General features: G+C 65.5%; 54 protein-coding genes and 1 tRNA gene (2 of these 55 running past the window's edge). 18 read left to right on the forward strand and 37 right to left on the reverse strand.

The window, feature by feature from the left end; translation table 11 throughout:
• The 13 genes from TV39_RS13525 to TV39_RS13585 form a co-directional block, all read right to left on the reverse strand.
• Positions 1 to 1,176, reverse strand: the 5' portion of a protein-coding gene (locus TV39_RS13525) for an alpha/beta hydrolase (RefSeq protein WP_043482556.1). Its footprint begins 171 nt before the window's first position; only the first 1,176 of its 1,347 coding nucleotides appear in the window; it begins with the start codon at positions 1,174 to 1,176; its stop codon lies off the left edge, out of view.
• A gap of 5 nt (positions 1,177 to 1,181) precedes the next feature.
• Positions 1,182 to 1,613 (reverse strand): DUF2550 domain-containing protein, encoded by a 432-nt coding sequence (locus TV39_RS13530; RefSeq protein ID WP_043482557.1) that lies wholly within the window; start codon positions 1,611 to 1,613, stop codon positions 1,182 to 1,184.
• 10 nt (positions 1,614 to 1,623) lie between these two features.
• On the reverse strand, positions 1,624 to 1,908 hold the full coding sequence (locus tag TV39_RS13535) for a F0F1 ATP synthase subunit epsilon (protein WP_011692445.1): 285 nt from the start codon (positions 1,906 to 1,908) through the stop codon (positions 1,624 to 1,626).
• A gap of 1 nt (position 1,909) precedes the next feature.
• Entirely contained in the window at positions 1,910 to 3,364 is a 1,455-nt protein-coding gene (gene atpD, locus TV39_RS13540) for a F0F1 ATP synthase subunit beta (protein ID WP_011692446.1), read from the reverse strand.
• A gap of 81 nt (positions 3,365 to 3,445) precedes the next feature.
• Positions 3,446 to 4,339, reverse strand: coding sequence for a F0F1 ATP synthase subunit gamma (locus TV39_RS13545; protein WP_043482558.1), 894 nt, complete (start codon positions 4,337 to 4,339; stop codon positions 3,446 to 3,448).
• 76 nt (positions 4,340 to 4,415) lie between these two features.
• A complete protein-coding gene (atpA, locus tag TV39_RS13550; RefSeq protein ID WP_043482677.1) occupies positions 4,416 to 6,053 on the reverse strand; it encodes a F0F1 ATP synthase subunit alpha in 1,638 nt (545 codons plus the stop codon).
• 82 nt (positions 6,054 to 6,135) lie between these two features.
• Positions 6,136 to 6,963: a F0F1 ATP synthase subunit delta gene (locus TV39_RS13555; protein ID WP_043482559.1), complete on the reverse strand. Its 828-nt coding sequence runs from the start codon at positions 6,961 to 6,963 to the stop codon at positions 6,136 to 6,138.
• A complete protein-coding gene (locus TV39_RS13560) occupies positions 6,963 to 7,511 on the reverse strand; it encodes a F0F1 ATP synthase subunit B (protein ID WP_011692450.1) in 549 nt (182 codons plus the stop codon). Before TV39_RS13560 ends, TV39_RS13555 begins: the two co-directional genes overlap by 1 nt.
• A gap of 52 nt (positions 7,512 to 7,563) precedes the next feature.
• Positions 7,564 to 7,782: an ATP synthase F0 subunit C gene (gene atpE / locus TV39_RS13565; RefSeq protein WP_011692451.1), complete on the reverse strand. Its 219-nt coding sequence runs from the start codon at positions 7,780 to 7,782 to the stop codon at positions 7,564 to 7,566.
• Positions 7,783 to 7,862: 80 nt separating this feature from the next.
• Positions 7,863 to 8,663 (reverse strand): F0F1 ATP synthase subunit A, encoded by an 801-nt coding sequence (atpB, locus tag TV39_RS13570; RefSeq protein ID WP_043482560.1) that lies wholly within the window; start codon positions 8,661 to 8,663, stop codon positions 7,863 to 7,865.
• 91 nt (positions 8,664 to 8,754) lie between these two features.
• On the reverse strand, positions 8,755 to 9,054 hold the full coding sequence (locus TV39_RS13575) for a hypothetical protein (RefSeq protein WP_043482561.1): 300 nt from the start codon (positions 9,052 to 9,054) through the stop codon (positions 8,755 to 8,757).
• 16 nt (positions 9,055 to 9,070) lie between these two features.
• The gene (locus TV39_RS13580) at positions 9,071 to 9,562 is read right to left on the reverse strand and encodes a hypothetical protein (RefSeq protein WP_043482562.1); all 492 of its coding nucleotides are present in this window, start codon (positions 9,560 to 9,562) and stop codon (positions 9,071 to 9,073) included.
• Positions 9,563 to 9,669: 107 nt separating this feature from the next.
• Entirely contained in the window at positions 9,670 to 10,830 is a 1,161-nt protein-coding gene (locus TV39_RS13585) for an MraY family glycosyltransferase (RefSeq protein ID WP_043482563.1), read from the reverse strand.
• Positions 10,831 to 11,126: 296 nt separating this feature from the next.
• On the opposite strand from TV39_RS13585, the gene TV39_RS13590 reads away from it, so the two are divergent.
• Complete coding sequence (locus TV39_RS13590) at positions 11,127 to 12,023, forward strand: glycosyltransferase (protein WP_043482564.1); 897 nt, start codon at positions 11,127 to 11,129, stop codon at positions 12,021 to 12,023.
• Between the two features lie 14 nt (positions 12,024 to 12,037).
• Here TV39_RS13590 and TV39_RS13595 read toward each other — a convergent pair whose 3' ends face one another.
• From TV39_RS13595 to argS, 11 genes are all read right to left on the reverse strand, one after another.
• Complete coding sequence (locus TV39_RS13595; protein WP_043482565.1) at positions 12,038 to 12,796, reverse strand: WecB/TagA/CpsF family glycosyltransferase; 759 nt, start codon at positions 12,794 to 12,796, stop codon at positions 12,038 to 12,040.
• Positions 12,793 to 13,545 carry an L-threonylcarbamoyladenylate synthase gene (locus TV39_RS13600; RefSeq protein WP_043482566.1) on the reverse strand — a complete coding sequence of 251 codons (753 nt, stop codon included), beginning with the start codon at positions 13,543 to 13,545 and terminating at the stop codon, positions 12,793 to 12,795. Before TV39_RS13600 ends, TV39_RS13595 begins: the two co-directional genes overlap by 4 nt.
• Positions 13,546 to 13,617: 72 nt before the next feature.
• Positions 13,618 to 14,508: a peptide chain release factor N(5)-glutamine methyltransferase gene (prmC, locus tag TV39_RS13605; protein ID WP_043482567.1), complete on the reverse strand. Its 891-nt coding sequence runs from the start codon at positions 14,506 to 14,508 to the stop codon at positions 13,618 to 13,620.
• Positions 14,509 to 14,525: 17 nt separating this feature from the next.
• On the reverse strand, positions 14,526 to 15,599 hold the full coding sequence (gene prfA / locus TV39_RS13610) for a peptide chain release factor 1 (protein WP_043482568.1): 1,074 nt from the start codon (positions 15,597 to 15,599) through the stop codon (positions 14,526 to 14,528).
• A 108-nt stretch (positions 15,600 to 15,707) separates the two neighbouring features.
• Positions 15,708 to 17,882, reverse strand: coding sequence for a transcription termination factor Rho (gene rho / locus TV39_RS13615; protein ID WP_043482569.1), 2,175 nt, complete (start codon positions 17,880 to 17,882; stop codon positions 15,708 to 15,710).
• 69 nt (positions 17,883 to 17,951) lie between these two features.
• Complete coding sequence (locus TV39_RS13620) at positions 17,952 to 18,179, reverse strand: hypothetical protein (RefSeq protein WP_043482570.1); 228 nt, start codon at positions 18,177 to 18,179, stop codon at positions 17,952 to 17,954.
• 51 nt (positions 18,180 to 18,230) lie between these two features.
• Positions 18,231 to 19,217 (reverse strand): homoserine kinase, encoded by a 987-nt coding sequence (gene thrB / locus TV39_RS13625; RefSeq protein WP_043482571.1) that lies wholly within the window; start codon positions 19,215 to 19,217, stop codon positions 18,231 to 18,233.
• A gap of 2 nt (positions 19,218 to 19,219) precedes the next feature.
• Positions 19,220 to 20,326, reverse strand: a complete 1,107-nt coding sequence (gene thrC, locus TV39_RS13630) for a threonine synthase (protein WP_043482572.1) — start codon at positions 20,324 to 20,326, stop codon at positions 19,220 to 19,222.
• The gene (locus tag TV39_RS13635; RefSeq protein ID WP_043482573.1) at positions 20,327 to 21,643 is read right to left on the reverse strand and encodes a homoserine dehydrogenase; all 1,317 of its coding nucleotides are present in this window, start codon (positions 21,641 to 21,643) and stop codon (positions 20,327 to 20,329) included.
• The gene (gene lysA, locus TV39_RS13640) at positions 21,644 to 23,128 is read right to left on the reverse strand and encodes a diaminopimelate decarboxylase (RefSeq protein WP_043482678.1); all 1,485 of its coding nucleotides are present in this window, start codon (positions 23,126 to 23,128) and stop codon (positions 21,644 to 21,646) included.
• Positions 23,129 to 23,133: 5 nt separating this feature from the next.
• Positions 23,134 to 24,798 carry an arginine--tRNA ligase gene (argS, locus tag TV39_RS13645; protein WP_043482574.1) on the reverse strand — a complete coding sequence of 555 codons (1,665 nt, stop codon included), beginning with the start codon at positions 24,796 to 24,798 and terminating at the stop codon, positions 23,134 to 23,136.
• Positions 24,799 to 25,026: 228 nt separating this feature from the next.
• On the opposite strand from argS, the gene TV39_RS13650 reads away from it, so the two are divergent.
• The 6 genes from TV39_RS13650 (at position 25,027) to TV39_RS13675 (ending at position 29,620) form a co-directional block, all read left to right on the forward strand.
• Positions 25,027 to 25,479: an FMN-binding protein gene (locus TV39_RS13650; RefSeq protein WP_043482575.1), complete on the forward strand. Its 453-nt coding sequence runs from the start codon at positions 25,027 to 25,029 to the stop codon at positions 25,477 to 25,479.
• 45 nt (positions 25,480 to 25,524) lie between these two features.
• Positions 25,525 to 26,397 (forward strand): FAD:protein FMN transferase, encoded by an 873-nt coding sequence (locus TV39_RS13655; RefSeq protein ID WP_043482576.1) that lies wholly within the window; start codon positions 25,525 to 25,527, stop codon positions 26,395 to 26,397.
• Between the two features lie 5 nt (positions 26,398 to 26,402).
• A complete protein-coding gene (locus tag TV39_RS13660; RefSeq protein ID WP_144406427.1) occupies positions 26,403 to 27,914 on the forward strand; it encodes a ferredoxin--NADP reductase in 1,512 nt (503 codons plus the stop codon).
• Positions 27,915 to 27,991: 77 nt separating this feature from the next.
• Positions 27,992 to 28,064, forward strand: a tRNA-Arg gene (locus tag TV39_RS13665).
• A gap of 133 nt (positions 28,065 to 28,197) precedes the next feature.
• The gene (locus TV39_RS13670) at positions 28,198 to 29,241 is read left to right on the forward strand and encodes a M4 family metallopeptidase (RefSeq protein WP_200891021.1); all 1,044 of its coding nucleotides are present in this window, start codon (positions 28,198 to 28,200) and stop codon (positions 29,239 to 29,241) included.
• Between the two features lie 64 nt (positions 29,242 to 29,305).
• The gene (locus tag TV39_RS13675; protein WP_043482578.1) at positions 29,306 to 29,620 is read left to right on the forward strand and encodes a protealysin inhibitor emfourin; all 315 of its coding nucleotides are present in this window, start codon (positions 29,306 to 29,308) and stop codon (positions 29,618 to 29,620) included.
• A 51-nt stretch (positions 29,621 to 29,671) separates the two neighbouring features.
• Here the strand turns inward: TV39_RS13675 and TV39_RS13680 are convergent, their stop codons facing one another.
• Positions 29,672 to 30,640 (reverse strand): GlxA family transcriptional regulator, encoded by a 969-nt coding sequence (locus tag TV39_RS13680; protein ID WP_043482579.1) that lies wholly within the window; start codon positions 30,638 to 30,640, stop codon positions 29,672 to 29,674.
• An 81-nt stretch (positions 30,641 to 30,721) separates the two neighbouring features.
• On the opposite strand from TV39_RS13680, the gene TV39_RS22400 reads away from it, so the two are divergent.
• A complete protein-coding gene (locus TV39_RS22400) occupies positions 30,722 to 30,889 on the forward strand; it encodes a hypothetical protein (protein WP_200891022.1) in 168 nt (55 codons plus the stop codon).
• Between the two features lie 143 nt (positions 30,890 to 31,032).
• The gene (gene hrpA / locus TV39_RS13685; RefSeq protein WP_043482580.1) at positions 31,033 to 35,016 is read left to right on the forward strand and encodes an ATP-dependent RNA helicase HrpA; all 3,984 of its coding nucleotides are present in this window, start codon (positions 31,033 to 31,035) and stop codon (positions 35,014 to 35,016) included.
• A gap of 54 nt (positions 35,017 to 35,070) precedes the next feature.
• Here the strand turns inward: hrpA and TV39_RS13690 are convergent, their stop codons facing one another.
• The 3 genes from TV39_RS13690 to TV39_RS13700 all read right to left on the reverse strand — a co-directional run bounded on the left by TV39_RS13690 (position 35,071) and on the right by TV39_RS13700 (position 37,576).
• Complete coding sequence (locus tag TV39_RS13690; RefSeq protein ID WP_043482581.1) at positions 35,071 to 35,499, reverse strand: HIT family protein; 429 nt, start codon at positions 35,497 to 35,499, stop codon at positions 35,071 to 35,073.
• Positions 35,496 to 36,677 (reverse strand): NAD(P)-dependent alcohol dehydrogenase, encoded by a 1,182-nt coding sequence (locus TV39_RS13695; RefSeq protein ID WP_043482582.1) that lies wholly within the window; start codon positions 36,675 to 36,677, stop codon positions 35,496 to 35,498. Before TV39_RS13695 ends, TV39_RS13690 begins: the two co-directional genes overlap by 4 nt.
• Positions 36,678 to 36,739: 62 nt before the next feature.
• Entirely contained in the window at positions 36,740 to 37,576 is an 837-nt protein-coding gene (locus TV39_RS13700; protein ID WP_043482583.1) for a sulfurtransferase, read from the reverse strand.
• Positions 37,577 to 37,696: 120 nt separating this feature from the next.
• Between TV39_RS13700 and TV39_RS13705 the strand changes: the two genes are divergently transcribed.
• Positions 37,697 to 38,782, forward strand: coding sequence for a PLP-dependent cysteine synthase family protein (locus TV39_RS13705; RefSeq protein ID WP_043482584.1), 1,086 nt, complete (start codon positions 37,697 to 37,699; stop codon positions 38,780 to 38,782).
• Here TV39_RS13705 and TV39_RS13710 read toward each other — a convergent pair.
• A complete protein-coding gene (locus TV39_RS13710; protein ID WP_043482585.1) occupies positions 38,779 to 39,435 on the reverse strand; it encodes an MBL fold metallo-hydrolase in 657 nt (218 codons plus the stop codon). The two genes, TV39_RS13705 and TV39_RS13710, sit on opposite strands and share 4 nt — an antisense overlap.
• Positions 39,436 to 39,555: 120 nt before the next feature.
• On the opposite strand from TV39_RS13710, the gene TV39_RS13715 reads away from it, so the two are divergent.
• Positions 39,556 to 40,020, forward strand: coding sequence for a Fur family transcriptional regulator (locus TV39_RS13715; protein WP_043482586.1), 465 nt, complete (start codon positions 39,556 to 39,558; stop codon positions 40,018 to 40,020).
• A 12-nt stretch (positions 40,021 to 40,032) separates the two neighbouring features.
• Here TV39_RS13715 and TV39_RS13720 read toward each other — a convergent pair whose 3' ends face one another.
• The 6 genes from TV39_RS13720 to TV39_RS13745 form a co-directional block, all read right to left on the reverse strand.
• On the reverse strand, positions 40,033 to 40,920 hold the full coding sequence (locus tag TV39_RS13720) for a metal ABC transporter permease (protein ID WP_043482587.1): 888 nt from the start codon (positions 40,918 to 40,920) through the stop codon (positions 40,033 to 40,035).
• A complete protein-coding gene (locus TV39_RS13725) occupies positions 40,921 to 41,757 on the reverse strand; it encodes a metal ABC transporter ATP-binding protein (protein WP_200891023.1) in 837 nt (278 codons plus the stop codon).
• A gap of 39 nt (positions 41,758 to 41,796) precedes the next feature.
• The gene (locus TV39_RS13730) at positions 41,797 to 42,762 is read right to left on the reverse strand and encodes a metal ABC transporter solute-binding protein, Zn/Mn family (protein ID WP_043482589.1); all 966 of its coding nucleotides are present in this window, start codon (positions 42,760 to 42,762) and stop codon (positions 41,797 to 41,799) included.
• A gap of 120 nt (positions 42,763 to 42,882) precedes the next feature.
• The gene (locus TV39_RS13735) at positions 42,883 to 43,953 is read right to left on the reverse strand and encodes a hemolysin family protein (protein ID WP_043482590.1); all 1,071 of its coding nucleotides are present in this window, start codon (positions 43,951 to 43,953) and stop codon (positions 42,883 to 42,885) included.
• The gene (locus tag TV39_RS13740; protein ID WP_043482591.1) at positions 43,950 to 45,287 is read right to left on the reverse strand and encodes a hemolysin family protein; all 1,338 of its coding nucleotides are present in this window, start codon (positions 45,285 to 45,287) and stop codon (positions 43,950 to 43,952) included. Before TV39_RS13740 ends, TV39_RS13735 begins: the two co-directional genes overlap by 4 nt.
• 357 nt (positions 45,288 to 45,644) lie before the next feature.
• Positions 45,645 to 47,123, reverse strand: a complete 1,479-nt coding sequence (locus TV39_RS13745) for a GuaB1 family IMP dehydrogenase-related protein (protein ID WP_043482592.1) — start codon at positions 47,121 to 47,123, stop codon at positions 45,645 to 45,647.
• Positions 47,124 to 47,397: 274 nt separating this feature from the next.
• On the opposite strand from TV39_RS13745, the gene TV39_RS13750 reads away from it, so the two are divergent.
• The 5 genes from TV39_RS13750 (at position 47,398) to TV39_RS22855 (ending at position 53,747) form a co-directional block, all read left to right on the forward strand.
• On the forward strand, positions 47,398 to 51,240 hold the full coding sequence (locus tag TV39_RS13750) for a multifunctional oxoglutarate decarboxylase/oxoglutarate dehydrogenase thiamine pyrophosphate-binding subunit/dihydrolipoyllysine-residue succinyltransferase subunit (protein ID WP_043482593.1): 3,843 nt from the start codon (positions 47,398 to 47,400) through the stop codon (positions 51,238 to 51,240).
• A 178-nt stretch (positions 51,241 to 51,418) separates the two neighbouring features.
• Positions 51,419 to 52,018, forward strand: coding sequence for a GDSL-type esterase/lipase family protein (locus TV39_RS13755; RefSeq protein WP_043482594.1), 600 nt, complete (start codon positions 51,419 to 51,421; stop codon positions 52,016 to 52,018).
• Positions 52,019 to 52,138: 120 nt separating this feature from the next.
• Positions 52,139 to 52,966, forward strand: coding sequence for a DUF4097 family beta strand repeat-containing protein (locus TV39_RS13760; protein ID WP_043482595.1), 828 nt, complete (start codon positions 52,139 to 52,141; stop codon positions 52,964 to 52,966).
• Positions 52,967 to 53,590, forward strand: coding sequence for a PadR family transcriptional regulator (locus tag TV39_RS13765; RefSeq protein ID WP_043482596.1), 624 nt, complete (start codon positions 52,967 to 52,969; stop codon positions 53,588 to 53,590). It begins immediately after the preceding gene.
• 82 nt (positions 53,591 to 53,672) lie between these two features.
• Entirely contained in the window at positions 53,673 to 53,747 is a 75-nt protein-coding gene (locus tag TV39_RS22855) for a 50S ribosomal protein bL37 (protein ID WP_369299106.1), read from the forward strand.
• 76 nt (positions 53,748 to 53,823) lie between these two features.
• On the opposite strand, the gene rsrA is transcribed toward TV39_RS22855, so the two are convergent.
• Together rsrA and TV39_RS13775 are read right to left on the reverse strand one after the other, a co-directional pair.
• Positions 53,824 to 54,084, reverse strand: a complete 261-nt coding sequence (rsrA, locus tag TV39_RS13770) for a mycothiol system anti-sigma-R factor (protein WP_043482597.1) — start codon at positions 54,082 to 54,084, stop codon at positions 53,824 to 53,826.
• Entirely contained in the window at positions 54,081 to 54,890 is an 810-nt protein-coding gene (locus TV39_RS13775; RefSeq protein ID WP_144406421.1) for a sigma-70 family RNA polymerase sigma factor, read from the reverse strand. Before TV39_RS13775 ends, rsrA begins: the two co-directional genes overlap by 4 nt.
• 382 nt (positions 54,891 to 55,272) lie before the next feature.
• Here TV39_RS13775 and TV39_RS13780 point away from each other — a divergent pair, with 382 nt between their 5' ends.
• Both TV39_RS13780 and aroA read left to right on the forward strand, forming a co-directional pair.
• Positions 55,273 to 55,821, forward strand: a complete 549-nt coding sequence (locus tag TV39_RS13780) for a DoxX family protein (protein WP_043482598.1) — start codon at positions 55,273 to 55,275, stop codon at positions 55,819 to 55,821.
• A 6-nt stretch (positions 55,822 to 55,827) separates the two neighbouring features.
• Positions 55,828 to 56,596, forward strand: partial view of a 3-phosphoshikimate 1-carboxyvinyltransferase gene (aroA, locus tag TV39_RS13785; protein WP_043482599.1) — the 5' portion only. 602 nt of this gene lie beyond the right edge of the window; 769 of the gene's 1,371 nt are visible here — the first part of the coding sequence; the start codon lies at positions 55,828 to 55,830; its stop codon lies beyond the right edge, outside the window.

A 56,596-nucleotide genomic window follows, 5' to 3' on the forward strand; every position in this document is an offset into this window, starting at 1 on the left:
CTTTGAGCCCGCGCCGAAAAATACCGAGTGACCCTCAAACCGGGTTTTTTGCATGATGTTCAGGGGGGTCTGCGCCTCAAAGGCTGCCACATCGCCGCCGAACGCTGCGTCGATGGTCTTCTGCCGCTCCTTAGCCAGCGCCGGTTCCCGTTCACTCGAGAAAGCAAGGACCGCGGCGTAGGTATCGGGATGCCGGGTTCCCATCTGCAGCGCACAGGTGGCCCCAAAGGAGAATCCGCCTGCAGCCCACTGCCGGTGGTCCCGGTCGACGTCGAGGGTCTGCTCGATCCAGCGGGGCACATCCCGGGCAAGAAATGTGTCAGCCTTCGCAATGCGGCTGTCCATGCAGAGTGTGTTGGCCGACGCGGTACCGTTGGGATCCACCACTACCACCACCGGCGCCACGCCGTTGTGGTCCGCTGCGAAGCGGTCCATCCGGCTGCGCAAGGCCCCGCCTGTGAGCCAGTCGGACGGCCCGCCGGGCTGGCCGGAAAAGAGGACTAGGACGGGAAGCGCCGGTCGCGGTGTGGCCTGGTAGGCGGGCGGCAGGTAGATGTAGGCTTCCCTGCTGCTGAAGCCCGAAGCAGTGCCCGGGATTTCCGCTTTTCGTACGACGCCGTCTGCGGGCATTCCCTCCGGCGCCCGCCACGCGGCCAGGGCGGTCGGGGCAGCAGCCGCGGGGTGGCGTTCCAAATCGGTTTCCAGCGGCTGGATCCTTGCCACGGCGGTGCCCATGACGTCGCTGACCGTGTGGTTGAGGCCGAAGTAGGCGTTGATCTGGACGGCGCCTAGCAGCAAGACCCCCAGGATGGCGGCCACGGCGGCGACCCTCCCCCGCCACGCAGGCCTGTCCGACGGCGGAGCGGGGCCCGCGGGCGGAGAAGTGCGTCGGAGACCCCACAGACGGAGTACCCCCAGGAAAAGGGCGAAGACCATCGCCACAAACCACGCGAGCACTTCGCGCGGGAGACTCTCGGGCAGCGTCGAAAATACGTAGATCAGCAGCCAGTGCACCGCGGTGACCACGCCGGCGGCCAGCAGGAGGGCAGCGCAGGCGCTGAGGAGCCAGCGGCGTCCGCGTGCCCACAGCAGCCAGGCGAATCCGGCGGCGCCGGCGGCCCAGGCAACCCAGAGTACGGGTCCATCCGTCAGATGGACGTCAGCGACAAAGTCCACCGGCGTTAACGCCAGGTGCCCACACCGATGACCGGCCCGGCTTCCAGCCACGAGGACAGTCCGGTGTAGGCGTCGAACTTCATTGCAAGCAGGACGTCCTGGCCTTCGTAGTGAAGTTCCACGATGACCGAGTCCGGCTGGACCTTGACGAGCTCCGCCTCCGTGGGCTGGCGGCGTCCCACGAGTTCCAGCGAGCTGCGGCGGAAAGTGTACTTGGGGCGGACACTGAGCGAGAGCAGCTTGAACCACTCAAGGTCGTTGTCCTGATAACGACAAACCCCCATCTGCCAGCTTTTTCCAGCCGTGCAAATGGAGGCGTCCACTGTGCCCAGGGCACGCCGCAGGTTAAAGCGGCGTACCCCGGACAGGCACAGTGCAAAAATCAGCAACGTAAAGACAGTTGCCAATGCGATGAACGGAAAACCAGGATCGTTCATCAAGGTCGTGCTAGCGGATCCCCGCAGTAGCTGCTTCACCCATTTGGGCGTTGTCAGCGACAATGACCACCCTGTTGTTGTCGACGGAGAAGAATCCGCCGTCGACAACTACAGCAATGCGTTCACCGGAAACCGGCTCAATGGCCAGCTCACCTTCGGCCAGAATCGCCAGCAGGGGCGAGTGGCCGGGCAGGATACCGATTTCACCATCGCTGGTGCGGGCCTTGACCATCTTGGCCGCTCCGGACCACACGAAGTGATCCGCTGCGACAATCTCAACCTCAAGCTCAGCCATATTACTTGGTCTGTTCCTGGATCTTGGCCCACTGGCGCTCAACGTCATCCAGGCCGCCGACGTTGAAGAACGCCTGCTCTGCAACGTGGTCGAGCTCGCCGTCGCAGATGGCGGTGAAGCCTTCAACGGTGTCCTTGATGGAGACCGTGGAGCCTTCGACGCCGGTGAACTGCTTGGCGGTGTAGGTGTTCTGGGAGAGGAACTGCTGGATGCGGCGTGCACGCGACACGACGATCTTGTCCTCTTCCGACAGTTCGTCAACACCGAGGATGGCGATGATGTCCTGGAGTTCCTTGTTCTTCTGCAGGATCTGCTTCACACGGACAGCCGTGTTGTAGTGGTCCTTGCCGATGTACTGGGGGTCCAGGATTCGGGAGGTGGACGTCAGCGGATCCACAGCCGGGTACAGACCACGGGAAGCGATTTCACGGGAAAGTTCCGTGGTCGCGTCGAGGTGTGCGAACGTGGTGGCCGGTGCCGGGTCGGTGTAGTCATCCGCGGGAACGTAGATGGCCTGCATCGAGGTGATGGAGTGGCCCTTGGTGGACGTGATGCGCTCCTGGAGGAGACCCATCTCGTCAGCAAGGTTCGGCTGGTAACCCACGGCGGACGGCATGCGGCCAAGAAGGGTGGAAACCTCGGAACCTGCCTGCGTGAAGCGGAAGATGTTGTCGATGAAGAGCAGCACGTCCTGGTTCTGCACATCGCGGAAGTACTCCGCCATGGTCAGTGCGGACAGCGCCACGCGCAGACGCGTTCCCGGCGGCTCATCCATCTGGCCGAACACAAGGGCGGTGTCCTTGAGGACGCCTGCCTCTTCCATTTCAACCCAGAGGTCGTTACCTTCACGGGTACGCTCGCCGACGCCGGCGAACACCGAGGTGCCGCCGAAGTTGCGGGCAACACGGGTGATCATTTCCTGGATCAGCACGGTCTTGCCGACACCGGCGCCACCGAACAGGCCGATCTTTCCACCCTTGATGTACGGGGTGAGGAGGTCGATCACCTTGATGCCGGTTTCCAGCATCTCGGTGGAGCCTTCGAGGGTCGCGAAGGCGGGAGCCTTGCGGTGGATGGCCCAGTGGTCCGACGCCTGGATCTCGGACTCGTCAACGTCCAGCGGCTTGCCGAGGACGTTGAAGATGTGGCCCTTGACGCCGTCGCCGACAGGCACCGTGATGGGCGAGCCGGTGTCCACAACGTTGGTGCCGCGGACGAGTCCGTCGGTAGCCTGCAGGGAGATGGCGCGAATGAGGTTGTCACCCAGGTGGAGGGCAACCTCGAACGTGATGGTCTTGGTCTCACCATTGAGAGTAATCTCCGTGGTGAGTGCGTTGTAAATCGAGGGGATTGCGTCAGCCGGGAATTCGACGTCGACAACCGGGCCAATAACACGTGCAATACGGCCGGTAGCACCGGACGTTGCGGCTACGTGTTCGGTAGCGGTGGCAGTCATCTCTCTCACTTCACTCAGTAGATGGCGTGGGGGTTAAGTTTATCTTTGGTGCAGGTACAGCTGGATCCGGAACCGTGCTGGCTAGGACGCGTTCAAGGCGTCGGCACCGGCCACGATTTCGGAAAGCTCCTGCGTAATTTCAGCCTGGCGGGCGGTGTTGCGCAGACGCGTGTACTTCTTGATGAGGTCCGTGGCGTTGTCGCCGGCGGACTTCATCGCCCGCTGACGGGCTGCGAGCTCGGAAGCTGCTGCCTGCAACATGGCGGCGAAGATACGTGATTCGATGTAGCGCGGCAGCAGAGCGTCGAGCACCTGCTCCGTTTCCGGCTCGAATTCGTAGAGGGGCAGCAGGTCCGATTCGGACGCAGCCTGCTCTTCGACGACCTCGAGGGGAAGCAGGCGGATGACCGTCGGTTCCTGCGTCACCATGGACTTGAAGCGGGTGTAGACAACGTGGATCTCGTCCACGCCTCCCTCTTCGTATGCGGTGGCAAAATCCTCCAGCAGCGCTGCGCCGATTTCCTGAGCGGTCGCAAACACCGGTGCGTCGGTGTTGCCGGTCCATACCTGTGCGTAGGGACGGTTGCGGAAGTCGAAGTATGCCTGGGCCTTACGGCCGACGACGTACGTCTTGACTTCCTTACCTTCCTCACGGAGCAGCTCGGTGAGGCCTTCCGCCTGCTTGAGCACGCTTGCCGAGTAGGAACCTGCGAGGCCACGGTCCGAAGTGATGACCAGGACGGCGGCGCGGCGGATCTGCTCGGGCTCGGTGACCAGCGGGTGGTCGATTTCACTCTGGCTTGCGACAGCAGAAACGGCACGCGTGATCGCGTTTGCGTAAGGCAGTGAAGCCGCTACGCGTGCGCGGGCCTTGCCGATGCGCGAGGTAGCGATCAGTTCCATCGCCTTGAAGATCTTGCGCATCGACGTCGTCGAGCTGATCTTCTGGCGGTAGACCCGAATCTGGGCTCCCATACTTATCCTTTCCTAAGATCCCGATGGCCGGGACTGCCGGAACCCGTCGGGGTCCCGGCAGTCCCTGCCAGCGAAACTAGCGCTTCTGCTTGACGATTTTTTCCTGGTCGACCTGCGCCTCGTCGATGGGGGCGTATTCCTCATGCCCCGCACCAACCAGGAGGCTGTCGCCCTCGCCGAAGAAGCCCTTCTTGAAGGCCACGATCGAGGTCTTCAGTGCTTCTGCGGTGTCATCGTCCATGACGTTGGTCTGTGCCAGCGTCGTCAGGATGGAGGACTTGTGCTTCAGGTGCTCCAGGAACTCGGTCTCGAAGCGGTTGATGTCCTCAACCGGAACGTCGTCCAGGTAGCCGTTGGTACCGGCCCAGATGGACACAACCTGGTTCTCGACCGGGAACGGCGAGTACTGGCCCTGCTTGAGCAGTTCCATCAGGCGTGCACCACGGGTCAGCTGCTGGCGCGATGCGGCGTCGAGATCCGACGCGAACATTGCGAACGCCTGCATGTCGCGGTACTGGGCCAGTTCCAGCTTCAAAGTACCGGAGACCTTCTTCATGGACTTCACCTGCGCTGCGCCACCCACGCGGGACACGGAGACACCCACGTCGACGGCCGGACGCTGGTTGGCGTTGAAGAGGTCCGACTGCAGGAAGATCTGGCCATCGGTAATGGAGATCACGTTGGTCGGGATGTAGGCGGAGACGTCGTTTGCCTTGGTCTCGATAAGCGGAAGACCGGTCATCGAGCCTGCGCCCAGCTCGTCCGAGAGCTTTGCACAACGCTCCAGCAGACGGGAGTGCAAGTAGAAGACGTCACCCGGGTAGGCTTCGCGTCCCGGCGGGCGGCGGAGCAGCAGTGAGACTGCACGGTAGGCCTCAGCCTGCTTGGACAGGTCATCAAACACGATGAGGACGTGCTTGCCGCCGTACATCCAGTGCTGGCCGATAGCCGAACCGGCGTAGGGGGCCAGGTACTTGAAGCCTGCGGGGTCGGACGCGGGGGAAGCCACGATGGTGGTGTATTCCAGTGCGCCGTTGTCCTCGAGCGTCTGGCGAACAGCCGCGATGGTGGACGCCTTCTGGCCGATGGCCACGTAGATGCAGCGCACCTGCTTGGTGACATCTCCGGAAGCCCAGTTGGCCTTCTGGTTGATGATGGTGTCGATCGCGATTGCCGACTTGCCGGTCTGGCGGTCGCCAATGATCAGCTGACGCTGGCCGCGGCCGATCGGGATCATGGCGTCGATAGCCTTCAGACCGGTCTGCATCGGTTCGTGAACCGACTTACGCTGGGTCACGCCGGGCGCCTGGAGTTCCAGTGCACGGGTGGCTTCAGCCTTGATTTCGCCGAGGTCGTCGATCGGCTGGCCCAGCGGGTCAACCACGCGGCCGAGGAAGGCGTCGCCGACCGGCACGGACAGAACCTGACCGGTGCGGTGAACTTCCTGGCCTTCTTCGATTCCGGTGAAGTCACCGAGGACGATGACGCCGATTTCGCGGACGTCGAGGTTCTGGGCCAGGCCCAGCGTGCCGTCTTCGAAACGAAGCAACTCGTTCGCCATGACCGAGGGAAGGCCCTCAACACGGGCGATGCCGTCACCTGCGGTGGTCACACGGCCGACCTCTACGCGCTCTGCGTTTCCGGGTTCGTAGGACGCCGCGAACTCGTTCAACGCAATACGGACGTCGTCGGCGTTGATGGTCAATTCGGCCATCTGCAGTCCCTGCTCTCCTGTTTTCGTGATCATCGTTGTCACGATGACCGGGGTTTCTATCAGTTAAGTTGTGCTTGTCCGGTTAGCCGGCAAGCTGACGCTGGAGCTGGCCCAGGCGGGTAAGCAACGAAGCGTCAACCACTTCATCACCAACCTGGATCCGGATGCCACCGATCAGTGCCGGGTCAACGTTCATGTTGATCTTGAGCTCGCGCCCGTACAGGGCGTTCAGCCCTGCCTGCAGTCGGCTGGTCTGTGTCTCCGTCAGCGGACGGGTGACGTCGACCGTTGCGATCCAGCGCTGCTGGCGCTTGGCTGCAAGTTCAGCGAAACGACGCACAAGGCTGGTTGCCTTGAGGCCACGGGGCTGCGAAACTGCCTGTCCGATAAGGACTTTCGCTTCCTCGTTTGCATTGGGAACGAGCTTCTCGGCGAGGGCAGTCTTGGCAGCCGGGCTCGCCTGCGGCTCGGACAGAGCACGCTGTACCTCGTGGCTGGAATCAACGGCGTGGTTGAAGGCGAACAGATCGTTCTCCAGCGTTTCCAGTCCGGTGATTCCTGAGGCAGAGACGGCCGACTTGTTCTCAGCAACGGCAATTACCACCGAAGCGGCAAGAGTCTCGAGTGCATCGCCGATATCCCGAGCCGACGCCCAGCGTGAACCGGCCAGTCCGCTCGCAATTTCCGCAGCGTCGGTGGAGACTTTTCCACCGAAGAGCTGCTTGACCAGTGCCGACTTTTCGTCGCTGCTGCGGGACGGATCAGTCAGGGCACGGCGCAGGCCGGCCGAGCTGTCCACTGTTCCCAGGATTCCGAAGAGTTCCTTTGCCAACTGCAGCGAAGCGAAGGGAAGCTTGGCTTCCAACGCAACCAGCGCCGCGGTCAGCGATTCGCTCGATACACCTGCCATTACTTAGCTGCACCTGCGTTCTGGTTCTCCAGATCTGCCAGGAAACGGTCAACCACACGGGCTGCACGTGCATCATCGCTCAGTGACTCGCCGACGATGCGGCTTGCCAGGGTGGTGGCCAGCGTGCCGACTTCGGCGCGCAGCGACACAACGGCCGCCTGGCGCTCGGACTCGATCTGCGCGTGGGCGTGCGCGGTGATGCGGGCAGACTCTGCAGCTGCCTTTTCCTTCAGGTCCGCCAGGATCTGGGCGCCTTCTGCACGGGCTTCCTCGCGGATGCGGTTGGCTTCTGCACGGGCGTCGGTGAGCTGCTGCTTGTACTCTTCGAGTGCAGCAGAAGCCTCTGCCTGGGCCTTCTCGGCCTTGGCAATGCCACCTTCAATAGCCTCGGCACGCTCTGCGAACGTCTTCTCGAACATCGGGACAACGAACTTGACCACGATGTAAAAGAGGACAGCAAAGCCGGCCAGGACTACGCCCATTTCCCAAGGGTTGGGAACGAGCGGATTAGTGCCTTCGGTGGCGGCTGAGATGATCGTCTGATTCATATTTCACCCGTCCTTATCTACTCGGTTCTGGATGTTCGCTAGGTTCTAACGCTTAGGAGAGAACGAAAGCGAAGACCAGGCCGAGGATGGCGAGTGCTTCAGTCAGCGCGAGGCCGAGGAATGCGATCGGCTGCAGGACGCGCTGGGCTTCCGGCTGACGTGCCACACCATTGATGTAAGCCGCGAACACGAGACCCACACCGATACCACCGCCGATAGCGGAGAGGCCGTAGCCGATGAGGTTGAGGGAGCCGTTGATGGAGCCTTCCATTTTTCTTCCTTTCAAGATGCCACCCGTGTGGCAGGTTGTTTGGGTTGCTTCATCCCCGCGAAGGGGAAGTATGTGGGTGCCTAGTGGCTGTCCGCGTGCAGGGCGCCTTCGATGTAGATGGCAGTCAGCAGCGTGAAGACGTAAGCCTGCAGCGCCATGATCAGCGCTTCCAGCATGTACATGGCGATGGCGCCGACGAGTACCAGGACGGAAGTGCCCTTGAGGAGGACATTCTCCTGCATCACGAGGTACTCGATGCCGGATCCGGCAATCATCACGATCAGGTGTCCGGCCAGCATGGTGGCGAACAGACGGAGGCTGTGCGTGACGGGGCGGACCAGGAAGTTGGAGATGATCTCGATCGGAATAACGATCGGGAGAATGTAGACCGGCACGCCCGTGGGAACGGTGGCCAGCTTGAAGTACTTGATCCCGTTCTTCTTCACGCCGATGGCGATCCAGGTCAGGTAGACAATGGCCGCCAGCACATAGGCGCCGCCGACGTGCGAGAAGCTCGGCAGCTGGATCAGCGGGATGGCGCCGTAGATGTTGTTCACCAGGATGAAGAAGAAGAGGCTGAACAACAGCGGGACGTACTTCATGAAGTCCTTGCCGCCAATGATGTCCTTGGCGATGCTGTTGCGGACGAAGCCGTAAGCGGCCTCACCTGCAAACTGCAGTTTGCCGGGAACAAGCTGCTGCTTCCGCGCAGCTAGCAGAAAGAATGTAGCGATAATGACGACCGACAGGATTACCAGCAGCATCTGCTTGGAGAATCCGTCTGCCGCACCCCACGGCAGGATTGCCGGCAGGTGCATTTCTTCAATTCCAGGAGGATTGAACTCTCCTGAATCTTGGGCCGGGAGCGCAAGCGCGATCAACGCGTTTCCTCTCTGCAGTGTCCATCATTGGGCGTTGGTGAGGGTCCGGCGATCATCGTGTCCGCCCTTCCCCTTGTGAAATTGTTAGGCATTACTGTTCCTCGTCCTTGGACGGGCCGCTGGCTGCACTGTCTTCACCAGTTGACGTTCTGTTACTGGTGAGGCCGTGCATATGAGAAAGATAGAACCCTCCCGCAGCTCCAAGCAGAGCGCCTGCGAGCACAATCCAGCGGGTTCCCCACAGATAATCCAGACCCCACCCTATCAAACTCCAGACGATGATTCCGCCAATTATGTAGCTGAAGACGGCGATGCCGGCGTTGTATCCGCCGTCCCCGCCGTCGGAGGATACGCCGGCAGAACCTTGGGTGGTTTTGGGGATTTCCCGCATGTTTTTCCGCTTCGAATTACGGCTGCTCATCATTGCCGTCTTTCACGGGTTGGGGGTCGTTATAGATCCGGAGGCGCGCTTTGCTGAATCCATAGATCTCTGCTGCCTGCCAAAATACGACAGCCGTCACGGCGCCGATCAGGAACCAGCGGCCATGAAGCCAGTCGGGTGCGCCGATAACGAAGAGCACCAGGGCAAAACCCACAACTTTGACGAAGTAGGTGACGACGAAAACCCCGATGGCACCCGACGGATTGTTCCGCCCGACGAAATGGCCAACCAGGAGGCTGATTCCGAAGAAGGCCATCACCAGGAGGCCGCCGAAAGTGCTGGAGAGCACTCCGCCGGTCCCGTTGAGCAGCGCGGCCGGTATGCCGGCGAGCACCAGGCCGGCCGAGGCCGCAGCTGCGCTCAGCTTCAGAAGCCCCAGCCACAGTGACTTTGTGGGGCCGGAGACACCAACGGGTCCGTTGCCGGATCTGTGTCCGGGTTCGGCGTTGGAGGTCATGAGATCCCAATCGTCGTGTACTGCGGGCTGGCAAGGGAGGGTGCGGCGAAGAGCTGCACTGAAATTCTACATGAGATAGAAATTATTCGGAAAAGGGTGTCCAAAGGTCACTCCTGCCCCGCCGCTTCCGCTTCCGCTTCTGCTTCCGCTTCCGACCTTGGCCCCGCGCCGGGCGCCTTGTCGCGGAGGTACGGCCATGCGGTCACCACGGCCATGATGGCGGCCGCCACCGCGTCCACGGCCAGCACCGTCTGCCACGGGAAGATTGCGAAGGCGAGTCCGCCGAATGCCAGGACGCAGGTCCAGGCATACATCAGGAGGACGGAGGCCCGGTGGGAGTAGCCGATGTCCATCAGCTTGTGGTGCAGGTGTCCGCGGTCGGCTGACCAGGGCGACCGGCCCACCGCTGTGCGGCGAACGACAGCCAGGGAAAGGTCCAGCAGCGGCAGGAACAGTACTGCGAAGGGCAGCAGGATGGGGATGATCGTGGGAATACCGTTGGCGCGGTCGTAGAGGCCCGAGGTGATCTGTCCGGTGGACACGATGCCTGCGGAGGCCAGCAGGAGTCCGATCAGCATGGCGCCGGAGTCGCCCATGAAGATCTTTGAGGGGAACCAGTTATGCGGCAGGAAGCCCACGCAACTGCCCACCACCACCGCGGTCAGGAGCGTCGCCAGATCCGAATAGTCGAGCAGCACGGCCGACCTGTGCACCCAGTACGCGGTGAGGAAAAACGCCGCCCCGCCGATGATGGCGACGCCGGCGGCCAGCCCGTCCAGCCCGTCGATGAAGTTGAAGGCGTTCATGGTGGTCACGATCAGCCCGGCGGTAAGGACGATGCGGACAATCTCGTTCTCGAGGAGGATTGGCTCCGGCACAAAGGGAACGATCGTCATCCGGACGCCCCAGATCGCCACCACCATGGCTGCCGCGCTTTGGCCGATCAGCTTCACCCACCACCGCAGGTCCAGCAGGTCGTCGGCGAGGCCCACGATGACGATCAGCGTGGCGCCGGCAAGGACCCCCCATGGGGAAGCGTTGCCGCGGAAGATGTCCTTGACGAAGAATGACTGGCTCGCCACGACCAGCGCCACCAGGAATCCGGCATATATCCCCAGGCCTCCCAGCCTGGAGACCTTGTGCGAGTGGGTGTCGCGGCTGCGGATCGGCGAGAAGAGTTCGAGCCTGTTGCCCAGCAGCCGGGCGCCCCAGGTTGCGGCGAACGAGACGCCTGCCGCGGTCAGCATCATGAGCAGGTACATGATCATGGGGAAACCACCTTCCCCGCACCGGCAGCGGAACCAACCCCGGGCAGCGTGTATCCCCGCGGCCCGGTCAGTGCCGGGTGGCAGGGAAGGTTAGGGTGCGATTGCTGTGGAACTGACTTTCGATAAATGAAACTTCTCCGTCGCCGTGCGCGCGGCAGGCAGTGCGTAGTGCCTGACAGGGCTGTATTACAGTGGACTCTAGTCAAGATACTAATGCCAACGGCTTGCTGGCTTCGCGTCACACGGCCCACTGCCGGCGGGAAAACCACCGGCAGCCGTGTTGAAAGGAACCAGCAATGTCCCTGTCGGTTGCAGTTGCCGCCGTGACGTTCGACCGTCCCCGTGAGCTCGCTGTTCTGCTTGATGCCATCAATAGGCAGACCGCTCCGGTCCGTTCCATTTGCCTGGTGGACAGCGGCACCGTGCCTGCCAAAGACGTGGCGGACCAGCACTCCAACGTGGACTACGTCCGGTCGGAAGCGAACCTTGGCGGCGCCGGCGGCTTCTCCCTGGCTATCCTCAAGGCGGTGGCCAGCGGCGCTGACTGGATCTGGATGATGGACGACGACGCCGAGCCCGGCGATCCGGAGTGCCTCGCCACGCTGCTCCGCGAGGCCGAGGCACGCGGCCTGGATGCCGTGGTTCCGCTCGTTGCCGCGCCGGGCCACCCGGACCGGCTGTCCTTTTTCTTCCGCCTCGACGGGAAAGTAACCCACGACCGCGCGGAAGTGGAGAAGCTCGGTTTCCTGCCCGACGACGGCCACTTCTTCAACGGCGCGCTGATCCGGTCGGACGTCTTCTTCAAGGTGGGATTGCCCGACATGCGGCTCTTCATCCGCGGGGACGAGGTGGACTTCACCATCAGGCTCCGGAAGGCGGGCATCCGCTTTGGCACGGTGACCACCACGGCCATTACGCACCCCCACGCTTTTGCCGAGACACAACACGTTTTCGGTGCGCGGTGGCACGTCATTGTTCCCGAGACCGCTTTCAAGCGCTATTACTACTACAGGAACCGCGGATACCTGATCCGCCGCCATTTCCGGGTGAAGTCGCTCGTGGCGGACGTGGGAGGCTACCTCGGCTACTTCCTGCGCCGCGGCGACTTCCGCGGCCTTGCTGATTGGTTCCGGGCATTTTCCACCGGACTCCGGGGCAAGGGCTTCGCTCCCCTGAAGGACCAGAAGTTCTAGCCGGGCGGCGGGCCCTAGCGGTTTGACCTGAGGCGCCGGCGGACCAGAAGCGCAAGGAGCACCCAGGGCTCGCCGAAAACGCGATAGGCAACCCTGCGCGGATGGAGCATGAGCCGCCAGGCCCATTCCAGTCCCAGGCGGCCCAGCCAGCGCGGAGCCAGCTTCTGGATTCCGGCAATCTGTTCGATCGCACCTCCCACAGCGCAGTACACGGCGGGGGGAAGGGCGGGAAGCCTCCGGCGGAGGACCATTTCCTGCAGCGGCATGCCCAGCCCGAGGAGTACCAGCTGCGGACGCAGCTCCTGCAGCCAGGCCACAGCTTCGCTCTCCAGGGCACTGTTCCAGCCTTCGCCGGGCATGCCGGACACCTTGGCGTTCGGCACGATCCCGGCCAGGCGTGCCACGGCCCTGGCATTCGCCTCCGCTCCGGCGCCGATCACGGCAATTCGTTCAAGCCCGTCGACATTTCCGAGGGCAGGTATCCAGTCAGTGGAGCCCAGCCGGTAGTCCATCACGGGACCGTCGGCCTCCCCCGATCTTCCCCAGAGCCACAGGACGGGTGCGCCGTCGAGCAGCACCACGTCACTGTCTTCGTAGAGGGCACGGAATTCCGGATCCGAATGGAAGAGCGTCACGCTGTGCAGGTTGTGGCCCACCACCGTCCGGGTGCCGCCGTCGGCCACAAAGCGGTTGAGCATGGCCGTCATCCCGGAGACGGTCAGTGGCGTTGCATCAACGCCGAGGACAGGAATGTGCTGCCGGGTGAGGATCATTCGGCGCCGGGCTCCGTCACTGCGCCGGCTTCGGCTGGCCTTTCGGCCGCCGGGGCATCAGCCGCCGGGACGTCGGCCGCATTACCGTCAATGTCCAGAAGTTCCGGAACGACCTCGCGAAGCCTTTCCAGGGAGATGGCGCCTTGGCGGACCACCCTGAGGGGCAGGGCGGTGGCGTCAACGATGGTGGACGGAAGGGCATCCGCGTTCTCCTCGCCTTCCGGGCGCAGTCCCCCCTCGAGGTAGACCTCCACGGATTCGGCGAGCTGGGTCATGGCGTCGGCGGCGGTGCGGGCTGCCGGCTGGCCGGTGCGGTTCGCTGAGGAAACCGCCAGGGGCCCGGTCAGCGTCAGCAGGTCCTGCGCGACGTCGTCGGCCGGCATCCGCAACGCAACAGTGCCCTTGGTCTCGCCCAGGTCCCAGTCCAGCGACGGCTGCGCATGGAAAATCATGGTGAGTCCGCCCGGCCAGAATGCTTCGGCAAGCTTGCGGGCCTCGGCCGGAACGTCCGTTGCCAGCCCGTCCAGGGCATTGAGCCGCGGAATCAGGACGGGCGGCGGCATCTTCCGGCTGCGGCCCTTGGACGCGAGCAGCATGGTGACGGCCTGGGGCGAGAACGCGTCAGCACCGATGCCATAAACCGTGTCTGTAGGGAACACCACGCATTTGTGTTGGCGGATGGCCCGCTGGGCGTTCTCCAGCCCTTCAGCCCGCTGGTCAGCTGCCGTGCAGTCGTAGGTTGTGGTCACTGGCCTATTCTTTCATCACTTCATGCACTGATCCGCATCCACCGATCCGTGCCGTTTACTGGACTCTGCCGACTATCGGTCCGACGGGGCGGCCAGGACGGCACTGGTGGCGCGTTCCCTGCCGTTGAGGTCCCGGTGCGTTGCCACGTCGGACCAGATACCGGAATTCTTCAGCATGGCAGCGATCCACGTTGCCTGGACTTCGGCGTGTTCCATCACGAAGTAGCCGCCGGGAACCAGCAGCCGGGCTGCAGACGCTGCCGCCGCCGTCGGGAGCTCCATGCCGTCCGCTCCCCCGCCATACAGCGCCTCGGGAGGATCGTGCAGCGCCACTTCGGGTTCATTGGGGATTGCTTCCGCGGGAATGTACGGCGGGTTGGAGACGACGACGTCGAACGTTCCGTTGTGTTCAGGCAGTGCGTCACGCAGGTCCCCCCTGAGGAGCGTGACGCCGAGCGGCCGCAGGTTCCGTTCGGCCCAGGCGTGCGCAAACTCGCTGAACTCGACGGCGTAGACGTCCGCGCCTGGGACTTCGAGGGCGATGGAGCCGGCGATGGCACCCGAGCCGGTGCCCAGATCCACCACTTTCAGGCGTTTGCCGCCGGGCCCGTCGCGGTCCCTGTCCTTGAGCCAATCGATGACCAGCTGGACCACGGACTCGGTTTCCGGCCGGGGAATGAAGACCCCCGGGCCCACGGCAAGCTGCAGGTAGCGGAAGTGGGCCACGCCGGTGATGTGCTGCAGAGGCACCCGCCGCGCGCGTTCGGCCACCAGTTCAGCGTAGCCCTCGGGCGCAGGGGAATCGCCCAGGAGCATGGCGCGGAGCCTGCCGAGGCCGACACCCAGGAGGTGGTCCGCCAGGAGTTCCGCGTCCACGCGCGGGCTGGGAACTCCGGCGTCGGCCAGGAGGGAGGTTGCCTCGCGGACGGCCTCGGCCAGGCTCAGTCCTGTTCCTCGTGTCATCAAGCGACCAGCCGGGGCTATTCGCCGATGGCGTCCAGGCGGGCCTGTTCGTCCATCTCGATGGCCGACTGGATGACCGGCTCCAGGTCGCCGTTCATGACCTGGTCCAGGTTGTAGGCCTTGTAGCCGGTGCGGTGGTCCGCGATCCGGTTCTCCGGGTAGTTGTAGGTGCGGATGCGCTCTGAGCGGTCCATGGTGCGGATCTGCGATTTGCGCTGGGCTGAGTTTTCCGCGTCGATCTGCTCCTGCTGGTGAGCGAGGATGCGGGCACGGAGCACACGCATGCCGGCTTCACGGTTCTGCAGCTGGGACTTCTCGTTCTGCATGGCCACCACGATTCCGGTGGGAAGGTGGGTGATGCGGACCGCGGAGTCGGTGGTGTTGACGGACTGTCCGCCGGGGCCCGAAGACCGGTAGACGTCGATCTTAAGGTCGTTCTGGTTGATCTCCAGTTCCTCGGGCTCGTCCACTTCGGGAAGAACCAGCACGCCGGCGGCCGAGGTGTGGATGCGCCCCTGGGATTCCGTCACGGGGACGCGCTGCACGCGGTGCACGCCGCCCTCGAACTTGAGCCTGGCGTAGACGCCTTCGGCCGGATCGTTGGAGTTGCCCTTGACGGCCATCTGGACATCCTTGTAGCCTCCAAGGTCCGATTCCGTGGCCGAGATGAGCTCCGTCTTCCAGCCGCGCGATTCCGCGTACCGGGTGTACATCCGCAGCAGGTCCGCAGCGAAGAGTGCAGCTTCGTCGCCGCCTTCGCCGCCCTTGACCTCAAGGATCACGTTACGGGCGTCGTCCGGGTCCCGCGGGATCAAAAGCCGGCGCAACTTGGCGGCAGCCGTCTCCAGCGAAGCCTCCAGCTCCGGCACCTCCGCGGCAAACTCGGGGTCCTCGTCCGCCATTTCCTTGGCAGCCGCCAGGTCGTCGCGGATGCTTTCCCAACGGTGGTAGGCCTCCACGATGCCGTTCAACTGCGCAGAACGCCGCCCCAGTTTCCGGGCAAGCTTCTGGTCAGCATAAACAGCAGGATCCCCCAGCTGCGCCTGGATAGCATCATGCTCATCCAACAGGCCCTGTACGGACTCAAACATATTCAAAACCTCTTTCGACTCTTGGAAGTCTAGTTTCCCGGGACTTAACGACAAACCGCCCAAAGTGTGCCGACCACAGGGTCGGCACACTTTGAGCGGTGTACGTAGCTACTTGTCGTTATCCGACTTCGCACCAAGCGTCGTCTTCTGGACCTGCATGAGGAACTCGACGTTGCTCTGGGTCTCCCGGATCTTGTTGGTCAGCAGCTCAAGGCTCTGCTGCGTTTCGAGTCCGGAGAGGACGCGGCGCAGCTTCCACATGATCTTGACTTCCTCGGGGGAAAGCAGGTTCTCTTCGCGGCGGGTACCGGACGCGTTGACGTCCACTGCCGGGAAGATGCGCTTGTCCGCGAGCTGGCGGGACAGGCGCAGTTCCATGTTGCCGGTTCCCTTGAACTCTTCGAAGATGACCTCGTCCATCTTGGAGCCGGTCTCGACGAGCGCGGTGGCCAGGATGGTGAGCGAGCCGCCGTTTTCGATGTTGCGGGCTGCACCGAAGAAGCGCTTCGGCGGGTACAGCGCTGCCGAGTCGACGCCACCGGACAGGATGCGGCCGGAAGCCGGCGCCGCCAGGTTGTAAGCACGGCCCAGTCGGGTCATCGAGTCGAGGAGAACCACAACGTCCATGCCCATTTCCACGAGGCGCTTGGCGCGTTCGATGGAGAGCTCGGCCACGGTGGTGTGGTCGTCGGCGGGGCGGTCGAAGGTGGAGGCAATGACCTCACCCTTGACGGTGCGCTGCATGTCCGTGACTTCTTCGGGGCGTTCGTCAACGAGCACCATCATGAGGTGGACCTCAGGATTGTTGGTGGTGATGGCGTTGGCGATGGACTGCAGGATGAGCGTCTTGCCGGCCTTCGGCGGGGAGACGATCAGGCCGCGCTGGCCCTTGCCGATCGGGGCAACCAGGTCGATGACGCGGGGGCCGATCTTCTTGGGGTCCGTCTCGAGGCGCAGGCGCTCGGAAGGGTACAGCGGAACCAGCTTCGCGAATTCGACGCGGTCCTTGAGTTCCTCGGGGGTCTTGCCGTTGACCGAGGTGACGCGGACCAGGGCGTTGAACTTCTGGCGGGCGGACTGCTGGCTGCGGTCCTCGCCTTCACGAGGTGCACGGATGGCTCCCACCACGGCGTCGCCCTTGCGCAGGTTGTACTTCTTGACCTGGGCGAGGGACACGTAGACGTCGTTCGGGCCCGGCAGGTAGCCGGAGGTGCGGATGAACGCGTAGTTCTCCAGCACGTCCAGGATTCCGGCCACGGGCAGCAGGACGTCGTCCTCGGTGACCTCGACGTCGTCGACGTCCGGCCCCTGGGCGCGTCCCCGGCGGCGGTCGTTCCGGTCGCGGAAGCGGTCGTTGCGCGAGTTGTCGCGGGTGTCCTGGCCGCCGGAGCGGTCATTGCGATCGTTGCGGTCACGACGGTTCCGGCGGTTGCGGCGGCTTCCGCCGTCCGAATCGTCGTTGTCGCGGGTGTTGTCACGGGTGTCGTCGCGGCGCGTTTCGCGGGCACCGGAGGTGTCGCCGCCGTCGCGGCCGCCACGGGTGCGGGTTGACTGGCGTTCGTTGCGCTGACCGGCGTCGGCTGTTTCGCCGCCCTGGTCCGCGCCGCGCTGTTCGCGCTGTTCGCCGGCACGCTGTTCGGTGCGCTGCTCGGCACCGCGCTGCTCGGTGCGCTGCTCGGCAGGCGCCTCGGCCTGCGCTTCGCCTTCGGCAACCGGGGCCTGGGCTGCCGCTTCACCGCGGCGGCGGTTGCGGGTGCGGGGCTGGCGGCGCTCGGCAGCTTCCGGTGCGGCTTCGGCCACGGCGGCGGGGCCGGCCTCGGGAGCGGACGGAGCCGCGGGGGCCTCGCCGGGTGCGGTTTCCGGGGCCGGAGCCTCGGTGGCGGGAGGGGTGATGACACCGTCGCTGCCTGCGCGGCGGCTGCGTCCGCGCCGGGCCCGGGTGCCTTCCTGGGCGGGTGCCTCGGCGGCTTCAGCTGCAGGGGCGGCCGCTGCAGGTGCAGCTGCTGCCGGAGCGGTTGCCCGTGCCGAGATGTTTTCGCCGGACTTCTCGGCGCCCTTGGCCGGAGCCTTGGTGGCTGGAGTTCCCGCACGATGGGCGGAAATGGCGGTCACCAGATCGCCCTTGCGCATGCGGGATCCGCCGGAGATACCCAGCTGGCTGGCGAGAGCCTGCAGCTGGGCGAGCTTAAGGCCGGCAAGGCCGCTGCTCTTGGCGGGTGCTGCCGACAACTCGGTAGCAGAAGATGTGTCCACAGCTGGAGACAGCTCAGTGGTTTCGGTCACGAAGGATCCTTCCCCCTCGACGGCGTCCAGACTGGGAGCTGGACGCGATGATTTGATCTGGGCTGCAGTTCAGATCTGCAGCCGGATTTCGGCCTTGCCGGATGGAATTTCGGCCAGCAGGGCCGGATACTGATACGCCTCGAACACTCCAACAGAGACCGGAATGGCGGACTGACGGTTCAGGGGTGCAGAGAGATTCTGCAGATTCCTGCGACAGACCAAGCAGGCGGCACCGGAGACTATTGCGCAGTTGAAGATCAGAGCAGCAAACGACCAGACAGGCGCCGTGGCCAACATCGGGTTCTTTTGACTGCGTGTTCTGGTACTTGCAACTAACTGCCTGCGGGATTACCGCCGGTGCACTCCCACTTTAGCACCTTCGACGTCCACCGCCAGCTTCATCACGCGCCATCCCACGTCCGGCGTGTTGGCCCGGGTATAGGCCTCGATGAAGTCCACCACGGCCGCTGCCTCCGTTTCGCCGTTGGCGAGCACCAGCACGGTCGGCCCGGCGCCGGAAACGACGGCAGCGCGTCCTGCGTAGCGCAGTGCGCGGATCAGGTCCGCGCTGGGGCGCATGGCCTCCGCGCGGTAGCTCTGGTGGAGGTAGTCTTCCGTGCCGGCCAGCAGGAATTCCGGTTTGCTGGTGAGTGCATGGATGAGCAGGGCAGCCCGGCCGGAGTTCATCGCGGCCGCATGATGGCCCACCGACGCCGGCAGGAGCGCGCGCGCGGCTTCGGTGGACAGCTCGTAGTCGGGAACTGCTACGACGGGAATCACTGAATCCGCGACGGTGGCGCAGGTGCTGCTGTACTGGTCACTGTCCTGCCATGACAGCGCCAGCCCGCCGAAAATGGCCGGTGCGACGTTGTCAGGATGGCCTTCCATTTCACTGGTGAGCTGCAGGATCCAGTCCTTGCCGCGGCGCGAGGGCTCCGGAACCAGGGCATTCGCCGCCGTCACGGCTGCCACCACGGCCGAAGCCGAGGAACCCAGGCCGCGGCCGTGCGGGTTGACGTTGTCGGCAGTGATCCTCAGGCCCTCGTGCCGGAAACCGAGCCGGTGCAGTGCCTCGGTGATGGCCCTGACCACCAGGTGGCTCGCATCGCGCGGGAGCGTTTCCGCACCTTCGCCGCGGAGTTCGAACTCCAGCTCCCCGCTGCCAAGGGTTTCCACGGTCAAGGTGTCGTACAGCGAAAGGGCCAGGCCCAGGCTGTCGTATCCGGGTCCGAGGTTGGCACTGGTGGCAGGCACGCGGACGGTCACCAGCTGCCCGGCCTGGACTGCCGGCGCGCCTGCCGCAGACTCGGCCGGGACGGTAAGGGTGGTTTCCAAGGCTATTTTTCTTCCAGGCCCAGCTCGGCAGCCACGGTGACCACATCGTTGGACACCTTGACGGGCTGGACATCGCTGCCGTCCTCGGTACGCAGCGCCCACTGCGGGTCCTTCAGGCCATGTCCGGTCACGGTGATCACGATGGTCTTGCCGGTAGGCACCTGCCCTGCGGCATGCTTCTTGATCAGGCCGGCAACGCCGGCGGCAGAACCGGGTTCAACGAAGACGCCTTCCTTCGCGGACAGCCAGCGGTGCGCTGCCAGGATTTCGTCGTCGGTAACGGCTTCGATCAGCCCGCCCGATTCGTCACGGGCGGCGATGGCACCGTCCCAGGACGCGGGGTTCCCGATCCGGATGGCCGTAGCGATGGTGTCCGGCTCGGTGATGGGGTGGCCGGCGACGAAGGGTGCGGCCCCGGCGGCCTGGAAGCCCCACATCTGAGGCGTCCTGGTGGACACGGCAGGAAGGGTTCCGGCAGTGTCGGATTCGAACGGCGCCGAGTATTCCTTGTAGCCCTTCCAGTACGCGGTGATGTTGCCGGCATTCCCTACCGGAAGGACGTGGATGTCCGGGGCGTCACCGAGGGCATCCACAACTTCGAAGGCGCCGGTCTTCTGCCCCTGGATCCGGGCCGGGTTGACGGAGTTCACCAGGAACACGGGGTAGGACTCCCCCAGCTTCCGGGCGATGTCGAGGCAGTTGTCAAAGTTGCCGTCCACCTGCAGGAGGGTGGCGCCGTGGGCGATCGCCTGGCTCAGCTTGCCCATGGAAATCTTGCCCTCGGGGACCAGGACGGCGCATTTGAGGCCGGCTGCCGTTGCGTACGCCGCCGCGGACGCGGAAGTGTTGCCGGTGGAGGCGCACACCACGGCTTCGGCGCCGGAGGCCACCGCGGCCGTCATCGCCATGGTCATGCCCCGGTCCTTGAAGGAGCCGGTGGGGTTCATGCCTTCCACCTTGAGGTACACGGTGGAGCCGGTGAGCTCGGAGAGCTTCTGCGCGTGGACGAGCGGCGTGCCGCCCTCACCGAGGGTAATGACCTTGGTGCTTTCCGTTACGGGCAAACGATCAGCGTATTCGCGGATGACACCGCGCCATTGGTGAGCCACTTAGACTCCTTCTACCCGCAGTACGGATGTAACGGAATTGATGACGTCGAGGCCCTTCACGGCCTGGACGGTTGCTGCCAGTGCAGCTTCGGTTGCGCGGTGGGTGACGATCCGCAGTTCGGCCGATTCCACGTTGGAGTCGGCATCACGGTGGATGGTCTGGCGCATGATTTCGATGGACACGCCGTGCTCCGCGAACAGTTGTGCGATCTTTGCGAGCACGCCCGGCTGGTCGGCAACGTCGAGCCCGATGTAGTAGCTCGTGTTGACGGCGTCGATCGGCAGCGCGGGAACCTTGCCGATGGTGGTCTCGGTCTGCGCGGGTCCGCCCAGGACAATCCGGCGCGCCGCGGAGACGAGGTCGCCCAGCACGGCCGACGCCGTGGGAGTACCGCCGGCACCCTGGCCGTAGAACATCAGCTCGCCGGCGTTCTCGGCCTCCACGAACACGGCGTTGAAGGCGCCGTGGACGGCGGCCAGCGGGTGCTCGCGCGGCAGCAGGGTGGGGTGTACGCGGACCGACACGCCTTCGCTGCCGTCTGCAGCGGTCAGTTTCTCGGCGATGGCCAGCAGCTTGATGACGAACCCGGCGTCCTTGGCCGCGGCGATGTCCGCCGCGGTGACGCCGGTGATGCCTTCGCAGTGGACGTTTTCGAGGTCGAACCGGGTGTGGAAGGACAGCGAGGCGAGGATGGCGGCCTTGGCCGCGGCATCGAGGCCGCCGACGTCGGCCGTGGGGTCGGCCTCGGCGTAGCCAAGGCGCTGCGCCTCGGCCAGGGCATCGGAGAACTGGGCGCCCGTGGTGTCCATCTGGTCAAGGATGAAGTTGGTGGTGCCGTTCACGATGCCCAGCACCCGCGTGATGCGGTCGCCGGACAGGCTGTCGCGGATGGGGCGCAGGATGGGGATGGCGCCGGCCACCGCTGCCTCGTAGGACAGCTGGACGCCTGCCTTGTCCGCCGCTTCGTAGAGCGTGGGGCCGTCCTGGGCCAGGAGGGCCTTGTTGCCGGTGACCACGCAGGCGCCGTTCTGGATGGCGGCGAGGATCAGGGAGCGGGCAGGTTCGATGCCGCCCATCAGTTCGATGACGAGGTCGGCGTCCTTGACCAGGGTGTCTGCATCGGTGGTGAAGAGTTCCCGCGGCAGCTCGACGTCGCGGGGCGCGTCGATGGTGCGAACGGCGATGCCGGTCAGCTCCAGGCGGGCTCCGGTGCGGGCGGCCAGTGCGTCGGCGTCATCAATCAGAATCCGCGCCACCTGGGCCCCCACGTTGCCACAGCCCAGCAGGGCTACTTTCAGGGTTCGCAATTCAGTCATTCAGACTCCCATGTCGCGGTTCAGCAGATCTTGTTCGGTTTCCCCGCGGACAATCAGCCGGGCTGATCCGTCGCGCACAGCGACAACGCCCGGCCGGGCCAGATAGTTGTAGTTGCTGGACAGGGCCCAGCAGTAGGCGCCGGTCCCCGGTACAGCGAGCAGATCACCGGCTGCCACGTCCTCGGGCAGATATACATCTCTAACAACTATGTCGCCGCTCTCGCAATGTTTGCCCACTACGCGGGACAGCTGCGGGGCCGCGTCGGAGGTCCGGGACGCCACGATTGCCGAATAATCCGCGTCGTAGAGCACCGGGCGGGCGTTGTCGCTCATCCCGCCGTCCACCGACACATAGCGGCGCGGGTACGTAACGTTTTTTTCCGCATTTCCGGCGTCGGCAGCCGCAGCAGCGGCCGGCGCGTCCACGCGGACGGTCTTGAGTGTCCCCACCTCATAAAGGGTGAAGGTGGTGCTTCCCACGATGGCGCGTCCCGGTTCGATCGAGATCCGTGGGGCCGTGATGCCCAGTTCCGCGCAGGTGGAACGCACGACGGCGGCCATCGCCTGTGCGATCTCCGCGGGGGGCCTGGGGGTGTCCACCGGCGTGTAGGCGATGCCGTAGCCGCCGCCGAGGTCCAGTTCAGGCAGGACGACCGAGTACTTTTCCTGCATTGCAGCCAGGAAACGGAGCAGTTTCACCGCGGCCAGCGCGAAGCCGTCCGGTTCGAAGATCTGCGAGCCGATGTGGCAGTGCAGGCCGAGGAGCTCGATGCTGGGGTAACCCGTCGCCGCGGCCACCGCTTCTTCCGCCGCGGACAGGCCGGCCTGGTCCGTGGAGTCCTCTGCCATGGAGAGGCCGAATTTTTGGTCCTCATGGGCGGTGGCAATGAACTCGTGCGTGTGCGCGTGCACCCCGGGGGTGAGCCGCAGCATCACCTTGGCGGTTTCGCCGCGGGCGGACGCGATCTTGGCGACGCGTTCCAGCTCGGCAAGGCTGTCCACCACGATCCGGCCCAGCTTCATGTCCAAGGCACGGTGGATCTCGGCGTCGGACTTGTTGTTGCCGTGCAGGGCGACGTCGGCTCCGGGGATGCCGGCGCGGGCGGCGACGGCGAGTTCCCCGCCGGAGGCGGTGTCCAGCCGCAGGCCTTCCTCCTCCACCCAGCGGACCACGGCCGTGCACAGGAACGACTTCCCGGCGTAGTAGACGTCCACACCCCCGCAAATATCGGCGAACGCATCGTTGAAGGCGTCACTGAAGGCGCGGGCCCGGGCCCGGAAGTCGGTCTCACTCATCACGAACAGAGGCGTGCCGAACTCGCGTTGCAGCTCGCTGACCGGAATGCCGCCGATGGCAAGTTCGCCGGAGTCGTTCCGGGCAACGTCGGCGGCCCACATGGGTTCGTGCAGCGCGTTGAGGTCTGCCGGGACGGCGAGCCATTCGGGGGCGAGGGGGGACGCGTGGTTCAGGGAATTCCCGGTCATGGCGGTCACATCCGTTCCGGCGCCGAAACGCCCAGCAGTTCCAGTCCGTTTGCCAGCACCTGGCTGGTGGCGTCATTGAGCCACAGCCGGGTGCGGTTGACGTCGGTAATGGGCTCATCGCCCTGCGGCGCCACGCGGCAGGCGTCATACCAGCGGTGGTACGCGCCGGCAATGACCTCCAGGTGCCGGGCCACGCGGTGCGGTTCACGCAGCTCGGCGGCCTTGGCCACAATGGAGGGGTAGCTGCCCAGGTAGGACAGCAGCTCGTTCTCGGTGGCGTGGTCCAGGAGCGAGGCGTCGAACGCGTCTTTTCCATCAACACTGCGGTCCACGCCGGCGGCGACGGCGTTGCGGGCTGTGCCGCGGGACCGTGCGTGCGCGTACTGGACGTAGAACACCGGGTTCTCGTTGCTGTGCTTCTTCAGGAGCTCGGGGTCCAGGGTGAGCGGGGAATCCGCCGGGAAGCGCGCCAGCGAGTAACGGACGGCGTCCTTGCCGAGCCAGGAGATGAGGTCCTTGAGCTCGATGATGTTGCCCGCGCGCTTGGACAGCTTGGCGCCGTTCACTGACACGAGCTGGCCGATCAGCACCTCGATGTTGGCCTCGGGATCGTCCCCGGCGGCAGCGGCGATTGCCTTCAGCCGGTTGATGTAGCCGTGGTGGTCCGCTCCCAGCAGGTAGATCTTCTGGTCATAGCCGCGGTCCTTCTTGGAGAGGTAGTAGGCGGCATCCGCGGCGAAGTAGGTCGGTTCGCCGTTCGCGCGGATCATCACGCGGTCCTTGTCGTCACCGAAGTCCGTGGTGCGCAGCCAGACGGCGCCGCCGTCGTCGAACACGTGGCCCTGCTCGCGAAGGCGGGCAACGGCACTTTCGATGGCGCCGGCGTCGTGCAGTTCCTGCTCCGAGAAGTAGACGTCGAAGGCGACCCCGAAGTCGGCGAGGGTGTCCTTGATGTCCTTCATCTGCGCCTTGTACGCGGCTCCGCGGATCACCGGCAGCGCCGCGACGTCGGTCAGTTCCCGGATGTCCGGGTGCTCCGTCAGGACGTGGTGGCCCAGCTCGGAAATGTACTCGCCCGGGTAGCCGCCCTCGGGGACGCCGCGTCCGTGCAGGCGGGACAGCACGGAATGGGCGAAGACGTTCATCTGCGATCCGGCGTCATTGATGTAGTACTCGGCGGTGACTTTCGCGCCGGAGGCCCGAAGGACCCGGGCGATGGAGTCGCCCAGCGCCGCCCAGCGGGTGTGGCCGATGTGCAGCGGGCCGGTGGGGTTGGCGGAGACGAACTCCATGTTGACCACGTGGCCGGCGAGCGCCGAGTTGGTGCCGTACTCCGGACCGGCTTCAACGATTGCCTTGGCGAGTGCCCCCGCGGCCGCGGCGTCCACCGTGATGTTCAGGAAGCCCGGACCGGCGATGTCCACGGCCGAAACGCCGTCGATGCCCTTGAGCCGCGCGCTGAGGATGGTGGCGAATTCCCGGGGATTGACGCCGGCCTGCTTGGACAGCTGGAGGGCGATGTTGGTGGCCCAGTCTCCGTGGTCCCGGTTCTTGGGCCGCTCCACGCGCACCGCGTCCGGCACGGCTGATGCGGAAAGAGTGATTTCGCCGGCGGCGACGGCGTCTTTCAGGCAGGCGGATATGGCGAGGGAGAGTTCTTCGGGAGTCACGCTTCTAGCCTACCGGTGGCCCGCAAAAGCCGCGGAATCGGGGCACGCCATGACGGGGATAAAGCACCCGGGAGGGCATGGGCTTGGTCACAGGCTGAACCATTACGCTGATTCCAGCGTTGTCCATCCTGTAACGGCCCGACGGTTTCCTGCCCTGTCCCCTCCCCCGCGGCGCCGGAACTCCGTCGGCACACTTCCCACCCGCGACTACACGAATCGAGTCCCTGCATGAGCTTCCCGGTACGCAAGAGCCTCTTCGTCGGCATCGCCGGCATGTCCCTGATCGGCACCGTGTCCGGCTGCGCGCCGTCGGCCCAGGCCCCCGCAGCCCAGCAAGCTGCCACATCCGGTGCGGCGGCAAGCAGCACCCCCGTCGCCGGAGCGGCCGGCTACAAGGACGGCACGTACAGCGCCGACGGTAACTATGTCTCCCCCAACGGCACGGAAACCGTAGGGGTCGAGCTGACGCTTTCAGGCGGTACGGTGTCCGGCGTCAACATCACCCAGCATCCTTCCAACCCCAACACCCGGAAGTTCCAGGGCGAATTCGCCGGCGGTATTGCGGCGCAGATCGTGGGCAAGAAGCTGGATGAACTGAATGTCTCCAAGGTTGCCGGTTCCTCGCTCACCAGTGGCGGCTTCAACCAGGCTGTGGAGAAGATCAGGTCCGAGGCCCAGTAGCCAAGTACGGCCCACCACCAGTTCACCGCGTCAAGAGGAGATAACGTGCCGCACCCGGGCTGGGCAGCGTTCAGTTTCGACGGGATCGGAACCAGCTGGGAGATTTCAACGCCCGGCACCCTGGACGGCGGCCAGCGCCGCCGGCTGCTCGACGTGGTGGAGGAGTACGACGCCGCGTGGTCCCGTTTCAGGACTGACTCGACCGTGGCGCTGGCGGCCAGGGAGCCCGGCCGCTTCCGCATGCCGGAGGGCGCAGGCGCGCTGGGCCGCCTGTACCGGGTCCTGTACCGGCTGACGGACGGCGCCATGACGCCGCTGATTGGCGGCAGCCTGGAACAGCTGGGCTACGGCCCGGGGTATTCGCTCCGGTCCCGCGGAATCCCGCTGGCCGCACCGCGGTGGGACGACGTGCTGGACTGGCAGGACGCCGCGGTGACCACCACCGCTCCCGTGGTGCTGGACGTCGGTGCTGCCGGCAAGGGGCAGCTCGCAGACCTGCTTGCCGCGGAACTCCGGTCGCAGGGCGTCAGCGAACACTTCATCGACGCCAGCGGCGACCTCCTCAACTCCGGCCCCGCGCCGGTATCCGTCGGCCTGGAGCATCCGTATGATCCAGGCCGTGCCATTGGCATGATCAGCCTGGGCGAGGGAGCCCTGTGCGCCTCGGCAGCCAACCGCCGGGCCTGGGGCGACGGACTTCACCATGTGCTGGACGGCACCACGGGGACTCCGGTCAGGACAGTGGTTGCCACGTGGACGCTGGCCGGGAATGCCATGACGGCGGACGCCTTGGCCACGGCGTTGTTCTTCGTTTCGGGCAAGGCGCTTGAGCAGGATTTTGAGTTTTCCTGGCTTACGGTTTTTTCGGATGGAAGTGCCGCCTACTCGGCAGGTTTCGAAGGAGTGCTGTTCGAATGAGTTCCATGATCCAGCGCGTGGACACGTCGCTGAACCGCTTCACCATGTACCGGCTGGTGTTGTGGGTGCTCGCCGTGCTCGCCGCGTACAGCCTGCTGCTTAATATTTTGGGCTGGCTGACGTTCGGCATCCCCGAAATGCTCACGCACCTGGCGCTCTGCCTGGGGCTGACCTACGCCTCGAACCGCGGGCTTGCTGCGCTGTTCCATGTCCGGCCGCACTCGGAATCATCCCTGATCACCGGCCTGCTGCTGTATTTCCTGTTCTGGCCCAGTTTCAAGGTGCTCGATATGGCAGGGGTGGCCCTAGCCTGCGTCCTGGCATCGGCCTCTAAATACGCCCTGGCCTGGCGCGGGCGGCACATTTTCAACCCGGCCGCCGCGGGTGCTTTCGTGGCCGGCCTGACCGGCCTTAACATCGCCACGTGGTGGGCCGCCACTCCCGCGATGCTCCTCCTCCTGGTTCCCGGCATCCTGCTGGTTCTGTACCGCACGGGCAAGATGCTCATGGCGGCCGTGTTCACAGTGGTTTCCGTATCCATCGTGGCCGCGGAACTCCTCAGGGCCGGGATGTCACTCGGCCCGGCCCTGTGGCAGCCCCTCGCGCAGCGCCCCGTGCTGTTCTTCGTGGGCTTCATGCTGACCGAACCGCTGACCCTTCCGCCCCGGCGCTGGCAGCAACTCGCCCTCGCGGCCGTCGTCGGCGTGGTCTTTGCCGTCCCGTACAACCTGGGTTTCGTGGCGAACTCGCCTGAACTGGCGCTGCTGGCGGGGAACCTGATTGCGTTCCTGGCGGGGCAGCGCGGCGGTATCCGGCTGAACTTCCAGGAATCGCGGCCCCTGACGCCGACGACGACGGAATTCAGTTTCCGGCCCGAACGCGCGGTCCGGTTCGCCCCCGGACAGTACATGGAACTGCACCTGCCCCACGGCAAATCCGACGGCAAAGGCCTGCGGAGGGTCTTCAGCCTGACCAGCGCCCCGGACGCACGGGACGTGACCATCGGAGTGGGAACAGCCGAACCCGTGTCCGCCGCCAAACGCGCCCTGCTCGCACTGCGGCCCGGGGACGCCGTGACGGCCACTGCGGTGGGCGGCGACTTCGTCCTCCCCCGCGGCCAGGCCGGGCCGCTCCTGCTGGTGGCGGCCGGCATCGGCATTACGCCCTACCTTGCCCAGCTTGCGGCGGGCGTGGCAAAGAACCGGGACGTGGTGCTGCTGTACCTGGCGAAGTCAGCGGCTGAACTCGCCTACGCGGATGCGCTGGAACAGTCCGGCGCCCGGGTCATTGCCCGGCTCTCCGACGGTTCCGCCCCGCCGTCGTTCATGGAAGACGCCGGCACGGCTTCCCGGCCGCCGGAGCGGATCGACGGCGCGGCCCTCAAGGAACTGGTTCCGGACATTGCCGCGCGCGAAGTGTTCATCTCCGGCTCCACGGCCAGCGTCCGCTCGCTCCGGGCCGCCGCCCGCAGCGCGGGTGCGCGGCGGGTCCGAACCGACTCGTTTGCCGGATACTGACCGCCGATTTTCCTTTGAAGGCCACCTTCCTGCTAAGCTCTAGGACGTCCCGCCGGAAACGGCAGGAAACCCTGATTGCCCTCGTAGCTCAGGGGATAGAGCGTCTGCCTCCGGAGCAGAAGGTCGTAGGTTCGAATCCTATCGAGGGCACAGACAAACCCCGCCAGCCCAGCTGGCGGGGTTTCCTGCTTAAGGCGTGCCTCAGTCCTTAAAGCGTGTCCCGCCGCAATGTCGGCACCCCCTCGTAGGCTGTTTCCATCGCCGACGAGTAAAGGGGACATTCATGTACTGCTCCATCATCCCGCCCTACATGCTGCGACGCCTTGCAGCTCGGGACGAGCCCCGGCTCAACGCGGTGGCCCGTGCGGCAAAGGAAGCCCTGCTCCATATCAGGTCCATCCAGGCCAGCCGCGCGCTCCCCCTGCCGGCGGTCCCGTCCGGCATCCGGCAGCTGAAGCCCGGGCTTCCGAACCGCACGGTGTATGACGCCGGGACCTCCGAGTCCCTTCCCGGCCAGTTGGTCCGCAAGGAGGGGGAACCCGCCACGGGAGACTCCTCGGCGGATGAGGCGTATGACGGCCTGGGCCACACCCACCGACTGTACGCAGAGGCCTTCGGCCGGAACTCGATCGACGGCCGGGGGCTCGCCCTGGATGCCAGCGTGCACTTTGGCAAGCTCTACGACAACGCCTTCTGGGACGGACACCAGATGGTGTTCGGCGACGGCGACGGCGAAATCTTCCAGGGTTTCACCCGGTCCCTGAGCGTCATCGGCCACGAACTGGCGCACGGCGTGACGCAGTATTCCGCCGGACTCGTCTACCGGAACCAGGCCGGTGCCATCAACGAATCACTGTCGGACGTGTTCGGCGCGCTTGTGGAACAGTACCTCGCGCAGCAGCCGGCATCGGAGGCCAGCTGGCTGATCGGCGAAAACCTGTTCACCGACAAGGTGCAAGGCTCAGCCCTGAGGTCGCTGAAGGCTCCCGGCACCGCGTACGACGACGACGTGCTGGGCAAGGACCCCCAGCCGGACTCCATGGATTCCTACGTCCGGACCAGCGCGGATAACGGCGGCGTGCACATCAATTCCGGCATCCCCAACCGCGCGTTCTACCTTGTGGCGTCGGCGCTTGGCGGCAACGCCTGGGAAACCCCGGGCCGGATCTGGTACGACACCCTCACTGGAGGTTCCCTGCCTGCCAACGCAACGTTCACCAAGTTCGCCAAGGCCACCGCCGCCTCGGCCGCCGAATTGTTCGGCGCCGATTCTTCGGAGCATGACGCCGTCCGGAAGGCGTGGGAAACTGTGAAGGTAAAGCTGTAACCGGGATAGCCGCCGGAGCGGTCAGCCGGCGGCCAGCGAGAAGCGGAAAAACAGGAACCAGGCCATGAAGATTACTGTCCAGCGCAGCGGCGGGATTGCTGCGCTGAAGCGGGTGTGGAGTATCCAGGCCACCACCCCCACGGACAAGAGCCACTGGGAGCCGCTGGTTGAGGCCTGCCCCTGGGACGCCGTGCCGCGCGCAGCGGAGGCCGGCGGCCAGCCGGACCGGTTCATGTATTCCATCAAAGCCGGCCAGCACCGCGCCACCCTCCCGGAGCAGGCTGTCACCGGTCCGTGGCGGATCCTCGTGGACAACACCCGCGCAGCGGCCGAAGCCGCAAGGAACGGCGGGCACCTCCCGGGGCCAGGGAAGTCCTGAACCCGGGTGACGAGGCTGCCCGCGTGTCGCGGAGGCCCGGGTGCGGCGGCGCTAGACGGCAGGTTCGAGGTGGCCGCGGAACGCCCGCCGGTAGGATTGCGGACTCGTTGCCAGCACTTTGCCGAAATGGTGCCGGAGCAGCACGGAATGGCCGAATCCCGACTCACGGGCAATCTCGTCGATGTTCAGCTCGGTGGATTCCAGCAGCTCCTGTGCCCGCAGCACCCGCTGGGAGTTGAGCCAGGCAGCGGGAGTGGCCCCCGTTTCGGCCCGGAAACGGCGCGCAAACGTCCGCGGCGACATGTGGACGCGCGCCGCGAGCTCATTGACAGTGTGGTCGTGCTCGAGGTTCCGGACCATCCATTGCAGCAGTTCCTCCATGGGTTGAGAGCCGCAGGCAGGAATGGGCCGGTCAATGAACTGGGCCTGCCCGCCGTCGCGGTGGGGCGGAACCACCATGTCGCGGGCAATACTCGCCGCAACGCCGGCCCCGAGTTCCACCCTCACCAGGTGAAGGCAGGCATCAATGCCGGCCGCGGTCCCGGCACTGCTGATGATCCGGCCGTCCTGGACGTACAGGACGTTCTCGTCCACGAGCGCCGCCGGGTAGCGGCTGGCCAGCTCCCGGGAATAGTGCCAGTGCGTTGTGCAGCGGCGGCCGTCGAGCAGGCCTGCACGTGCCAAGGCAAAAGCGCCTGAACAGATGGACATGACCCAGGCGCCGCGTTCATGGGCTGCGCGCAGGGCGTCCAGAACCGCTTCCGGAACGTCCTGGTAGTGGCCGTAGGGCGCCATGATCACCAGGTCAGCATCGGCCGCCGCTTCCAGTCCCAACCCGACGTGCATGGTCAGCCCGGACTTGAGCCGGATATCGCCCGGTTTCGGCGTGCAGACACGGAAATCGAACGCCGGCACACCGTTCCCCCGCGCCGAACGGTCGATCCCGAACACCTCGAACGCGGTCCCGAATTCGAAGATGGAGAAGTTGGGAACAACGATCACTGCCACCGACTTGAGCATGCTTCCATTGTGGCAGAAATTATAGCTTTTTGGGCATTTCTGCCACTGTTTTGTTGCCGGGCACGGGAGAAACATAGAGGCATGGAAACCATCGGAGTTGCACTCATCGTCCTGTTGCTCATCATCCTTCCGGCCACCATCGCCGCGCTCCTCAAGGACGGACGGGGCCACAACCCGCCCGAACGCTCGGAGCAGGACTGGTCCGCACTGGACCTGCCAAGCATCAGCTACACCCTGCGGAACTACTGACCGCCGGGACGCCCGGATCCCGGTTCATGCCGGGCACCGGCCCACCAACACAGAAGGACCCGGCCCACCAATAATCCGGGTCCTTCGCCGTCGGACAACATAGCCCGGCGGCCGGCCGCGGCCACAGTAGACTGTGTCCAGCCATGACTTTTCATATTTCCTACCCCGCCGAGCTGCCGGTTTCCGAGCGCCGCGAGGACCTGATGGCCGCCATCGCGGCCAACCAGGTGACGATCATCGCCGGCGAGACCGGTTCCGGCAAGACCACCCAGATACCCAAGATGTGCCTGGAACTGGGCCTGGGCGACGACGGACTGATCGGCCACACCCAGCCGCGCCGGCTGGCGGCACGCACGGTGGCCGAGCGCATTGCGGAGGAACTCGGCGTCGAGATCGGCCAGGAAGTGGGCTTCCAGGTCCGCTTCACCGGCGAGGTCAGCCGGTCCACCAAGGTCAAGCTCATGACCGACGGCATCCTGCTGGCGGAGATCCAGCGCGACAAGCTGCTGCGCAAGTACAACGCCATCATCATCGACGAGGCCCACGAGCGCAGCCTCAACATCGACTTCATCCTCGGATACCTCAAGCGGATCCTGCCGCAGCGCCCCGACCTGAAAATCATCATCACCTCGGCCACCATCGATCCCGAACGGTTCGCCAAGCACTTCGGCACCGAGGAGGATCCCTCCCCCATCATCGAGGTCTCCGGCCGGACGTTCCCGGTGGAAATCAGGTACCGGCCGCTGTCCCAGCCGGCTGGCGGGGCCGCGCCTGGCGACGAGGAAGACAACACCTCCGACGACGAACTCGAGGAAGACCGCGACCCGCTCGACGCCGTTTGCGACGCCGTCGACGAACTGGCCCTCGAAGCTCCCGGCGACATCCTGATCTTCTTCTCCGGCGAGCGCGAAATCCGCGACGCCGCAGAGGCCATCAACGCCCGGATCCAGTCCAACCGGCGGCTGGCCGGAACCGAGGTGCTCCCCCTCTTCGCCCGGCTGAGCCTGCAGGAGCAGCACAAGGTCTTCCATCCCGGCAGCAAACGGCGGATCGTGCTGGCCACCAACGTCGCCGAAACGTCGCTGACCGTCCCCGGCATCAAGTACGTCATCGACACCGGCACCGCCCGCATCTCGCGCTACTCGCACCGGACCAAGGTCCAGCGGCTGCCGATCGAACGTGTTTCCCAGGCCTCGGCAAACCAGCGCTCGGGCCGCTGCGGCCGCGTGTCCGACGGCATCGCCATCCGGCTGTATTCGGAAGAGGACTTTGAGTCCCGGCCGCAGTTCACCGACCCGGAGATCCTGCGTACCAACCTCGCGGCCGTCATCCTGCAGATGACCGCCATGGGCGTCGCCCGCGGACCCAAGGACGTGGAGAACTTCCCCTTCGTCGAGCCGCCGGATTCACGCGCGATCAACGACGGCGTTACGCTCCTGCGCGAACTCGGCGCCTTGAGCGCCGCCCGTCCACAAGGCGCCCCAGGCGCTGCTGCAGGCAGGAACGGCGGAGGCGGACTGACCGCCGTCGGGCAGAAGCTTGCCCAGCTGCCGGTGGACCCGCGGCTCGGCCGGATGATCGTGGAGGCAGGGAAACGCGGCTGCGTCCGCGAAGTCATGATCCTCGCTGCGGCCCTCACGATCCAGGACCCGCGCGAGCGTCCCACCGACAAGCAGCAGCTCGCCGCGGAAAAGCACGCCCGCTTCCGGGACGAGAACTCGGACTTCACCGGATTCCTCAACCTCTGGAACTACCTCCAGGAGAAGCAGCAGGAACTGTCCTCCACACAGTTCCGCCGCTTGTGCCGGACCGAGTTCATCAACTACCTGCGGGTGCGGGAATGGCAGGACCTCTTCGCCCAACTCCGCCAGCTCGCCCGCCCGCTGGGCATCAGCCTGGACAACAAGCGCCTTGCCGACCCCGTGGGAAACCATGAGGGCATCCACATCAGCCTCCTCTCCGGCCTGCTGAGCCACATCGGCATCCTCGACGAGCGCAAGCGCGAATACGCGGGCGCCCGCGGCAGCCGCTTCGCGATCTTCCCGGGCTCGGCTTTGTTCAAGAAGTCCCCCACGTTCGTGATGGCCGCCGAACTGGTGGAAACGAGCCGGCTGTGGGCCCGGGTCGCGGCCAGGTTCGATCCGCTCTGGGCCGAACAGGTGGCTCCCGATCTGGTGAAGCACAGCTACAGCGAGCCCCACTGGTCCAAGAAAATGGGCTCGGTGATGGCCCATGAGAAGGTCACCCTCTACGGAGTGCCCATCATCCCCAGCCGCCGGATCAACTACGGCAAGGTGGATCCGGAGCTGTGCCGGGAACTCTTCATCCGGCATGCCCTCGTCGAGGGCGACTGGCAGACCCATCACAAGTTCTTCCACCGCAACCGTGCCCTGCTCCAGGAGATCGAGGAGCTCGAGGCGCGGATGCGGCGCCGGGACATCCTGGTGGACGACGAGACGCTCTTCGAGTTCTACGACGCCCGGATCGGCAAGGACGTGGTGTCCGAGCGGCACTTCGACAAGTGGTGGAAGGAAGCACGCCAGCAGGACCCCGCGCTGCTGGACTTCGACCAGTCCCTGCTGATCAGCGAGGACGCCGATGCGCTGGATGATTCGGCCTACCCGAAAACCTGGCGGCACAAGGGCTTCGAGCTTCCGCTGAGCTATGAGTTCCATCCGGTGGCGCCCGGCTCGCCGCCCAATCCGTCCGACGGCGTCACCGCCGAGGTTCCGGTGCTCTTCCTGAACCAGCTAGACGACACCGCCTTCCGCTGGCTCATCCCCGGCCAGCGCGTGGAGCTGGTGACGGCCCTGATCAAGTCCCTGCCCAAGCAGATCCGCAAGAACTTCGTACCCGCCCCTGACGTTGCCCGGCAGGCGGTGGCGGCCCTCGAAGCGGACTTCGATCCCGCCACCGACGAACTCGAACCCTCCCTGGAACTGGTCCTGCGCCGTATCCGCGGCCAGGTCATTCCGCCGGGATCATGGAACTGGGACGCGGTGCCTCCCCACCTCCGGGTGAGCTTCCGCGTGGTCGATTCCAAGGGCAAGGTGCTGGACGAGGGCAAGGACCTCGCGGAGTTGCAGGAAAGACTTGCCCCGGCCACCCGGCGGGCGATTGCCGAGTCCTTGGGTGCCACCCCCGTGACCACGGCCCCCAAAGGCCCGAAGGGCGCCCGGCGCGGGCAGTCCGAACAGGCCCCGAAGAACGCCGGAGGCATCACACCGTCCACGGACGGTGCCGCAACACCCGGTTTCTCGGAGAAGTCGGGACTGACGGACTGGACCTTCGGAACCGTGCAGCGCCAGGTCCAGGGCATGGTGAAAGGACACACCGTCACCGGCTACCCCGCGTTGGTGGATGAGGGCACGTCCGTTGCCCTCCGGCTGTTCCAGACCCCCTCGGAACAGGAACAGGCGATGCGCGCGGGCGTCATCCGCCTCCTCGCGCTGAAGGTCCCGGCGCCGGACCGCTATGTCCTGGAACACCTGAACAACACGGAGAAGCTGACCTTCAGCCAGAATCCGCATGGTTCGGTGTCGGCCTTGATCGCGGACTGCGCGCTGGCCGCGATCGACAAGCTCACGCCGGCCGAACTGCCCTGGGACGAGGCGTCCTTCAAGGCCTTGTATGAGCAGGTCCGGGCCGAGCTCATCGACACGGTGTTCACGGTCACCGCGGTCGTCGAGCGGATCCTTGCCAGCACGCGCCGGATCGAGAAGCAGCTGAAGGGGACCACGAGCCTGGCCCTGATCAGCGCGCTCAACGATGTGAAGAGCCAGCTCGAACAACTCGTCTTTCCGGGCTTTGTGGCACGCACGGGCTACGCCCAGCTCAGCCAGCTGCCGCGCTACCTGGCCGCCATCGAGAAGCGGCTGGAAAAGCTGCCCGGCAACGTCCAGCGGGACGCCCTGCACATGGCCGCGGTGCAGGCATTGGAAGACGACTACGACGACGCCGTGTCGGCGCTGCTGCCCGGACGCCGTGCCGGTGCTGAGTTAACCCAGGTGCGCTGGATGATCGAAGAGCTGCGGGTGAGCCTCTTCGCCGTCGAACTCGGAACAGCCTATTCCGTCTCCGAGAAGCGGATCCGGACGGTGCTCAACAAAGCGCTGGCCCCGGCGTAGCGCCCGCCAGGGAGCTACGCCGGGGCCGGCAGCAGGAGCGTCAGGACAGGACCATCAGGACGCGGGAACGTGGCCGCCGTGGCCGGCCCGGCGGAGCCCCTCACGGAGCTTTTCGGCGTTCGTGTCCAGCTGCGCGGGGTCAGGGTGGTGGTCCACCGAGCCGAAGTCGTAGTCAGCCATGGAGTTGGACGGCCACACATGGACGTGGAGGTGGTTGACCTCATAGCCGGCCACGATGAGCCCTGCCCGTGCAGCATCGAACACGTCCACCTGGACGGCGCCGATCTTCTGCGCGACGTCCATCACGCGGGCCAGGAGTGCGGGCGGGGCGTCCGTCCAGCGGTCCACTTCTTCCGTGGGAACCACCAGCGTGTGTCCGTCGGCAAGCGGGCCCATGGTCAGGAACGCCACCACGTCCTGGTCACGCCAGACGAAGCGTCCGGGGATCTCGCCGTTGATGATCTTGGTGAAAACGGTGCTCATGCGTCTGCCTTTTCCGAAGGGGTCCCGAGGGTACTGGTGTCCAGGACAAAACGATACTTGACGTCGCCTGCCACCATGCGGTCGTAGGCCTCGTTCAACTGCCCGGCGCCCACCACCTCGATGTCGGAGACAACCCCGTGTTCGGCGCAGAAGTCCAGCATCTCCTGCGTCTCGGCGATGCCTCCGATGAGTGAGCCCGCGTAGGCGATCCGGCGACGGATCAGCGCCCCCGGGTTGACTGGCGGCATGGCGCCTGAGGGCAGGCCCAGCTGGAAAAGCGCTCCGTCCCTGCGCAGGGTCCGGAAGTACGGGTTGAGGTCATGCGGCGCCGCAACGGTGTCGATGATGACGTCGATGCTGCGGTCCGCGGCCGCCATGGAGGTTTCGTCGCGGGACAGAATGACGCCGTCAGCGCCCAGCTCCCGGGCCGCGGCGACCTTCGAATCCGAGGTGGTGAACACTTTCACGTCCGCACCCATGGCCTTGGCGAGCTTAACGGCCATGTGGCCCAGTCCGCCGAGCCCCACCACCCCCACAACGTCCCCGGCTTCGACGCCGAAGTGCCGCAGCGGGGAATAGGTGGTGATGCCGGCGCAGAGGAGCGGCGCGACGGCGGCGGGGTCAAGGTTTTCCGGAACCCGCAGCACGTAACGGCGGTCCACCACCACGGACGTGGCGTAACCGCCCTGGGTGACGGCGTCTCCATTACGGGAGTCCACTGCCCCGTAGGTGCCGGTCATGCCGTTTTCGCAGTACTGCTCCAGGCCGTCCAGGCAGCTGTCGCATTCACGGCAGGAATCCACCATGCATCCCACGCCCACGAGGTCGCCCGGCGCGAAGTCGTCCACGCCGGCGCCCACGCGGCTGACGCGGCCCACAATTTCGTGGCCCGGCACCAGCGGGTAGTTCTGCGTGCCCCACTCGCCGCGCGTTGCGTGCACGTCCGAGTGGCAGAGGCCGCAGAACTCGATGGCGATCTCAACGTCGTCGTCCTTCGGGGCGCGGCGGGCGACGGTCAGCGGCACCAGGCCGCTGTCGCTGGCCGTGGCGCCGTAGGCCGCGGCGGGCCGCGCGGTTGCCGACGGTGCGTGCTGCGTTGAGCCGTGCGGATCTAAGCGTGTCGGATTGCCGGGGAGCGGCTTGGCGAGGGGCGGCGGTACGGGGCGTCCGGGAGTCATCCCCTGACGCTACCCCCGTGCCCGGCCGGTGTTCCAATCCGGGCCGGGCTTGCGGCGCCAGCTTAGGGAGCCGCCCCCGTTGCCACCTCGTTGGCGGGGTTGTTGGACCATTGCGAAAACGAGCCGGGATACAGTGCCGCCGGAAAACCGGCGATTTCCAGGGCAGCGATTTCGTGCGCAGCAGTGACGCCGGAGCCGCAGTACACAGCGGTGGGCACGTCCGGCCTGACGCCCAGGGCAATGAAACGCTGCCGCAGCTCCTCCCCAGGCAGGAAACGTCCGTCGCTTCCAATGTTCCCGGCCGTGGGGGCGCTCACGGCGCCTGGAATGTGTCCCGCCCGCGGATCCACCGGTTCAATTTCGCCGCGGTAGCGCTCGCCCGCCCGCGCGTCCAGCAGGACCCCCCGCCCGGGCCACTGCGCAGCCTGGGTTGCGTCGATGACGGGCATCGCGCCGTCGGTCAGCGTGACGTTGCCAAGCGTGGCCTGCTCAAGGCCGCCTTCCACGGGGTATCCGGCCGCCCGCCAGGCGGACAGGCCGCCGTCGAGCAGGAACACAGTGGATACACCGGCATTGCGCAGCATCCACCACAGCCGGGCGGCGGCCGTGCTGCCTGTGTCGTCATAGGCAACCACGACGTCGTTGTCCCGGATGCCCCAGCACCGCGCCGATTCCTGGAACTGCTGCAGCGGCGGCAACGGATGCCTGCCCTGGCCCGGGTCCGCCGGCCCTGCGAGCGCGGTGGGCAGGTCCACGTAGACCGCGCCCGGAATATGCGCCTCAAGATAGTGTTCGCGGCCGTGGGGATCGCCCAGCGCCCAGCGGACATCCAGCAGAACGGTGCGCTCACCGGAGGTCATCCGGTGGTTCAGCGCGGACACGTCCATCAGGGGGTTCATCAAATCTCCTTTGGTTCGGATGACAGGCCGTCCGGCCCGGCGCGCAGCGCGGGCGGGCAGCCGGTACCCACTGTAGCCGTGGACGCCTGCTGTCCCGGGTAGGCTGAATCGGTGAACAGAATGGTCAACCGTGCCGGCAAACAGGACCGGGCGTGGGCGGATGAAGCCGTCCGCAGGATCAACGCCGAGAACAACAGGTCCGCGGACACGCACCTCTACTCCGTTCCGCTTCCGGAGCACTGGGGCGTCCAGCTCTACCTGAAAGACGAATCCACGCACCGCTCCGGCAGCCTCAAGCACCGGCTGGCGCGCTCGCTGTTCCTGTTCGGCCTGGTCAACGGCTGGATCAGGGAAGACACCACCATCGTGGAGGCCTCCAGCGGCAGCACGGCCGTCTCCGAGGCCTACTTTGCCCAGCTCCTCGGTTTGCCGTTCATCGCCGTCATGACCCGCACCACCAGCCCTGAGAAGATCGCCCTGATCGAGCAGTTCGGCGGGGCCTGCCTCCTGGTGGAGCATGCGTCCGAGGTCTATGCGGCCGCAGAGGAAGTGGCGCGCACCGCAGGCGGGCATTACATGGACCAGTTCACATACGCCGAGCGGGCCACGGACTGGCGGGGCAACAATAACATCGCCGAGTCCATCTTCCAGCAGCTGTCCCTCGAAGAGCATCCGGTCCCACGCTGGATCGTGGTGGGCGCCGGGACCGGCGGCACCAGTGCCACCATCGGCCGGTACCTCCGCTACCACCGCCATGCCACCGAGCTCGCCGTCGTGGACCCGGAGAACTCGGCCTTCTACCCCGGCTGGCGGGACGGCGTCGCCGGCTTCAGCACGGGAATGCCGTCCCGCATCGAGGGCATCGGAAGGCCGCGGATGGAGCCCAGCTTCGTGCCCGCCGTCATCGACCACATGATCCAGGTCCCGGATGCGGCCTCGGTGGCCGCCATGCGGCACCTGCGCGACCTCGCCGGGCTGCATGCGGGCCCGTCCACCGGAACCAATCTCTGGGGCGTGTGGCAGCTGATCGCCGGAATGGTCGCGGAGGGACGCCGGGGCAGCGTGGTCTCGCTGATGTGCGACGGCGGCGACCGGTACGCCGGGAGCTACTACAACGAGGAGTGGCTGCAGGCGCGAGGACTCGACCCCAGGCCGTATGAGGCCCGCATCAGGGACTTTTTCGCCACCGGGACCTGGCGCGCCTAGACCTCCACGGAATCACCGCTGGAGAGGTGCGCGTACTCCGTGCCGTACTTCGCTCCGAGCCGCTTGACGTGCCCTTCGATGAGGCCGAGCCCGGTCTCATTGAGCAGGGCGTCGTGGATGGGGAACGCCTTGGCAGCGCGGACACCGATGACGAAATCCACCACCTCCGCCACTTTGTTCCACGGCGCGTGCACCGGGACCAGGAGGGTCCGGACCCCGATGCCGTCCGGAATCACGAACGAGTCCCCGGGGTGGTAGAGGTTGGACTCGATCAGGTACCCGATGTTGGCCACCACCGGGATCTGGGGGTGGATCAGCGCATGCTGGCCGCCGAACGCCTTAACTTCGAAGCCGGCGGCGGTGAACGCCTGGCCCGGCTCAACCTCCGTGATCCGGGAGCCAGCAAACGACGCCTCGGACCGCAGGGTTGCCGCCACTCCCCCCGGAGCAAAGACCCGGAGCGACTCATTGTCCCGCAGCGCTGACACCACGGCCGGTACGTCAATATGGTCCCCGTGCTCGTGGGTGACCAGGACGGCCCCTGCCCCCTCCAGGGCCACTCCGGTTTCGGAGAACGTGCCGGGATCTATCACCAGCACGTGGCCGTCCTTTTCGAGCCGGACACAGGCGTGGGTGTATTTAGTCAGCTTCATGGAGCCAGCCTAGGGCGGCCTGCGCGGCAGTGTCCACGAACCCGTCGGTGAACACGTCCGGGAACTCCCGGCTGGTAATCTTGGACATTGCCAACACCCCTCAGGGAAGCGAGTCAATCCATGGCCCACGGCGCCAATGCCGACGGCACAAAGCTATCCGCACCGCCTTCCGCCGGCGGCCGTGAGCAGCGTGTCACCAAGCAGCGACTCGCGGTGAGTGCCGCCTTGGACGAGCTGGACGACTTCGTCAGCACCCAGGAGCTCTACCGGATGTTGCAGAACCAGGGCACTTCGGTGTCGTTGGCCACTGCCTACCGGATCCTCCAGTCGCTCGCCGACGACGGGCTGGTGGATGTCCTGCGCAACGGCGAGGGCGAGGCCGTCTACCGGAGGTGCGCCGTCACCGGCCACCACCATCACCTGCTGTGCCGCAACTGCGGGAAGGCCGTGGAAGTGGAAGCTCCCGCCGTGGAGACCTGGGCTGCGCGGACCGCCGCGGAGCACGGCTACACCGAAGTGGCCCACACCGTGGAGATCTACGGCCTGTGCCCGGACTGCACGGCCCGAAAGGCCGCCGGAGCCTGAAGGCGCCGAAACCTAGGAGGCGCCCGCTCCGGCCGGGAGGACGCGTCCGTTGAGGCCGCGCCCGGCCCTTACTCCGCCGACGATCCGGCACACAACGTAGATCAGGAATGACAGCGTGGTCACGTACGGGCTGATGGGGATCCGCCCGCCCAGCGCCAGCATGATGCCGCCCACGGTGGCTGTTACCGCGAAGGCCACGCTGAGGATCACCACCAGCGGTGGCGATGACGTCACCCGAAGCGCTGCGGCGGCCGGAGTGATCAGCAGGGCGAGCACCAGCAGCGCCCCCACCACCTGGATGGACAGTGCCACGCTGATTCCCAGCAGCACCATAAAGCCGATGCCCAGCGTCCGCACAGGCACGCCCCGCGCTTCCGCCACTTCCGGGTCCACGCTGGCGAACGTGAGCGGGCGCCAGATGGCCACCAGCGCAATCATCACCACCAGGGCCGCGGTGGCCAGCACCTGCAGTTGCACGGTATCCACGGACACGATCTGCCCCGTCAGGAGGCCGAACTTGTTGGAGGCGCGTCCCTCATACAGCGAAAGAAACAGGATGCCCAGGCCCAGGCCGAACGGCATGATCACGCCAATGATGGAATTCTTGTCCCGGGCACGGACACCCATCACGCCCAGGAGCAGCGCCGCGAGCACCGAACCGACGAGGGACCCGAACACGACGTCGGCTCCGATCAGCAGCGCGAAGGCCGCACCTGCGAAGGAAAGCTCGGATATTCCGTGGACCGCGAAGGCGAGGTCCCGTTTCATCACGAAGGTACCCATGAGCCCGCCCAGCAGGCCGAGCAGCGCTCCTGCCCAGAGGGAGTTCTGGACCAGGGCCAGGAGTTCGCCGTAATTATCAAAATTGAAAATGGAAGGCAGGATGCTGTCGAGATCCATTTAGCCCACCTCCCCTGCCACTGAATGTGCATCCTCATGGTGGTGGGTGGCACCCTCCGGCAGGCCCACCACGATCATCCGGCCGTTGGCGCGGATCACTTCGACCCGGCTGCCATAGAGCCCGGAGAGCACCTCGGTTGTCATCACTTCTGCGGGCTTGCCCACCCGGAACCGCCCGCCGGCCAGGTAGAGGACGCGGTCAACATAATCGATGATCGGATTGATCTCGTGCGTCACGAACACCACGGCACTGTCCCGGCTGCGGCATTGTTCGTTGATCAGTGCGCTGACCGCCTGCTGGTGCTGAAGGTCCAGGGACAGCAGCGGTTCGTCGCACAGCAGGACCCGCGGATCGGCGGCGAGCGACTGGGCGACCCTCAGCCGCTGCTGTTCGCCGCCGGAGAGCTGGCCCACCGGGACCTTGGCGTAATCAGCGGCACCCACGAGGTCCAGCAGCTCATCGATCCTGCGGTTGGCTTTGGCGGTGCCCAGCCGCAGTCCCCAGCGGTGGCCGTCCACGCCAAGTCCCACAAGGTCGCGTGCCCGGAGGGGTGTCTCCGGGGCAAATGATTTCTGCTGCGGGATGTAGCCGATCAGGTTGCTGCCCCGTTCCACCGGGCGGCCACCGAGCGTTGCCGTCCCTGAGTGGAGTTCCTGCAGTCCCAGAAGGACTTTCAGGAATGTGGTCTTGCCGCTGCCGTTCGGGCCGAGGACCGCAAAGAACTCGCCGGGATTGATATCGAGGTCCAGGTCCTCCCACAATGTCCGTTTCCCGAACTTCAGGGTGGCTCCGCGGAGGCTCACTACCGGTTTCAACGTTCTTTTTCCTCGATTCATTCGGGGCGAAGCGCCCCCATCATCCTAGTGACGCCGGGGCTACTTTTTCAGGGCCTGCGTGATGCTGTCCACATTGCTGCTCATCCACTGCACGTAAGTCTTCCCCTCGGGAAGGGTCTCACTGAAGTCCAGCACCGGTAGGCCGGCGGCCTCGGCTGCCTTCCTGAGGGCCTGCGTCTGCGGACCTTCCGTCTGAGTGTTGTACGCCAGGAACTTGATGTCCTTTGATCCGGCCAGTTCCGTGGCTTCCTTGAGCGCAGCGGGCGGAACATCGGCATCTTCCTCGATGGCGGCCGTGTAGTCGGCGGGAGTTTTGTTCACCAGGCCGGCGGCCTCGATCAGGTAGAGCGGCACCGGTTCGGTCACCGCAACGGGAGCCCCGGCTGCCGTGGCGGCGAGACCGGCCACCGTTGCGTTCAGCCCGGCGATCTCCTTTTTGAAGGTGGCGGCATTGGCCTCGAAGGTCGTTGCGGACGCCGGCTCCAACGCTGCGAGTTTGGCTTCGACGGCGTCGGCCAGCTTGGTCATGGCATCGAAGCTGTACCAGACGTGCTCATTGAACGCTCCGTGGTCATGGGCATGCCCGTGGTCGTCGGCCCCGGCCGTCGACCCGGCCGCCGGCCCCTCTTCGGGGGCAAGACCCGAAACCTCGACGGCGCTGATGATGTTGTCGTGGCCCAGGTTGCTGTCGTCCGCCAGCTTGTGAATGAAGTCGTCATAGCCGCCGCCGTTTTCAACCACCAGCCGGGCCTTTGAGACGGCGAGTTTGTCCTGGGTGGTGGCCTCGTAGGAGTGCGGATCCTGGCTGGCCTTGGTGATCAGTGCCTTGACGTTCACCTTGTCGCCGCCAATCTCCCGGACGATGTCACCGTAAACGTTCGTGGAGGTGACCACCTCGATGGTGCCGGAGGCCGCCTGCTGGCCGCCCGTCGTCGTACTGCACGCTGACAACACGAGGCTCAGGCCGGCAAGGGCGGTGACGGAGAAGACTGCGGAACGGCGCACGGAAGGACCTCGGATCTGGTTGTCTGGACTAGCTACATGAGAATCAGGAGCATTAGCAACAAGATGAGTGTAGCCCTAAATAGGAATCATTCCTATTTAGGGCTACCGCAGCGCCGGAAGCTATCCGCCGTTCCCCTGGCCGAGGCGGCGGATGCCCTTCGCCTGGGTGGCGTCCCGGATCTCGCCCACCAGTTGCTCAATCACGTCCTCCAGGAACAGCACACCCCTGGTGTTGCCGTCGGGTCCGATGACGCGCGCCAGGTGTGAGCCCGTGCGTTGCATGACGGACATCGCCTTCTCGATCTCGTCATCCATGGACAGGTTCGCCAGGGACCTGATCCGGCTCTCGGCAATCGGGTGCCCGTATCCGGCATCCGGGATGGACAACACATCCTTGATGTGGAGGTACCCCGAAAGCATGCCGTCCTCGTCCATCATCGGGAAGCGGGAGAATCCAGTCCGGCTGACGGCTTTCTCAAACTCAACCGGAGTGGTGGGCGACTTCATCATGACGAGCTTGTCGAGCGGAACCATGATGCGGGAGGCCGTGTGCTCGGAGAATTCCAGTGCACCGGTGATCAGGCCGGCGTCGTCGTCCACCAGGCCGTGCCGGGTTGACTCCTGCACGATGGACTGGACCTCCTCCAGGGTGAACGAGGAATTGACCTCGTCCTTGGGCTCGATCCGCAGGAGGCGCAGGATGTGGTTGGCAGACCAGTTGAGGACCACGATCACCGGATTAACCAGGCGCGCGATGAACATCAGCGGCGGCGCCAGCAGCAGCGCCGCTTTGTCCGCGACGGACACCGAGATGTTCTTGGGCACCATCTCGCCGAAGGTCACATGCAGGAAGGTCACCGCCAGGAGGGCCACGGCGAACGCCACGACGTCCGCGAGTTCCGTCGGCACGCCCGCGGCTTCCAGCGGCACGGCCATCAGGTGGTGGATGGCCGGCTCAGCCACCTGCAGAATCAGCAGGGAACAGACCGTAATGCCCAGCTGGGCACACGCCAGCATGAGGGACACGCTTTCCATGGCCCGCAACGTTGTCTGCGCCCGCAGCGACCCTGCTTCCGCCAGCGGCTCGATCTGGCTCCGCCGGGCGGACATCACAGCGAATTCCGCGGCCACGAAGAAGGCATTGCCGATCAGCAGGATCACCAGCCAGAGAATTCCAACCCAGTCGCTCATGCCGTCCCTCCCTGGCCGGCCGCGTGTTCTTCGCCGCGGACCGGGGCAGGCTTGAAGCAGATCCGGTCGATCCGGCGTCCGTCCATCCGCGTCACGCTTAGCGTGCCTCCGCCGACGTCCACCGTGTCTCCCACTGCGGCGATCCGGCCGAGCTGGCTCATGACGTAGCCGCCCACGGTTTCATAGGCCGATTCATCGGGCACCGTCAGTCCGGGGATCTGCTCGGAGAGCTCGTCCGGACGCAGCAGGCCGGGGAAGTACCAGTCCCCCGAGGCGCTCTGGAGCAGTCCCGGCCGCACCTTGTCGTGTTCGTCCGCGACTTCCCCCACGATTTCCTCCACGAGGTCCTCCAGCGTGGCGATGCCTGCGGTCCCGCCGTATTCGTCCAGCACTACGGCCAGCTGCATGTTTCCCTCGCGCAGTTCGGCCAGCAGGGCATCAAGGTGGATGGTTTCGGGAACCCTCAGGACGTCCGTCATGATGGCGCCGGCTTCGAGGTTGGCGCGCCGGTCCGAGGGGACGGCGATTGCCTTCTTGACGTGCACCAGGCCGCGGATGTCGTCGGCAGACTCACCGATGACCGGGAAGCGCGAATACCCTGTCCGCCGCGCGGCGTCGATAATATCGGACACCGGCTGCGCGGCGCCGATGGTTTCCAGCCGGATCCTGGGCGTCATGACGTCGGCGGCGGTCCGGCCGGAGAACTTCAGCGTCCGGGCAATGAAGTTTGCTGTTCCGGGGTCAAGCGTTCCCATGGCGGCGGAACGGCGCACCAGGGATGCCAGTTCGGCCGGTGTCCGGGCACCGGAGATCTCCTCCTTGGCTTCGAGTCCAAAGACATTCAGCACCTTGTTGGAGAAGCCGTTCAACACGATGATCGCCGGCTTGAAGACGGCGGTGAACACCAGCTGCGGCCGGGCGACGGCCTTGCCGATCGGCAAGGACAGCGCAATGGCCATGTTCTTGGGCACGAGCTCGCCGATCAGCATGGACAGCAGGGTGGCAATGGTCATGGCCATCACGAGGGAGACCGAAGCAGCTGCCGCTTCCGGAACGCCGGCCACGGTCAGCGGCCCTTCCAGCAGCTTGCCTACGGACGGCTCCATGACATAGCCGGTCAGCAGGGTGGTCAGCGTGATTCCGAGCTGGCAGCTGGACAGCTGGGTGGACAGCGATTTCAGGCACTTGAGCAGCGGTACGGCCGCGGCGTCGCCGTTGTCCACGGCCCGCTGGACAGTTGCCTGGTCAAGGGCGACGAGGGAGAACTCAACGGCGACGAAAAAGCCCGTCCCGAGGATGAGCAGGATGCCTGCTCCTAGAAGTAGCCATTCCATCAGCGGCCTGCCTCCGGCCGGCCCGGGAACGGAATACGCGTCCGGGGGTCAGTAGGCGCCGGAGTCCAAGTCGAGGGGGAGGTTATCTTGCCGGCTACACAGCCCGGCGGAGGATGGTCGGCCGGTGCCGACCCTGTTTCCTGGAGGGCTGCGGCGTGGACTGCTGCAGAGTGATGGGCGCGTGAACGGGGTTTGCCGGCTCTGTGGGTGGGCTGCGGGGAGCTGGTATTCGTGCTCCGCTGACAGCCCCCAGGCCGGCACCTAGATTTACTGTCCATAAGAATTTCAGTCTACAGGAGCGGCCCCGGCGCCCAGGAGCGGTCAGGCGGGGCCCAACCGCTCCCCGGCACCCGTCGGTCACCAGCTCTGCGGGACGGGCCGGCCCTCCTCGTAGCCGGCGGCCGACTGGATGCCGGCCACGGCACGCTCGCGGAAACCGGGAAGGTCCGCGGCGCCGGCGTAACTCATCGAACTGCGGAGCCCGGCAGTGATCATGTCCACCAGGTCCTCCACGCCCGGCCGGGCGGGGTCCAGGTACATGCGTGACGTGGAGATGCCTTCTTCGAAGAGCGCCTTGCGGTCCTTTTCGAAAGCGCCTTCCCGCTGGTTCCGGTTCTGCACGGCCCTGGCTGAGGCCATGCCGAAGCTCTCCTTATAAAGGCGGCCGTTCGCGTCCGCCTGCAGGTCCCCCGGGCTTTCATGGGTCCCCGCGAACCATGAGCCGATCATGACCTGGCTTGCCCCGGCCGCCAGTGCCAGGGCAACGTCCCGCGGGTACCGCACGCCGCCGTCGGCCCAAATGCGCCCTCCGACGGCGCGCGCCGCAGCGGCGCACTCCAGCACGGCGGACAGCTGGGGGCGGCCCACCGCCGTCATCATGCGCGTGGTGCACATGGCCCCGGGACCAACGCCCACCTTGACGATGTTCGCCCCGGCGTAGATCAGCTCACGGGTGGCATCCGCCGTCACCACGTTGCCGGCAACGATCGGAATGTCGGGGTCCAGGCCGCGGACCGCTGCCAGGGCGTCGAACATTTTTTGCTGGTGCCCGTGCGCGGTGTCGATAACCAGGACATCGACGCCGGCGGCCAGCAGTTCCGATGCGCGGCCCGCCACATCACCGTTAATTCCGACGGCGGCAGCCACCTTAAGTTTCCCGGCCGCGTCCAGCAGGGGCCGGTAGATGGTGGAGCGAAGGGCACCCTTGCGGGTGAGGACCCCGGCAAGGGAGCCGCCGAGCTGGACGGGGGCGAAGTCCGTCCCGGCAGCGTCCATGGCGTCGAAGGCCCTCCGCAGGGAAGCGTCACGGCCATCAGAGCCCGCGTCCCCCGCGGCCGGCTCCGCGCCGAAGGCGGAGGCATCCAGCACCAGCGCCTGCCGCATGACCGACCCGAGGGAGGCGAAACGGTCCTGCCCCTCGCAGTCCGCCGCGCGGACCACGCCGGCAACCTTGCCGGCGTCGTCCATGACGGCCACTGCACCGTGCGGCCGTTTTCCCATCAGGTGGAGGGCGTCGATAACTGTTTCCGAAGCGAGCAGGCTCACCGGAGTTTCCAACACGGTGTGCCGTGATTTGATCCAGGCGGTGACGTCCCGGAGCACATCGAGCGGAACATCCTGCGGGAGCACTGCCAGTCCCCCGCGGCGGGCCATGGTCTCGGCCATACGCTTGCCGGTCACGGCCGTCATGTTCGCCACCACCAGCGGGATGGAGGAGCCGGTGCCGTCGTCGGCCGTCAGGTCAACATCCAGGCGCGACGTGACGTCGGAACGCGACGGCACCAGGAAGGCATCCGAGTACGTCAGGTCGGTGGGCGGTTCACTTAAAAAACGCACGGCTTCTCCTCGTCGAAAATGGGGTTCCCAGTGCGAGTCTAGGCCCTCGGCGGAGCCCCCGGCGGGACAGCGCCAAGGCCCGCTCCGGACGCTGATTCGCGCAATAGTTTCGCCGCTACATGATTTGGGTCACCCTTATTGGCAGTTAACCAAGGATCGTCACTAGACTGGCAAAGGTCTGGGTTCACAGGACGCAGAGACTGGTTCGATTGTTGTGCTGAGGCACCGAAGGCGACCAGAGGGAAATCAAACTCATGGAAGAGGCGTATTTCAAGTGCCAGAGCAGCCTAGCCACCGTCTACCAGAGGAATTTGGCGGAAACGAGTGGCTCGTTGACGAACTGTACGAGCGTTACCAGCAGGACAAGAACACGGTAGATGCCAAGTGGTGGCCCCTGTTCGAATCCTTCGACGCCGGTGACAGCTCGTCTTCCAACGGGACCTCGGGTGCACCGGCGCCCGCAGACCCCGCAACCCGCGAACTTCCAGTTGTAGCTCCCGCTCCGGCCGCACCGGCACCGTCGCCGGCAGCACCGGCCACACCCGCAGCGGCTGCAGCTGCGCAGCCGGCTTCCCCCCGGACGGCTTCCGCCCAGGCGCCGGCAGCTCCGGCTGCCGCCCCGGCGAAGAAGGCTCCGGCCACTGTTGCCCGCGACGGCGCAAAGAAGCCCGAAACCGCAGGCACCCCGCCCATCCCCGCCCAGCTGCCCAAGAACATCAAGGCCCCCACCGCTCCGGAAGAGGACGTCGTCTCCGTCCTCCGCGGACCGGCGAAGGCCATCGCTTCCAACATGGTCACCAGCCTGGAAGTTCCCACGGCCACCAGCGTCCGCGCCATCCCGGCCAAGCTGCTGATCGACAACCGCGTGGTCATCAACTCCAACCTGGCCCGCGCCCGTGGCGGCAAGGTCTCCTTCACGCACCTGATTGGCTACGCCGTCATCCGCGCGCTCTCCCAGTTCCCCTCCATGAACGTCTACTACGACGAAGTGGACGGCAAGCCCGTTGCGGTCCAGCCTGCGCACGTGAACTTCGGCATCGCCATCGACATGCCCAAGCCGGACGGCACCCGCCTGCTCATGGTGCCGAACATCAAGAAGGCGGAGACCCTCAACTTCTCCGAGTTCTGGCACACCTACGAGGACCTCATCAAGCGCGCCCGCAACGGCAAGCTGACCGCCGATGACCACTCCGGCACCACGGTCTCCCTCACCAACCCGGGCGGCATCGGCACCGTGCACTCCGTGCCCCGCCTCTCCAAGGGCCAGGCCGCCATCATCGGCGTCGGCGCGCTGGATTACCCGGCCGAGTTCCAGGGCGCCAGCGAGAAGATCATCGCGCAGAACGCCATCAGCAAGGTCCTCACGCTGACGTCCACGTATGACCACCGCGTCATCCAGGGCGCAGGCAGCGGCGAATTCCTCAAGCTCGTGCACCAGCTCCTGCTGGGTGCCCAGAACTTCTACGACGAAATCTTCGAGTCCCTGCGCATCCCGTACGAGCCCGTGCGCTGGAGCCCGGACCTGCAGGTCGACCCGGCCGACCAGATCAACAAGGTCGCCCGGATCCAGCAGCTGATCCACTCCTACCGCGTGCGCGGCCACCTCATGGCGGACACCGATCCGCTGGAATACGTCCAGCGGAAGCACCCGGACCTGGACGTCCTCACCTACGGCCTGACGCTGTGGGACCTTGACCGCGAGTGGCCTACCGGCGGCTTCGGCGGCAAGCCCATGCTCGCGTTCCGCGACATCCTCGGCGTGCTCCGTGACGCCTACTGCCGCACCACCGGCATCGAATACATGCACATCCAGGACCCGGCCGAGCGCAAGTGGTTCCAGGACCAGCTGGAGCACGAGTACTCCAAGCCGAGCCGCGAAGAGCAGCTGCGCATCGTGTCCAAGCTCAATGCCGCAGAAGCTTTCGAAACCTTCCTGCAGACCAAGTTCGTGGGCCAGAAGCGGTTTTCGCTGGAGGGCGGCGAATCGCTGATCCCGCTGCTGGACGCCATCATCTCCGATGCAGCGGACGACGGACTCGACGAAGTGGCCATCGGCATGGCCCACCGCGGCCGCCTGAACGTGCTCACCAACATTGCCGGCAAGACCTACGCCCAGGTCTTCCGCGAATTCGAAGGCACCCAGGACCCGCGCTCCGTGCAGGGCTCCGGTGACGTCAAGTACCACCTCGGCACCGAGGGCACCTTCACCTCGGACAGCGGCAAGGAGACCAAGGTCTACCTGGCCGCCAACCCCTCGCACCTCGAGGCCGTGGACTCCGTCCTTGAAGGTATCGTCCGCGCAAAGCAGGACCGCCTGGACCAGGGCGAAGCCTTCCCCGTGCTCCCCATCATGGTGCACGGTGACGCGGCCTTCGCCGGCCAGGGCGTGGTGGCGGAGACGCTCAACCTCTCCCAGCTGCGCGGCTACCGCACCGGCGGCACCATCCACGTGGTGGTCAACAACCAGGTGGGCTTCACGACGGCACCGTCCTCGTCCCGTTCCTCCACCTACTCCACGGACGTCGCCAAGATGATCCAGGCCCCGGTGTTCCACGTGAACGGCGATGACCCGGAGGCAGTGGTCCGCATCGGCCAGCTCGCGTACGAGTTCCGCCAGCGCTTCCACAAGGACGTTGTCATCGACATGGTCTGCTACCGGCGCCGCGGGCACAACGAGGGCGATGACCCCTCGATGACCCAGCCGCTGATGTACAACCTGATCGAAGCCAAGCGTTCGGTCCGCAAGCTGTACACCGAATCCCTGATCGGCCGCGGTGACATCACCGAGGAAGAAGCCGAGCAGCTGCTCCGCGACTACCAGGAACGGCTGGAGCGGGTCTTCGCCGAGACCCACGCTGCCCAGACCTCGCCGATCCCGATCATCACGGCGGATTCAGCCGCTGTGTCCGATATCGAACGGCCCAGCGCGCAGCAGTCCGACTCCGGCATCAGCGCTCCGGCGTCCACCGCGATCTCGGCGGAGACCCTGGCACGCATCGGCAAGGCCCACATCGAAATCCCCGAGGGCTTCACCGTCCACGCCAAGCTCAAGCAGCTGCTGGAGAAGCGCGAACAGATGTCCCGCGAAGGCGGCATCGACTGGGGCTTCGGCGAGATCGCAGCCTTTGGCTCGCTCATCATGGAAGGCGTTCCGGTCCGGCTCGCCGGCCAGGACTCCCGCCGCGGAACCTTCGTGCAGCGCCATGCCGTGTTCCACGACCGCGCCAACGGCAATGAGTGGCTGCCCCTGGGCAACCTCTCCGACGACCAGGCCAAGCTGTGGATCTACGACTCCCTGCTGTCCGAATACGCGGCGATGGGTTTCGAATACGGCTACTCGGTGGAGCGCCCCGACGCCCTGGTGCTGTGGGAAGCGCAGTTCGGTGACTTCGTCAACGGCGCGCAGACGATCATCGATGAGTTCATCTCCTCTGCCGAGCAGAAGTGGGGCCAGCGCTCCTCCCTGGTGCTCATGCTGCCCCACGGCTACGAAGGCCAGGGTCCGGACCACTCGTCCGCACGCATCGAGCGCTTCCTCCAGCTGTGTGCCGAGGAGAACATGATCGTGGCCAACCCCACGACGTCGGCTTCACACTTCCACCTGCTGCGCCGCCAGGCGTACAGCCGGCCGCGGAAGCCGCTCATCATCTTCACGCCCAAGCAGCTGCTGCGCCTGAAGGCCGCCGCCTCTTCCGTGGAGGACTTCACTACCGGCACGTTCAAGCCTGTCATTGGAGAGCACGAACACCTGCAGGCGGACGCCGTCGAGCGCGTCCTGCTGGTGTCCGGCCGCCTGTACTACGATCTCCTGTCCACGCGGCAGAAGACCGGCGACAAGACGACGGCGATCGTCCGTGTCGAGCAGCTCTACCCGCTGCCCGCCGCTGAAATCGCTGCCGAGCTCGCCAAATACCCCAACGCCGACGTGGTGTGGGCACAGGACGAGCCGGCCAACCAGGGGCCGTGGCCGTTTATGGGCCTGAACCTGCCCGAGGCACTGGACCGCAGGGTGAAGCTGGTTTCCCGTCCGGCTTCCGCCTCCACGGCCGCCGGTTCCATGAAGCGGCACGCTGCGGAGCAGGACGCCCTCCTCAAGCAGGCATTCGCACGGAAGTAGCGTGAACGCTGCCCGGCCGGAACTCGAACTACACGACTCCGGCCGGGCAGCGCTGCTTAATGCAGGCGGCGGCGCCGATTACTGGAAGATTCCGCCCGCCGCCGGCTGCCGGAGTTGGCCAGGAGCCCGTTTCCATGGAACGCTGAATTTTGTTGCACATTGAGGTTAAGAGGTAGTCGTGGAAGACAGGAAGCTGCGGATTGCGGCTGTTGGGGATGAGCTGTTGGCCGGCCTGGGTGATCCCCGTGCGCTGGGCTGGCTTGGCCGCGTGCTGGCCCGGACCCCGCAGGACGGCATAACGGTTGAATGCTACGCCCTGCCCTGTCCCCAGGAAGGCACCGAGGGCCTTGCCGCAAGGTGGCTCGATGAGGCCGGGCGCCGCTTCGGCAACAACCACGAGAACCGCCTGGTGATCGGACTAAGCGGGCGGGACGTCGAGTTCGGCCTCTCCACTGCCCGCAGCCGCCTGAACCTCGCGAACATCCTGGACTCCGCCTCCCAGAACAAGATCGAGGTCTTTGTGGTCGGTCCGCCGCCGTCGCTGGATCCCTCGCAGAACCGCCGGCTGGGCGAACTGAACACGGCCTTCGCCGATGTCACCACGCGGCGCAAGCACCTTTATGTGGACACCTTCTCCCCCCTGCTCAACCACGAACAGTGGCGCCAGGACCTGGCCGCCAACGGCGGGACGCCGGGTCAGGCCGGCTACGGGCTGATGGCGTGGCTCGTGCTGCACCGCGGCTGGTTCCAGTGGCTCGGCATCGCCGCCCCGGAGTAATACCGGAAACGCTTACGACGCCGGGACGCGAGTCCCGGCGTGCACCCTGTCTATTGCTTTTGGCCAAGTCGCGATATATCGTCAAATAATATTCACGATATATCGCAACTTGGAGGAACTGTGGACGAGAACACCTGGACCGTCACCGGTCCGCAGACCATCGACGTCGACGGCGTCAGGTCGCTCAAACTGGGAATCATCCGCGGCCGCTTCGACGTGGTCACCCACGCCGAGGATGTCACGCGGATCGAGGTCTCCGAAATCCACGGGGACCCGCTGACCATCACCCTGGTCAACGGCCGGCTTGAAGTGCGGCACCAGCTGCACGGCGCCCAGGGCTGGTTCAGGAACCTCATGGACACGGTCAACAACAACAGCAACAACTCCGTGGTGATCAGCATCGCGCTGCCGGCCGGAGTGGAAGTTGAAGCCGGCACCGTCAGTGGCGACGGCCTGGTCTCGGGGATCAGCGGTCACACCAAGCTGAACACGGTCTCCGGATCCGTCATCGCGGACAATACCGCCGGCGAACTCCATGTCAATACCGTCAGCGGAGACGTTATCGCCCGGAACCACGACGGCGTCCTCACCGCCAAGAGCGTATCCGGCGAAGTCACGGCGTCCGGCCGCTTCAGCAATATCCGCGCCAACACCGTCAGCGGCGACATGAGTTTCGACCTCCACGGCTTCACCCACGACTTCGGGGCCAATTCCGTTTCGGGTGACCTCACCGTCCGGCTGCCCCACGACGTCGGCGTGGACATTGTCGCCAAGTCCGCCAGCGGCGCTGTGGTCATCGATGACCAGAAATACATCGTGCCGGGCGGCAAGGTGCAGACCATCGCCGGGCCGGATGAACAGCTCATGCTTGTCCGTACCAACTCCGTCTCCGGCAAGACCTTCATCATCCACAGTCAGCCGCCAGCGGACGCCGAAACGGAGGCCTAGATGCCTCCGGTCTTCGCCCACGGCGCACTGCGCCTCTATTTGCTCTCGCTTCTGGAGTCCGGCCCCAAACACGGCTATGAGCTCATCAAAGCGCTCAGCGACCGTTTCGGCGGCACCTACTCCCCCAGCGCCGGAACCATCTATCCGCGGCTCGGCAAGCTGGAAGAAGAAGGGCTCGTGGCCACAGAGGCCGAAGGACGCCGCACCAACTACCGCATTACCGCCGCGGGGCTGGTGGAGCTCAACCGGCGCAGGGATGAACTCGCCGGGGTCGAGAACGACATTTCGGCCTCGGTGCGCCGGCTGGCCGACAATCTGCGGGAGGATATCCGGGTCAACATGCGCGGACTCCGGGCCGATCTTGCCGCCACTGCTGAAGCAGCCAGGACGTCCGCGCGCACCGCACGGTTTACTGACCGCGGCACCCGGCACACCCCCGAAGGCGACCGCACACTGAAAGAAGCGGAAATGCTGATTCAGGCGTTCAGGGACGACCTTCGGGTGGAGCTTCGGGTCCAGGCCAGCGCGGCGCCTATCAGCAGCGTCACACTCGAAACGATCCGGACGGTCCTGGACCAGGCAAGGATTTCGATCCGCAGTTCCCTGACGGCCGACAGTCACTAACCTTCTCTGGTTCGCGGGCCGTCGCGTGATGTGGGAGACTTGAGGGCAGCTCTTTTGAGTACCAAGATTAAGGAGGCCAGCTATGAGCAAGCGTGCACGTAAACGTCGTGACCGTAAGCGTGGCGGCGCGAACCACGGGAAGCGCCCCAACACCTAAGCTACGGTTTGGAATATGAGCTTAAAAGCGAAAGGCCCCGGAAACCACATGGTTTCCGGGGCCTTTCGTCGTTAACCTAGGCCTCAACAGGGCGGATCGCATGAATCCGGTCCAGGATGGCGCTCTTCAGGTTCTCCGGGGCAGCTTCCGTACAGGACCGCTTGACCACTTTGCGGATGACGCACTCGAGATCGTACTCCTCAAAGCACTCCGGGCAACCGTCCAGGTGATCTTTGATGTCCGCGATGTCGCTGTGTGTCAACGCACCGTCGAGGTATTCGTAAATACGTTGCATCCGGGCGTCGTCGCAATCGCCCAGTCCCTGGCAGTCGCTCATTTCCTGTTCTCCTGTTTTGTGCTTTCGGCCGCTGTGCCGGTATCGGCTGCAGCTTTGAAACCCCGCTCTGCTGCGTAGTCCGCGAGCATGTCGCGCAGCATCTTGCGGCCGCGGTGAAGCCGGGACATCACCGTGCCGATGGGGGTGTTCATGATGTCTGAGATTTCCTTGTAGGCGAAACCCTCCACGTCAGCGAAGTACACCGCCAGGCGGAACTCTTCCGGGATCGCCTGCAGTGCCCGCTTCACGTCGGAATCAGGAAGGTGGTCCAAGGCCTCCGCTTCGGCAGAGCGCAGTCCGGACGACGTGTGGGATTCCGCCCGGGCCAGCTGCCAGTCCTCAATGGTGTCCGAATTCGACTGCAACGGCTCGCGCTGCCTCTTGCGGTAGAGGTTGATGTAGGTGTTGGTGAGGATCCGGTAGAGCCACGCCTTGAGATTGGTCCCGGGCTTGTACTGATGGAACGCGGAGAAAGCCTTTGTATAAGCCTCCTGCACCAGGTCCTCGGCGTCGGCAGGATTCCGCGCCATCCTCATGGCAGCCGAATACAGCTGGTCGACGTACTGCATGGCGTCGCGTTCAAACCGCTGCCTGCGCTGTTCAGAGGTCTCTGATCCGACGTCGACCCCGGCGTCGGCAGCTTCCGGCTCCGACGCTTCCGGCCCTGCGTCGGCGCGTACCCCGCCGTCCTTGCCGGCCGCGCCGTCCTGACGGGCCCCCGCATCCGCCGGAAGCTCACTGGTGGTCTTGGCGTCGTTTCCGGCGGCCTCATATATGGCCGCAACGGCCGGATCCATGGTGCTCATTGCCTTCAAGTCTACTGTGACGCGTCGCGAGGCTCCCGGCGGGGGTCCGCCGGCCTCATCCCCGTGTCCAGGGAACTCCAGGGGCGTCAGGAGTTCCACACTGTCCCTCACCAATGTCAAAGCTTCATCTCCGCTCCGTAGTCCTTGTGTCGGTCCTGTGTCGTTATGTCGGCTGCCCTTGTGTCGTGGTCCGCGCAAGTCGACCACGCGTGCGGCCTGTCCGGCGCAGCAGGGGCCTGAGGCCGTGGCCAAGCACAGTCCCCGGCCCATCGGGACCTGCTTTTCATAACCACTGCCGGCGGGCAAATATTCCGCAAAAGTGCAAGACTAGAACCGGTTCCCCCGCAGAAGTTCCGCGGCTCGTCCACCCAGGAGGAAATTCATGTCGTTTGTCCGTATTCTCGCCCGCCCCATGCTGGCCTCCAGTTTCGTTCTCGCCGGCCTGGACAAGCTCAAGAACGCGGATGACACTGCGACGCAGTTGTCCCCTCTTCTGCGCCGGGCAGCGGACTCCCTCCCGTTCGCCACGAACGAAAAGGTCCTGGCGCGCGTCATCGGCGGCACCCAGGTGGGCGCCGGCGTGCTGTTCGCCCTGGGCAAGTCGGCACGGCTCGCGGCCTCCGTCCTCGCAGTCATTTCAGCGCTGAACGCTTTCGTTGAGTGGCGCAGTGCGGATATCACCACCAAGGAAGGCCGGGACGCACGGCGCACCCAGCTCCTGAAAAACGTCACCCTCACAGGCGGAGTGCTGCTTGCATCCGTGGACACCGCGGGCAAGCCGAGCCTGGCCTGGCGGGCCGAGCACCTGGCAGCCGATGCCCGCAAGGGTGCCAGCCACCTGGCAGCCGACGCACGGAAAACCACCACGAAGAAGTTCAAGAAGGCCGACAAAGCTGTCCGCAAGGCCGTGGACCACGCAGTGAAAGCATAGGCACGAATGACAGGCACCGCCCCCACCGCGTCAGTCCCTTCCGGACCCGTTGCTGACGGGCCCCACTGGCCGGCACCGTTCGCCGAAGCACCGGTGGACGCCACAGTCACCGTGCCCGGTTCCAAGTCCCTGACCAACAGGTATCTGGTTCTTGCGGCCCTTGCCGACGGCCCTTCCCGCCTCCGGGCACCCCTGCATTCGCGCGACTCGGCCCTGATGATCCAGGCGCTCAGCCAGCTTGGTGCCGGCATCCGGGAAGTCCCTGGCGACGGCTCCTTCGGGCCCGACCTTGAGGTCACCCCCCTCGATCCGGACACCGCGGCAGCCGATGCCGCCGTCGACTGCGGACTCGCCGGCACTGTCATGCGCTTTGTTCCCCCGGTGGCTGCGCTCCGCAGCGGCGTGACAGTGTTCGACGGCGATCCGCACGCCCGGAAACGGCCGATGGGTACCATCATCGAGGCCCTGGCCGCGCTCGGCGTGGAGGTCCGCGCCGCGGACGGAGCCCGGCCGTCAGCGCTGCCCTTCGCGGTGGACGGCACGGGCGAAGTACGGGGCGGCCACCTGGTGATCGATGCAAGCGCCTCCTCGCAGTTCGTGTCGGCGCTGCTCCTGGTAGGCGCGCGTTTCACCGAGGGTCTGCACCTGGAACACGTGGGCAAGCCGGTCCCCAGCCTGGACCACATCAACATGACCGTGGCCGTCCTGCGGGAAGTTGGTGTGTCCGTCGACGATTCCGTCCCGAACCACTGGGTTGTGGCGCCGGGCGCCATCC

The sequence above is a fragment of the Arthrobacter sp. SPG23 genome, from assembly GCF_000876655.1.
In the GTDB taxonomy this organism is placed as follows: Bacteria; Actinomycetota; Actinomycetes; order Actinomycetales; family Micrococcaceae; genus Arthrobacter.

What these genes read in the sequence shown, in the direction of transcription:
- TV39_RS13740 (WP_043482591.1), bottom strand. Translation starts at nt 45,287, where the DNA reads ATGGAATGGCTACTTCTAGGAGCAGGCATCCTGCTCATCCTCGGGACG.
- TV39_RS13650 (WP_043482575.1), top strand. Translation starts at nt 25,027, where the DNA reads ATGAGCTTCCCGGTACGCAAGAGCCTCTTCGTCGGCATCGCCGGCATG.
- TV39_RS13725 (WP_200891023.1), bottom strand. Translation starts at nt 41,757, where the DNA reads ATGAATCGAGGAAAAAGAACGTTGAAACCGGTAGTGAGCCTCCGCGGA.
- TV39_RS13715 (WP_043482586.1), top strand. Translation starts at nt 39,556, where the DNA reads ATGGCCCACGGCGCCAATGCCGACGGCACAAAGCTATCCGCACCGCCT.
- TV39_RS13735 (WP_043482590.1), bottom strand. Translation starts at nt 43,953, where the DNA reads ATGAGCGACTGGGTTGGAATTCTCTGGCTGGTGATCCTGCTGATCGGC.
- rsrA (WP_043482597.1), bottom strand. Translation starts at nt 54,084, where the DNA reads ATGAGCGACTGCCAGGGACTGGGCGATTGCGACGACGCCCGGATGCAA.
- lysA (WP_043482678.1), bottom strand. Translation starts at nt 23,128, where the DNA reads ATGACCGGGAATTCCCTGAACCACGCGTCCCCCCTCGCCCCCGAATGG.
- TV39_RS13545 (WP_043482558.1), bottom strand. Translation starts at nt 4,339, where the DNA reads ATGGGAGCCCAGATTCGGGTCTACCGCCAGAAGATCAGCTCGACGACG.
- TV39_RS13710 (WP_043482585.1), bottom strand. Translation starts at nt 39,435, where the DNA reads ATGAAGCTGACTAAATACACCCACGCCTGTGTCCGGCTCGAAAAGGAC.
- TV39_RS13590 (WP_043482564.1), top strand. Translation starts at nt 11,127, where the DNA reads ATGTCCCTGTCGGTTGCAGTTGCCGCCGTGACGTTCGACCGTCCCCGT.
- TV39_RS13560 (WP_011692450.1), bottom strand. Translation starts at nt 7,511, where the DNA reads ATGAATCAGACGATCATCTCAGCCGCCACCGAAGGCACTAATCCGCTC.
- TV39_RS13620 (WP_043482570.1), bottom strand. Translation starts at nt 18,179, where the DNA reads ATGTTGGCCACGGCGCCTGTCTGGTCGTTTGCTGCTCTGATCTTCAAC.
- TV39_RS13660 (WP_144406427.1), top strand. Translation starts at nt 26,403, where the DNA reads ATGATCCAGCGCGTGGACACGTCGCTGAACCGCTTCACCATGTACCGG.
- TV39_RS13575 (WP_043482561.1), bottom strand. Translation starts at nt 9,054, where the DNA reads ATGCGGGAAATCCCCAAAACCACCCAAGGTTCTGCCGGCGTATCCTCC.
- prfA (WP_043482568.1), bottom strand. Translation starts at nt 15,599, where the DNA reads ATGTTTGAGTCCGTACAGGGCCTGTTGGATGAGCATGATGCTATCCAG.
- TV39_RS13765 (WP_043482596.1), top strand. Translation starts at nt 52,967, where the DNA reads ATGCCTCCGGTCTTCGCCCACGGCGCACTGCGCCTCTATTTGCTCTCG.
- TV39_RS13670 (WP_200891021.1), top strand. Translation starts at nt 28,198, where the DNA reads ATGTACTGCTCCATCATCCCGCCCTACATGCTGCGACGCCTTGCAGCT.
- TV39_RS13700 (WP_043482583.1), bottom strand. Translation starts at nt 37,576, where the DNA reads ATGAACCCCCTGATGGACGTGTCCGCGCTGAACCACCGGATGACCTCC.
- atpD (WP_011692446.1), bottom strand. Translation starts at nt 3,364, where the DNA reads ATGACTGCCACCGCTACCGAACACGTAGCCGCAACGTCCGGTGCTACC.
- atpA (WP_043482677.1), bottom strand. Translation starts at nt 6,053, where the DNA reads ATGGCCGAATTGACCATCAACGCCGACGACGTCCGTATTGCGTTGAAC.
- TV39_RS13585 (WP_043482563.1), bottom strand. Translation starts at nt 10,830, where the DNA reads ATGATCATGTACCTGCTCATGATGCTGACCGCGGCAGGCGTCTCGTTC.
- TV39_RS13705 (WP_043482584.1), top strand. Translation starts at nt 37,697, where the DNA reads ATGGTCAACCGTGCCGGCAAACAGGACCGGGCGTGGGCGGATGAAGCC.
- hrpA (WP_043482580.1), top strand. Translation starts at nt 31,033, where the DNA reads ATGACTTTTCATATTTCCTACCCCGCCGAGCTGCCGGTTTCCGAGCGC.
- TV39_RS13695 (WP_043482582.1), bottom strand. Translation starts at nt 36,677, where the DNA reads ATGACTCCCGGACGCCCCGTACCGCCGCCCCTCGCCAAGCCGCTCCCC.
- TV39_RS13555 (WP_043482559.1), bottom strand. Translation starts at nt 6,963, where the DNA reads ATGGCAGGTGTATCGAGCGAATCGCTGACCGCGGCGCTGGTTGCGTTG.
- TV39_RS13775 (WP_144406421.1), bottom strand. Translation starts at nt 54,890, where the DNA reads ATGAGCACCATGGATCCGGCCGTTGCGGCCATATATGAGGCCGCCGGA.
- TV39_RS13675 (WP_043482578.1), top strand. Translation starts at nt 29,306, where the DNA reads ATGAAGATTACTGTCCAGCGCAGCGGCGGGATTGCTGCGCTGAAGCGG.
- TV39_RS13535 (WP_011692445.1), bottom strand. Translation starts at nt 1,908, where the DNA reads ATGGCTGAGCTTGAGGTTGAGATTGTCGCAGCGGATCACTTCGTGTGG.
- prmC (WP_043482567.1), bottom strand. Translation starts at nt 14,508, where the DNA reads ATGACACGAGGAACAGGACTGAGCCTGGCCGAGGCCGTCCGCGAGGCA.
- TV39_RS22400 (WP_200891022.1), top strand. Translation starts at nt 30,722, where the DNA reads ATGGAAACCATCGGAGTTGCACTCATCGTCCTGTTGCTCATCATCCTT.
- TV39_RS13595 (WP_043482565.1), bottom strand. Translation starts at nt 12,796, where the DNA reads ATGATCCTCACCCGGCAGCACATTCCTGTCCTCGGCGTTGATGCAACG.
- TV39_RS13720 (WP_043482587.1), bottom strand. Translation starts at nt 40,920, where the DNA reads ATGGATCTCGACAGCATCCTGCCTTCCATTTTCAATTTTGATAATTAC.
- TV39_RS13530 (WP_043482557.1), bottom strand. Translation starts at nt 1,613, where the DNA reads ATGAACGATCCTGGTTTTCCGTTCATCGCATTGGCAACTGTCTTTACG.
- TV39_RS13780 (WP_043482598.1), top strand. Translation starts at nt 55,273, where the DNA reads ATGTCGTTTGTCCGTATTCTCGCCCGCCCCATGCTGGCCTCCAGTTTC.
- TV39_RS13690 (WP_043482581.1), bottom strand. Translation starts at nt 35,499, where the DNA reads ATGAGCACCGTTTTCACCAAGATCATCAACGGCGAGATCCCCGGACGC.
- TV39_RS13580 (WP_043482562.1), bottom strand. Translation starts at nt 9,562, where the DNA reads ATGACCTCCAACGCCGAACCCGGACACAGATCCGGCAACGGACCCGTT.
- atpE (WP_011692451.1), bottom strand. Translation starts at nt 7,782, where the DNA reads ATGGAAGGCTCCATCAACGGCTCCCTCAACCTCATCGGCTACGGCCTC.
- TV39_RS13635 (WP_043482573.1), bottom strand. Translation starts at nt 21,643, where the DNA reads ATGACTGAATTGCGAACCCTGAAAGTAGCCCTGCTGGGCTGTGGCAAC.
- TV39_RS13680 (WP_043482579.1), bottom strand. Translation starts at nt 30,640, where the DNA reads ATGCTCAAGTCGGTGGCAGTGATCGTTGTTCCCAACTTCTCCATCTTC.